At 25.7% G+C, this 57,671-nt stretch carries 42 protein-coding genes and 1 other RNA gene (2 of these 43 running past the window's edge); 24 read left to right on the forward strand and 19 right to left on the reverse strand.

The features are described from left to right. The 5 genes from BBP_RS00785 to BBP_RS02970 form a co-directional block, all read left to right on the forward strand. A protein-coding gene (locus BBP_RS00785) for a complex I subunit 4 family protein (protein WP_011091289.1) crosses the window boundary here: on the forward strand, nucleotides 1-1,335 show its 3' portion. Its footprint begins 192 nt before the window's first position; the window shows 1,335 of its 1,527 coding nt (coding positions 193-1,527); its start codon lies beyond the left edge, outside the window; the stop codon is at nucleotides 1,333-1,335. A 21-nt stretch (nucleotides 1,336-1,356) separates the two neighbouring features. Beyond that, the gene (locus BBP_RS00790; protein WP_011091290.1) at nucleotides 1,357-2,841 is read left to right on the forward strand and encodes an NADH-quinone oxidoreductase subunit N; all 1,485 of its coding nucleotides are present in this window, start codon (nucleotides 1,357-1,359) and stop codon (nucleotides 2,839-2,841) included. A 90-nt stretch (nucleotides 2,842-2,931) separates the two neighbouring features. Then, complete coding sequence (locus BBP_RS00795; RefSeq protein WP_011091291.1) at nucleotides 2,932-3,897, forward strand: TerC family protein; 966 nt, start codon at nucleotides 2,932-2,934, stop codon at nucleotides 3,895-3,897. 82 nt (nucleotides 3,898-3,979) lie between these two features. Then, entirely contained in the window at nucleotides 3,980-5,260 is a 1,281-nt protein-coding gene (folC, locus tag BBP_RS00800) for a bifunctional tetrahydrofolate synthase/dihydrofolate synthase (protein ID WP_011091292.1), read from the forward strand. Nucleotides 5,261-5,300: 40 nt separating this feature from the next. Next, entirely contained in the window at nucleotides 5,301-5,786 is a 486-nt protein-coding gene (locus BBP_RS02970; RefSeq protein WP_011091293.1) for a CvpA family protein, read from the forward strand. A 181-nt stretch (nucleotides 5,787-5,967) separates the two neighbouring features. Here BBP_RS02970 and BBP_RS00810 read toward each other — a convergent pair whose 3' ends face one another. Beyond that, nucleotides 5,968-6,915 (reverse strand): ribose-phosphate pyrophosphokinase, encoded by a 948-nt coding sequence (locus BBP_RS00810; protein WP_011091294.1) that lies wholly within the window; start codon nucleotides 6,913-6,915, stop codon nucleotides 5,968-5,970. Between the two features lie 1,772 nt (nucleotides 6,916-8,687). On the opposite strand from BBP_RS00810, the gene prfA reads away from it, so the two are divergent. From prfA to pta, 5 genes are all read left to right on the forward strand, one after another. After that, nucleotides 8,688-9,776: a peptide chain release factor 1 gene (prfA, locus tag BBP_RS00815; RefSeq protein WP_011091295.1), complete on the forward strand. Its 1,089-nt coding sequence runs from the start codon at nucleotides 8,688-8,690 to the stop codon at nucleotides 9,774-9,776. After that, on the forward strand, nucleotides 9,773-10,606 hold the full coding sequence (gene prmC, locus BBP_RS00820; RefSeq protein WP_011091296.1) for a peptide chain release factor N(5)-glutamine methyltransferase: 834 nt from the start codon (nucleotides 9,773-9,775) through the stop codon (nucleotides 10,604-10,606). Before prfA ends, prmC begins: the two co-directional genes overlap by 4 nt. Before the next feature lie 174 nt (nucleotides 10,607-10,780). Continuing rightward, complete coding sequence (sirB1, locus tag BBP_RS00825) at nucleotides 10,781-11,590, forward strand: invasion regulator SirB1 (RefSeq protein ID WP_011091297.1); 810 nt, start codon at nucleotides 10,781-10,783, stop codon at nucleotides 11,588-11,590. Nucleotides 11,591-12,106: 516 nt separating this feature from the next. Further along, complete coding sequence (locus BBP_RS00830; protein ID WP_011091298.1) at nucleotides 12,107-13,309, forward strand: acetate kinase; 1,203 nt, start codon at nucleotides 12,107-12,109, stop codon at nucleotides 13,307-13,309. 53 nt (nucleotides 13,310-13,362) lie between these two features. Then, nucleotides 13,363-15,510, forward strand: a complete 2,148-nt coding sequence (gene pta, locus BBP_RS00835; RefSeq protein ID WP_011091299.1) for a phosphate acetyltransferase — start codon at nucleotides 13,363-13,365, stop codon at nucleotides 15,508-15,510. 90 nt (nucleotides 15,511-15,600) lie between these two features. Here pta and yfaE read toward each other — a convergent pair whose 3' ends face one another. From yfaE to gyrA, 4 genes are all read right to left on the reverse strand, one after another. Beyond that, nucleotides 15,601-15,864, reverse strand: coding sequence for a class I ribonucleotide reductase maintenance protein YfaE (gene yfaE / locus BBP_RS00840; RefSeq protein WP_011091300.1), 264 nt, complete (start codon nucleotides 15,862-15,864; stop codon nucleotides 15,601-15,603). Continuing rightward, nucleotides 15,865-16,995: a class Ia ribonucleoside-diphosphate reductase subunit beta gene (gene nrdB / locus BBP_RS00845; RefSeq protein ID WP_011091301.1), complete on the reverse strand. Its 1,131-nt coding sequence runs from the start codon at nucleotides 16,993-16,995 to the stop codon at nucleotides 15,865-15,867. 64 nt (nucleotides 16,996-17,059) lie between these two features. After that, nucleotides 17,060-19,345: a class 1a ribonucleoside-diphosphate reductase subunit alpha gene (nrdA, locus tag BBP_RS00850; protein ID WP_011091302.1), complete on the reverse strand. Its 2,286-nt coding sequence runs from the start codon at nucleotides 19,343-19,345 to the stop codon at nucleotides 17,060-17,062. A 274-nt stretch (nucleotides 19,346-19,619) separates the two neighbouring features. After that, entirely contained in the window at nucleotides 19,620-22,163 is a 2,544-nt protein-coding gene (gyrA, locus tag BBP_RS00855; RefSeq protein ID WP_011091303.1) for a DNA topoisomerase (ATP-hydrolyzing) subunit A, read from the reverse strand. 540 nt (nucleotides 22,164-22,703) lie between these two features. On the opposite strand from gyrA, the gene BBP_RS00860 reads away from it, so the two are divergent. Then, the gene (locus BBP_RS00860) at nucleotides 22,704-23,543 is read left to right on the forward strand and encodes a DUF2076 domain-containing protein (RefSeq protein WP_011091304.1); all 840 of its coding nucleotides are present in this window, start codon (nucleotides 22,704-22,706) and stop codon (nucleotides 23,541-23,543) included. A gap of 158 nt (nucleotides 23,544-23,701) precedes the next feature. On the opposite strand, the gene BBP_RS00865 is transcribed toward BBP_RS00860, so the two are convergent. Continuing rightward, entirely contained in the window at nucleotides 23,702-24,301 is a 600-nt protein-coding gene (locus BBP_RS00865) for a peroxiredoxin (RefSeq protein ID WP_011091305.1), read from the reverse strand. Nucleotides 24,302-24,536: 235 nt separating this feature from the next. Between BBP_RS00865 and ung the strand changes: the two genes are divergently transcribed. Further along, complete coding sequence (gene ung, locus BBP_RS00870; protein WP_011091306.1) at nucleotides 24,537-25,211, forward strand: uracil-DNA glycosylase; 675 nt, start codon at nucleotides 24,537-24,539, stop codon at nucleotides 25,209-25,211. Nucleotides 25,212-25,291: 80 nt separating this feature from the next. Here the strand turns inward: ung and BBP_RS00875 are convergent, their stop codons facing one another. Further along, nucleotides 25,292-25,876, reverse strand: a complete 585-nt coding sequence (locus tag BBP_RS00875; RefSeq protein WP_011091307.1) for a nucleotide exchange factor GrpE — start codon at nucleotides 25,874-25,876, stop codon at nucleotides 25,292-25,294. A gap of 113 nt (nucleotides 25,877-25,989) precedes the next feature. Here BBP_RS00875 and nadK point away from each other — a divergent pair, with 113 nt between their 5' ends. After that, on the forward strand, nucleotides 25,990-26,868 hold the full coding sequence (gene nadK, locus BBP_RS00880; RefSeq protein WP_011091308.1) for an NAD(+) kinase: 879 nt from the start codon (nucleotides 25,990-25,992) through the stop codon (nucleotides 26,866-26,868). 57 nt (nucleotides 26,869-26,925) lie between these two features. On the opposite strand, the gene ssrA is transcribed toward nadK, so the two are convergent. Next, nucleotides 26,926-27,290, reverse strand: a transfer-messenger RNA (tmRNA) gene (ssrA, locus tag BBP_RS02830). A 130-nt stretch (nucleotides 27,291-27,420) separates the two neighbouring features. Between ssrA and grxD the strand changes: the two genes are divergently transcribed. Beyond that, nucleotides 27,421-27,747, forward strand: a complete 327-nt coding sequence (gene grxD / locus BBP_RS00885) for a Grx4 family monothiol glutaredoxin (protein ID WP_011091309.1) — start codon at nucleotides 27,421-27,423, stop codon at nucleotides 27,745-27,747. A gap of 64 nt (nucleotides 27,748-27,811) precedes the next feature. On the opposite strand, the gene rnt is transcribed toward grxD, so the two are convergent. After that, nucleotides 27,812-28,465, reverse strand: coding sequence for a ribonuclease T (rnt, locus tag BBP_RS00890; RefSeq protein WP_011091310.1), 654 nt, complete (start codon nucleotides 28,463-28,465; stop codon nucleotides 27,812-27,814). Nucleotides 28,466-28,664: 199 nt separating this feature from the next. Between rnt and BBP_RS00895 the strand changes: the two genes are divergently transcribed. From BBP_RS00895 to ychF, 3 genes are all read left to right on the forward strand, one after another. Continuing rightward, nucleotides 28,665-29,291: a Fe-Mn family superoxide dismutase gene (locus tag BBP_RS00895; RefSeq protein WP_011091311.1), complete on the forward strand. Its 627-nt coding sequence runs from the start codon at nucleotides 28,665-28,667 to the stop codon at nucleotides 29,289-29,291. A 95-nt stretch (nucleotides 29,292-29,386) separates the two neighbouring features. Next, complete coding sequence (gene pth, locus BBP_RS00900; RefSeq protein ID WP_011091312.1) at nucleotides 29,387-30,010, forward strand: aminoacyl-tRNA hydrolase; 624 nt, start codon at nucleotides 29,387-29,389, stop codon at nucleotides 30,008-30,010. A 44-nt stretch (nucleotides 30,011-30,054) separates the two neighbouring features. After that, entirely contained in the window at nucleotides 30,055-31,146 is a 1,092-nt protein-coding gene (gene ychF / locus BBP_RS00905) for a redox-regulated ATPase YchF (RefSeq protein ID WP_011091313.1), read from the forward strand. 83 nt (nucleotides 31,147-31,229) lie between these two features. On the opposite strand, the gene thrC is transcribed toward ychF, so the two are convergent. From thrC to dksA, 4 genes are all read right to left on the reverse strand, one after another. Then, nucleotides 31,230-32,522, reverse strand: coding sequence for a threonine synthase (gene thrC / locus BBP_RS00910; RefSeq protein WP_011091314.1), 1,293 nt, complete (start codon nucleotides 32,520-32,522; stop codon nucleotides 31,230-31,232). After that, nucleotides 32,523-33,455 (reverse strand): homoserine kinase, encoded by a 933-nt coding sequence (gene thrB / locus BBP_RS00915; RefSeq protein WP_011091315.1) that lies wholly within the window; start codon nucleotides 33,453-33,455, stop codon nucleotides 32,523-32,525. 19 nt (nucleotides 33,456-33,474) lie between these two features. After that, nucleotides 33,475-35,925 (reverse strand): bifunctional aspartate kinase/homoserine dehydrogenase I, encoded by a 2,451-nt coding sequence (gene thrA, locus BBP_RS00920; protein ID WP_011091316.1) that lies wholly within the window; start codon nucleotides 35,923-35,925, stop codon nucleotides 33,475-33,477. 717 nt (nucleotides 35,926-36,642) lie between these two features. Beyond that, entirely contained in the window at nucleotides 36,643-37,098 is a 456-nt protein-coding gene (gene dksA / locus BBP_RS00925; RefSeq protein WP_011091317.1) for an RNA polymerase-binding protein DksA, read from the reverse strand. A gap of 368 nt (nucleotides 37,099-37,466) precedes the next feature. Here dksA and truA point away from each other — a divergent pair, with 368 nt between their 5' ends. From truA to lpdA, 7 genes are all read left to right on the forward strand, one after another. Beyond that, nucleotides 37,467-38,261, forward strand: coding sequence for a tRNA pseudouridine(38-40) synthase TruA (gene truA / locus BBP_RS00930; RefSeq protein ID WP_011091318.1), 795 nt, complete (start codon nucleotides 37,467-37,469; stop codon nucleotides 38,259-38,261). Between the two features lie 248 nt (nucleotides 38,262-38,509). Beyond that, the gene (gene mrcB / locus BBP_RS00935) at nucleotides 38,510-40,735 is read left to right on the forward strand and encodes a penicillin-binding protein 1B (RefSeq protein WP_011091319.1); all 2,226 of its coding nucleotides are present in this window, start codon (nucleotides 38,510-38,512) and stop codon (nucleotides 40,733-40,735) included. 476 nt (nucleotides 40,736-41,211) lie between these two features. Beyond that, on the forward strand, nucleotides 41,212-43,764 hold the full coding sequence (gene secA / locus BBP_RS00940; protein ID WP_011091320.1) for a preprotein translocase subunit SecA: 2,553 nt from the start codon (nucleotides 41,212-41,214) through the stop codon (nucleotides 43,762-43,764). Between the two features lie 918 nt (nucleotides 43,765-44,682). Then, the gene (locus BBP_RS00945; protein WP_011091321.1) at nucleotides 44,683-45,738 is read left to right on the forward strand and encodes a GMP reductase; all 1,056 of its coding nucleotides are present in this window, start codon (nucleotides 44,683-44,685) and stop codon (nucleotides 45,736-45,738) included. Between the two features lie 409 nt (nucleotides 45,739-46,147). Further along, entirely contained in the window at nucleotides 46,148-48,811 is a 2,664-nt protein-coding gene (aceE, locus tag BBP_RS00950; protein WP_011091322.1) for a pyruvate dehydrogenase (acetyl-transferring), homodimeric type, read from the forward strand. Nucleotides 48,812-48,821: 10 nt separating this feature from the next. Continuing rightward, nucleotides 48,822-50,072, forward strand: coding sequence for a 2-oxo acid dehydrogenase subunit E2 (locus tag BBP_RS00955; RefSeq protein ID WP_011091323.1), 1,251 nt, complete (start codon nucleotides 48,822-48,824; stop codon nucleotides 50,070-50,072). Between the two features lie 147 nt (nucleotides 50,073-50,219). Continuing rightward, nucleotides 50,220-51,647, forward strand: coding sequence for a dihydrolipoyl dehydrogenase (lpdA, locus tag BBP_RS00960; RefSeq protein WP_011091324.1), 1,428 nt, complete (start codon nucleotides 50,220-50,222; stop codon nucleotides 51,645-51,647). A gap of 71 nt (nucleotides 51,648-51,718) precedes the next feature. On the opposite strand, the gene BBP_RS00965 is transcribed toward lpdA, so the two are convergent. From BBP_RS00965 to murC, 6 genes are all read right to left on the reverse strand, one after another. Then, nucleotides 51,719-52,477 carry a 5'-methylthioadenosine/adenosylhomocysteine nucleosidase gene (locus tag BBP_RS00965; RefSeq protein ID WP_011091325.1) on the reverse strand — a complete coding sequence of 253 codons (759 nt, stop codon included), beginning with the start codon at nucleotides 52,475-52,477 and terminating at the stop codon, nucleotides 51,719-51,721. Nucleotides 52,478-52,515: 38 nt separating this feature from the next. Beyond that, a complete protein-coding gene (erpA, locus tag BBP_RS00970; protein ID WP_011091326.1) occupies nucleotides 52,516-52,863 on the reverse strand; it encodes an iron-sulfur cluster insertion protein ErpA in 348 nt (115 codons plus the stop codon). A 105-nt stretch (nucleotides 52,864-52,968) separates the two neighbouring features. Then, nucleotides 52,969-54,126: a cell division protein FtsZ gene (gene ftsZ / locus BBP_RS00975; protein WP_011091327.1), complete on the reverse strand. Its 1,158-nt coding sequence runs from the start codon at nucleotides 54,124-54,126 to the stop codon at nucleotides 52,969-52,971. Nucleotides 54,127-54,158: 32 nt separating this feature from the next. Then, entirely contained in the window at nucleotides 54,159-55,424 is a 1,266-nt protein-coding gene (gene ftsA, locus BBP_RS00980; protein ID WP_011091328.1) for a cell division protein FtsA, read from the reverse strand. A gap of 401 nt (nucleotides 55,425-55,825) precedes the next feature. Continuing rightward, the gene (locus BBP_RS00985) at nucleotides 55,826-56,746 is read right to left on the reverse strand and encodes a D-alanine--D-alanine ligase (RefSeq protein WP_044010612.1); all 921 of its coding nucleotides are present in this window, start codon (nucleotides 56,744-56,746) and stop codon (nucleotides 55,826-55,828) included. Between the two features lie 10 nt (nucleotides 56,747-56,756). Further along, nucleotides 56,757-57,671, reverse strand: partial view of a UDP-N-acetylmuramate--L-alanine ligase gene (murC, locus tag BBP_RS00990; protein WP_011091330.1) — the 3' portion only. Its footprint extends 546 nt past the window's final position; 915 of the gene's 1,461 nt are visible here — the last part of the coding sequence; its start codon lies off the right edge, out of view — the gene reads right to left on this strand; the stop codon is at nucleotides 56,757-56,759.

Genomic DNA, 57,671 nt, shown 5'->3' on the forward strand with positions numbered 1-57,671 from the left:
TTTGAATATATTGTTCCTTGGATTGAAAAGTTTGGTATTTCTTTTCATTTAGCTGTTGATAGATTGTCTATTTTAATGCTGAATTTGACTAGTATTTTGGGATTAGTATCTGTGTTTTGTTCTTGGAAAAAAGTTCAAAAAAATATTGGATTGTTTTATTTTGGTTTGTTGTGGACTCTAGGCTCAATTATAGGTATATTTATTTCAGTTGATTTATTTTTATTTTTTTGTTTTTGGGAGTTAAGCGTTTTACCTACATATTTTTTAATGATCATGTGGGGATATAAAGATAATGATAGGAAGTTTTATTATAATAATATTTTTTCTGCTAATAAATTTTTTATTTATTCGCAGATTTCTGGTTTAGTGTTACTACTTTCAACACTAGTATTAGTATATACACATTATATTTATGATCATATTTTAACATTTGATTATGATGTTTTAAAACATACTTCAATGAATATTGTATTAGAAAGTTGTATTATGCTTGGATTTTTTTTAGCTTTTGCAATAAAAATACCTATAGTTCCATTTCATAGTTGGTTGCCTGATTTTCATTGTTATTCTCCGGTTATAGGAGTTGTTGATATATCTGGAATTTTATTAAAAACTAGCATATATGCTTTAATGCGTTTTAATATTCCTTTATTTCCGCATTCTACTGAAATTTTTTCATCTATAATTATGTTTTTTGGAATTATAACCATATTTTATGGTGCTATTGTATCTTTATTTCAAAATAATATTAAACGTTTTATTGCATATGTTTCTATATCTCATATGGGTTTTATACTTATTGCGATTTATAGTATTAATCAAGTAGCGTATCAGGGTGCAATAATACAACTTATATCATACAGTTTATCTACCGCTGCATTATTTTTGTTATCAGGACATGTATTTAAAAGTATTAGTACCTTTGATATAGATAAAATGGGAGGTTTGTGGTCAAAGTTAAGATGGATACCAGGTTTCTTATTAATTTTTTCAATAATTAATTTAGGTGTTCCAGGAACAGGAAATTTTGTTGGAGAATTTATGATTTTTATGGGTTGTTTTAACTCTCATTTAATGATAGTTATTTTATCTATTTTCTCTTTAATATTATTAGCTTTGTGTTCTCTTATGTTTGTTCAAAAGATATGTTTTGGTCCTATTAATAATAGGTATGATTTTTTATGTGATTTAAATGTAATGACGATCTGTGATTTTTTAATATTTGTTTTTTTATTGGTTTTAATATTAATAATTGGATTATATCCAAACATTATTATAGACGTATCATATTCTCCATTATGTAGTATTCGTAATATTTTTTCAAATTTTATTTAACTTACAAGGTTATAATTAATAATGATTATTACTGGACAACAATTAGTTGCACTATCTCCATTGTTAATTTTGATGTCAATTGCAATAGTTGTAATGTTATTTATTGCATATAATAGAAATCGTTATATTGTATTTTTACTGACTAGTTTTGGTTTTTTAAGTGTTTTTATCTCTCTTTTTATAGTTAAAAAAATAGTTCCAATACATGCGACTACATTATTTCATATAGATAAATATTCATTGCTATATATTGGAATAGTTATTATTTCTAGTTTTTTAGCATGTATTTTTTCACATTATTGTTCATTAACGAATTATTTATATAATTTTGAAGAGTTTTATTTGTTACTTTTGTTTTGCACTATAGGTTGTGTGTCGATAATTATTTCTAATAACTTATGTACGTTTTTTATAGGTTCTGAATTAATTTCGTTGTCATCTATTGGTCTTATTTCATATACTTTTTTTGAGAAAAAAGCACTAGAGGCATCTATAAAATATATGGTGTTATCTGGAATTATGTCAACGCTTTTATTATTTGGAATTGCATTGATATATTCTGTTTCAGGAAGCTTGGAATTTTCTAGTATAATTTATGAATTGACTATGATTACAAAATCATTTCATAATGCTATTATTTTGTTTTTTGGTGTTAGTTTATTTATTATTGCATGTTCTTTTAAACTGTCTTTGTTTCCATTTCATATATGGACGCCTGATGTATATCAAGGTATGTCATCTGAAGCATTAATGATTTTTTCTACTTCAGTTAAAATAGCTATATTTAGTGTTTTGTTTAAGATATTTATTGTGTTGTCATATTTTCATATAGAAGAGGTATTTTATTATTTAGTAAGTATTATTTCATGTTTATCAATGATTTTTGGTAATATTATGGCAATAAATCAAACTAGTATTAAAAGGTTAATGGGATATTCATCTATTTCTCAATTGGGATATTTATTTATTGTATTAGTAATATCCAGAAATATGCAATTTTCTTTAGAAGTAACAGGTATATATTTAATTAATTATGCATTATCTAATATTGGAATGTTTGGAATAATGTCTGTATTGTCTAGTTTATATAAAAATTTTAACGTTGATTCTATATTTTCTTATCGAAGTTTATTTTGGAGTAGTCCTATTCTTTCTGGTGTTATGACTGTTGTGATGTTGTCATTATCAGGTATACCAATGACAGTTGGATTTTTAGGGAAATTTTATTTAATGTCTTTAGTTGTGAAAGAGCATATGTGGTTATTCATTTGTTTATTTATAATTAGTACTATAATAGGTTTTTGCGCTTATTTAAAAATAATATCGTGTTTATTTGTAGCTCCTTCTGATAGTTATTGTCATAAAAATATAATTATTTCTTCTCAAAATATTAATAATAAGTTTTTAATAGGATTATTAACGACGATATCGATATTTGTGTTATTTCTTGGAATTTTTCCTCAAATTACCATACATTTAGTTAAGTATTTTTGGATTCAATGGTAATTAATACGTAATTAGTAATTATTAATAATGTTTTTAGTATGTATATTTTGAGATATTAGTAGTTTTAATTATATAGGATTAAGATGCATAATGGAGAATACTATAGGTACACCCACATTATGGTGTAGTTTTGGTGTATTTTTAATAATTATCATAATTATTGAAATGAGTATACAAAAGATTTTTGTATATAAAGAAAGTGCTTTCAAGATAGCACTTTACTCATCGTGTATATCGATGTTGACAGCAATCTTATTTGATGTATTAATTTGGATATATATAAAATTTACTGTGAATAGTTATTTAGCAAATATTAATTTTTTGACGTTTATATCAGGATATCTTTTAGAACAAAGTTTATCTATGGACAATGTAGCTATGTGGTTTTTTTTATTTCAGTTGTTTTCTATTTCTATGGTTCATCAAAGAGTTATTTTGTTTTATGGAACATTTTTAGCTTTAGTGTTTCGTAGTAGTATAATTTTTTTTGGTGTATGGTTATTGTCAAAATGGTCCTTTTTGTTTTATGTATTAAGTATAATTTTATTATTTACTGGAATAATAACAATATTATCGAATGGTGTTAATAAGAAAACAGATGTTCAAAATACGTTTATTATGAGTTGGATATATAAGAAATTTAGAATAACTAAGAATTTTTCCAAAAATAATTTTTTTACTAAAGAGAATGGAGTCATAGTTGCTACACCATTGTTTTTAGTACTAATATTAATTGAGTTAAATGATATAATATTTTCAATAGATAGTATTCCAGCTATTTTTTTAATTACTAAGGATCCATTTATTATTATAACATCTAGTTTTTTTTCTATAATTGGTTTACGTTCTATTTATGTAATATTAGCTAATAGTATTCAAAAATTTTATATTATAAAATATGGAATTACGTTGATACTAATTTTTATTAGTATAAAAATATTATTAAAAGAATTTGTAGATATACCCATTATGTTATCTAGTTTCTTTATTGTATGTATTTTAGTTGCATGCTTTATAATAGAAAAATTTTTTTTTCAAGTTAAGAGTAAAAATTGATTATATATTAGTATATTAATTTCCATATATAATGTATTTTATCTTAAAATATAATATATATTTATAAAGAATTTATATAGTAATGATTAATAAAAAATTAGCGAGATCATTTTCATTATATGAATGGTTGTATTATTTAGATCATTTTATGTTAGATAATATTGATCCAACTTTAAATCGAGTGTTTTATGTTGCAAAGAAATTGGGAGTGTTAAAATCTAAAGCTTTTGTTTTTATAGTAGGAGGTACAAATGGAAAGGGAAGTACGTGTCATGTTTTAGAAAATTTGTTATTGAATTCAGGTTATCGTGTTGGGCTTTATACTTCTCCCCATTTAATGCGATATACTGAGCGCGTTCGTATTAATGGATTTGAATTAGAACATTTATATCATATATCTGCATTTAATGATGTTAAGTATTTTCAAAATGATGTTTTATTAACGCGATTTGAGTTTATTACTTTATCTGCGTTAATTTTATTTAAAAGTTATAATTTAGATATAATAATTCTTGAAGTTGGTTTGGGTGGTAGATTAGATGCTACTAATATTTTAAGTGCTGACGTTTCTGTTATTACTAATATAGATATAGATCATTCTAAAATTTTAGGAGTTAATCGTTCATCTATTAGTGTTGAGAAATCGGGAATATTTAGAAAAAATAAGATTGCTATTGTTGCAGATAATAATTTTCCTAAGGTTGCTCAATATCTTGCTAAAAAAAAAAAAGTGCGATTACGTATTGTTAATATTGACTGGATTTATAAAAAAATTGAATTCGAATGGTCTTTTTGCAGTAGTAAAATAACTTGGTTGCATTTACCCTTACCTAGAAATGTGTCATTAGATAGCGTTGCTACAGCATTGTCTGCTGTTTCCGAATCTGGTATTAAGATCAATCAAAAAGTTTTTAGAAGTTGTATTTCTGAAATAACTTTATGTGGTCGTTTTGAAACTATATCTTATAACCCAATTATTATTTTAGATGTAGCTCACAATCCTCATTCTGCTAGATATTTATTTAAAAAAATGTCTAGTTTTAAAAAAAATGGAAATATTTTTGCTGTAGTTGGAATTTTAAAAGAAAAAAATATTAAAGATATTGTTAGTCCATTAATTCCAATTGTAGATTATTGGTATTGTATTACATTATTAACACATCGTAGTGCCACTTCGTCAGAAATAATAAAATATTTACCTAATCATAATTCTCAAATTTCTAAAAATATGACAGTAGCTTTAGAAAAAATTTTTGATAAAGTTACAAATAATGATATAGTTTTGATATTTGGATCGTTTATCACAGTATGTGAGGCTAATAAGTTTTTAGCAAACAAAGTTAAAAATTTTAAATTACTATGAAACATTTATTATAAATACATATTACTTATTAGAATTGTTTATGAATGTCATTGATTGTATTTCAATAATAGTTATTATTATTTCAGCTGTAATAAGTTTTTTTCGAGGATTTTTGCAAGAATTATCGTCTATATTTATATGGATCGTAGGTGTATGTGTCTTTTTTAGATATTATAGTTTTTTTTCTATATTTTCTACATATGTTCGTAACATTTTTTTAAAAAATATTATTTCTTATATAGTGTTTTTTGTATTTTTTTTGTTTTTTAAGAGTATATTTGATTATTGTATTATTATTTTTATTGAAAAATGTGGAATATCTTTAATTAATAAAATATTTGGAATGTTTTTTGGTATTATCCGAGGTGTATTATTTTTGTGCATAGTTTTATTTTTCTTAGAATTATTAACAAATTTTGCTTATAATAAATATTTTAAAAATTCATTTTTTGTACCTTATTTTAATTGTTTTATTAAAGTTGTTATTAAATATCTATTTAAAAAATATATATTATTTAAAAGTTAAATTGTATGGTTGTGAGTTTATATTTTTTTAAATGTGATTATTACTCTTATATAAGATGCGAATGTTTTTATATTATAGTGATTAAGAAATTTTTGAGTACAATAATTTTAATAAATGTGATTTATTTTATTGTACTCATGTTTAAAAAGATGTATGTGTATTGAATTAATATTTTTTTATATTAATGTTCAAACATAGCAGAAATTGATTCTTCATTACTGATTCTTCGAATAGCTTCTGCTAGCATACTAGACAATGTTAGTGTTCTTACGTTTGGTAGCTCTTGTATTATTTTAGATAATGGAATTGTATCGCATACTACTACTTCGTCAATATTTGAATTTTGCAAATTTTTTACAGCATTTCCTGAAAAAATCGGGTGTGTAGCGTAAGCAAAAACGCGTCTTGCACCCCTTTTTTTTAGTGCTTCAGCTGCTTGACATAAAGTTCCTCCAGTGTCAATCATATCATCTACTAATATACAATCTCGGTTAAAAACTTCTCCAATAACATGCATTACTTGAGAAAAATTAATGTGTGGTCTGCGTTTGTCTATGATCGCCATATCTGTATCATGAAGCAGTTTTGCGATTGCACGTGCTCGAATTACGCCTCCAATATCTGGAGATACTACTATTGGATTTTTTAGGTCTATTTTTAGCATATCTTCAAATAAGATTAAGCTTCCAAAAACATTGTCGACAGGTACGTCAAAAAAACCTTGTATTTGTTCCGCATGTAAATCTACTGTTAGTACTCGATCAATCCCAACACTTGAAAAAAAATCAGCAACTACCTTAGCTGTAATTGGTACTCGAGAAGAACGTACTCTGCGATCTTGTCGAGCATATCCAAAATAAGGTATAACAGCTGTTATTCTTCCTGCAGAAGCACGCCTTAAAGCGTCTACCATAACTACTAATTCCATTAAATTATCGTTTGTTGGAAAACATGTTGATTGAATAATAAAGACGTCACTTCCACGTACATTTTCATTTATTTGAACATTAATTTCCCCGTCGCTAAATTTTCCAACAGAAGCATTTCCTAAATTAACATATAGCTTATTAGCAATAGATTCAGCTAATTTTGGTACAGAGTTTCCAGAAAACAATTTCATATCAGACACGAGATAAACCTCAAAAATTCTTAAAATACATTAATTAATAGTGTAGTCAATATTATCAAGTTTATATTATATAGATAAAATATTATTATAATTTTTTGTGTAATATAAAAACATTGATGTCGTTTGTTATGAATTCGAAAATATTAAATGCTAATATAGACAATATTTTATGCGCATGTGATTTGTTTATTGTCAAATTCAGGAAATATGTAAGATTTTGCACCAGTAATGCGTGAAGGAGTATATTGAGATAACCAAGTAAGTAGGTTATTAATAAATTTAAATTTTTTAATTAAATTTTTACAATCATTATGAAATAGGCGTTTCAGTAATGATTGAATGCATCAAAATTGGAGAATTTTGTGTTAACAAAGGATCAGAAAAAATTTTTTAGTAGATATTCCAATTTTTGGATAGGAAATTAAGTACTATTTTGATTAGTATTATAAGGATAAAGAATGTTTTCGATTCCTTTTGCAATAGAAGTACGTCCCATAATAAAAATTAGAACAACTGCACCTAGTTTTTTACTAAAATAAGCTATTTTTTTAATCTAAATTTTGTTTTCCATAATTGGTTTAGAGTAATTTATGTTGTTTTAGAATTAGATAATTTTCTTCCTAAACTGCCTTTTATTGGTATTTTTAAATAAATATTTTTTTCTAATTGTAGTGAGTTATTTTTAAAAGAATGTATTTTGTGTTTTAATAATTTAGCTTTTTGAACAATTATGTTATTTGAATTAGATATGCAGTTTACATTTTTTGATAAATTTATTTTACTACTAGAATTCGTAGATATATAGATAAGATATTCGTAATTTAGTAACTAAAATAGAGTTTGTATATTATGATGTCTATGTCTATTAGGATGAATTCTTGAGATATATAGGAATAAGTTAATTTTAGCTGGAGATTTTCAAGTATTTATTATGATATGTTTTAATTATTAATATTTTATTTTTATTAAGTTTTGTTAATTTTTTTCAATAGTATAAGGATTGTTATTTTTTAGTACAAATGTTATAAAAATTATTTGTTATGAAATTTTAAAAAATTTAAAAACATATTGAAATTTTTAGTATGTATGTAAAAATATTTGTAAGTTAGGAAATATTATAATATTTAATTATAGTTAAAATTTTTAAATGTTAATAATGTAATTTAATAAGTAATTAGAATTTAGTTTTATGTAATAAAACCATTAGTTAAGACAAAATAGATGTAATATAAATCAAGTTTTTAGAATCATGAAATTACAACATGTTTAGACACATACGCTATGTTTTAAAAGTATAAGAAAGATAGATTGATTATATTGTTTTTTAATTATGCGAATAGAATCTTCTTCTTAGATATTTTTTTTATTTAATTATGTTTTTTTAAGTTTTATTTTCATGCATTTTTATAATTTCTGTTATATAAAGTTTAAAAGTTGTGGTGTTGTTTTAGTTGTTAGGATATGTTTTTTGTGTATATATTTTAAAAAGTATATATAATAATGTTTGTGTAGTGTACATATTATATATTATAGTTATTTGGTTGTGTTTTTTGTTTATATATAAAATTAAAAAGATTAGTTATATGTAATAGTTATTTTTGTTTAATCAGATTTAAATAAGTTAAGTAGTATTTATTAATCGCAATTAATAATATATTAAATTGTATCATAATATAAAATTTTTTGTTCATGTGATTAATATATTTATAATAGGTAGGATATGTAATTTTCGTGTTTTATTGAATTAGCGTTAAAAAGGTATATTAAAACTTATGAAAAGTTCTATGATGAAAAAATTAGAATCTTTGCATAGAAGATATGAAGAAATAGAAAGTATGTTATCAGATCGTACAGTTATTTCAAATCAAGAAAAATTTCGTGAATTGTCTCAAGAATATCTTAAATTATCTGATATTAATTATTGTTTTGTTCAGTGGAAAAATTGTAATCATGATGTAATTGAGACAAAATTACTATTGTTAGATAGTGAATTACATGATGTAGCAGAACAAGAATTACAGATGTTATCTAAAAAAATGAAAAAGATAGAAACAGAAATACAAGTTTTGTTATTACCGTGTGATCCTAATGATCAACAAAATTGTTTTCTGGAAATAAGATCTGCATCGGGTGGTGATGAAGCAGCTATATTTTCGGGGGATTTATTTCGTATGTATATTAAATATTCTGAGTTTCAAAATTGGAAAACTAATATAATTCATATGACTCATAGTTTAAAGGGAGGATATAAAGATATTATTGTTAAGATAACAGGTAAGGGTTCGTATGGAAAGTTAAAATTTGAATCTGGAGGACACCGTGTTCAAAGAGTCCCTAAAACAGAATCTCAAGGGCGTGTTCATACGTCTACTTGCATAGTAGCTGTAATACCTGTAGTTCCAAAAAAGGAAATAGAAAAAGTTAATATTAATGATTTAAAAATTGATACTTTTCGTTCTTCTGGTGCTGGAGGACAACATGTTAATACAACAGATTCTGCTGTTAGAATAACTCATATTCCTTCTGGACAGGTTGTAGAGTGTCAAGACGAAAGATCACAACATAAAAATAAGGCTAAAGCATTGTCAGTTTTGGTTTCTAGAATTAAGGCAGCTGAATTATATAATCAACGTAAAAAAAACGCTATTCAACGACGTGATCTATTAGGTACTGGTATGAGATCAGATAGGAATAGAACATATAATTTTGCTCAAAATAGAGTAACGGATCACAGAATTAATTTAGTGGTATACTGTTTAGATGAAGTATTAGATGGAAAATTAGATGTTTTAATAGAACCTATTATTCAAGAGCATAATGCAGATGTATTATCAAATTTATCTAATATTGAATTTTTATGAAAATTAAAAATTGGTTAAAATATGCATCTTTAAAATTAAAAAAAACTAGTTCAAGCCCTAATTTAGATGCAGAAATATTGTTAAGTTATGTATTAAAAAAGTGTAGAACTTGGATTATTAGCAATGATTTTATTAAATTAACTTACGATAATTTAATCGATTTAAATGTTTTATTGCAACGAAGAATGAATAGTGAACCTATTTCGTATTTAATTCATGTAAAGGAGTTTTGGTCTTTGCCGTTTTTAGTGTCGAATAGTACTCTAATACCTAGACCAGACACAGAAATTTTAGTTGAGAAAGCATTGATTTATTTAAAAAACTTGAGTAATGCTAAAGTATTAGACTTAGGTACTGGTTGTGGATCTATAGCTTTAGCATTAGCCAGTGAGAGATTAGATTGTAAAATTATTGGAATAGATTGTGTTAAAGAATCTATTAGTATAGCTAGTAAAAATGCTAAAATACTTAAATTAAAGAATGTTAGTTTTCTACATAGTATTTGGTTTTCTAAAGTAGATAATATGTTTGATATGATTGTCAGTAATCCTCCATATTTAAGTTTTAGTGAAATGAAAAATGTGGATAAAGAAGTATTATTTGAGCCTTTTATTGCATTGTTTTCATCTGAAAATGGGTTAGGTGCGATTCGTCATATCATAAAATATTCTAAGAAATATTTATATTCTAAAGCATGGTTATTAGTTGAGCATGGTTGGAAGCAAAAAGACAAAGTTCAAAGTTTTTTTTATAAATATAGTTTTATAAATATTAATACATATCGAGATTATTGTGATAGTGATCGTGTTACAGTAGGACAAAAACAATAACAGTAATAAGTAGTGTGTAAGTTTTAATATTTATTATTAAGTTATTTTTAGTAATATATATTTTTATATAACATTTTATATGTATAGCGTATATTAATAAGATATTATATATAATTATGTAATTTTAAGATTTACTATATTTTAGTAGGTTAATATTAAAATTTTGGAAATATTATGACGTACTTTTTAAATTCTGATTTTTCTAAATTACCATTGTGTGAATCTATTATTGAAGTATCACGAGCTATACGTCAAGATTTTCCTTCAAAAAGAGTCATAGAAGATTTAAAGCATAAAGTGGAAGTAGCTAGAAATTATGTTGTATCTGAAAATCTTCCATTTTTAAAATTAAGAAAGTTAATAAAATTATTTTATAAAAATTGGAAGTTTGAATGTGCTAGCGGAATTTATAAGTTATCTGACGTTTTATGGCTGGATCATGTTTTAAAGACTCACAAGGGTACTGCTGTTTCGTTGGGTATTATAATTTTGCATATCGCTCAGCAGTTAAATCTTCCTCTTATGCCAGTAATTTTTCCAACGCAATTAATTTTGCGTGCTGACAATGGCAATGGGAATATGTGGTTAATTAATCCTTTTAATGGTGATACATTAAATAAACATGTACTCAAGGTTTGGTTAAAAGGTAATATTAGTCCTACAGCTGAATTATATAATAATTATCTAAATAAAGTGCAGTATTTTGAAGTTGTTAGAAAAATGTTAGACATCTTAAAATCTGCTTTAATGGAAGAAAGGAATTTGGAATTAGCGTTAAATGTAAGTAATGTTTTATTAAAAATTGATCCAAAAAATCCTTATGAAATTCGTGATCGCGGATTAATTTATTCACAATTAGAATGTGATCATGTTGCATTAACTGATTTAATCTATTTTGTAGAGCATTGTCCTGATGACCCAATTAGCGAAATATTAAAAATTCAAATTCATTCTATGGAAAAAAAAGTAATTACTTTGCATTAATCATGTGTATTTTTTAGACGTTAGTTATATTTAGTAATATTTTAAAATTAAATTTTTTAAAATATTTAAGCATAATATTTTTAATTATATTTATTTAAAAAGAGTAAATGTAAATTGTATTATAGTTAATTTGAGAAAATTAATTAATGTTGTCGATAAATAATATAGTTATATATTAATTAATAGTTTTATACTAAATTTTAGTAATATTATATTATTTTATTTTGTGGTTTTAATTATTGTATTTTTATTTTAATAATTGGTAATTTTATATAATGTTTTGTTTTTATTGTGTTTAATAAAAATTAAATATATTTCTATAAATTTATGTATTTTATTATTACATTTTTTTATAAATTTTTTAAAGTTATATTTTTTGACGTGTCTGATTTTAAAAAAAAATATGTTAGTGTTTTATTACAGTGATTTAATGTTTTAAAAAATATAATATAGGTGTAAAATGAGATTATTTTTATCGTACATATTTTAAATTATATTTAACTTTCATAGGAAATTATGTTTAATAAATTGGTTTTAATATTGAACTGTGGCAGTTCCTCACTTAAGTTTTCAGTAGTTAGTTCAGATAACTATACAACGAAATTGAGTGGTATCGTTGAGTTTTTAAATTTATCTCAAATAAGATTTTTTTGGAAAATTAAAAAAAAAGAATATGTTCGCGTTATAAATAAAAGTAAATCATATGATTATGCTTTGAATTATATTTTAACAAAAATTCTAAAAGAAGAATCAAAAATTTTTAATAATATTGCATGTGTAGGTCATCGTGTTGTACATGGTGGGGTAAATCTTAATAAATCTGTTCTTATTACACAAGAGATAATTAAATTAATTACCGATGCATGTAGTTTTGCACCATTACATAATCCTATAAATTTGTTAGGAATTAAAGCATCTCATGCTGTACTTCCGCATTTAAAAGAAAAAAATGTAGCAGTTTTTGACACTTCTTTTCACAGTTCTATTCCAAAATTTGCTTATTTATATGCTATTCCGTATAAGTTTTATAAAAAGTTTGGTATTAGAAAATATGGAGCACACGGTATTAGTTGTCAGTATTCTGTTTGTAGATCTTCTGAACTTTTACAAATTGAATTAACTTCTTTAAACATAATTATTTGTCATTTAGGTGGTGGTGCATCAGTGTCTGTTGTTAAAAACGGTGTATGCGTTGATACTTCAATGGGCTTGACACCATTAGAAGGGTTAATTATGGGCACTAGAAGTGGAGATATTGATCCTTCAGTTATTTTTTTTATGAATAAACAATTAAATTTAAGTATCTCAACAATAAATAATATTTTGATTAATAAATCTGGTTTATTAGGACTAAGTGGAGTTAGTAGTGATTTTCGTAATTTAGAAAGTGAATATAATTCGAATATTAGAATAAAATTAGCTATAGATATGTTTTGTTATCGTTTGTCAAAATATATTAGTGGATATATGTCTGTTGTAAAAGGAAAATTGCATGGAATTGTTTTTACTGGAGGTATTGGTGAAAATTCTTCTTTAGTTCGTTCTATTGTTATTTCTAAGTTAGCTTTTTTGAATTTTAAATTAAACTCTGATATTAATATGTTGATGAAATCTGGTAAAGAAGGATTTATTAATATTAAAAATACTTTTCCTATATTAGTTATTCCTGCTAATGAAGAATTAATTATAGCAAAAGAATCTTTTTCTGAAATTAATTGATATTACAAAAACTAATTTAAAGTTTATTGTATTTTTTTGAGGTGTAATAAATAATGACACGAACAATAATGCTAGTTCCAATAGGGAAAAATATTGGACTAACTACTATTAGCTTAAGTGTAATTTCAGCTATGAAGCGTTGTAAGTTTAATGTCAAATTTTTAAAATCTGCTATTGAGTATTCTAATACTAATTATAATATTGATGATACTTCTTTAATTTTAAAAGATACGCAGTCTTTGTCTTACATTAATCCTTTAATTGTTGATTTCATTAATCAATTTTCTTTAAAACAAATTAAGCAACGAATTGTAGATTATATTTTATCGAAAGTATATGCAAAAAAAGAAAAATATGACATTTTTTTAATAGAAGGTTTTGATACTAAATCTCATACTTATGTATTATCTAATGACATTAATTATTATATTTCTAAGAGTATAAATGTAGAAATAGTTTTTGTTTGTGCTGTAGATAGATCTAGTCAATTAGATATTAACAATATTGTTTATATTATAAATAATGTTTTTAAAAAAAATAAAAATATAAATATACGAGGTGTGATTATAAATGAATTATGTCAAAAAGTACGCAATGATTATGGAAATGTTAATTTGTTCGATATGTTTAAAAGTTCAGTTAAAAAAATAAATTTTGGTGATGTCAAATATGATTTTTTATTTCAAAAAAATGGAATTGAAGTTTTAGGTTGTGTTCCATGGATTCATAAATTAATGGAACCATCAGTAAAAATTTTGTGTGATAAATATTTGGGAGCTAATATAATTTATGATCGATGCATGAATTCTCAGTATATCAAAACTTTTATTATTTATGATACGAACGAAGATATAAAAAATGCAAAAAAATTTCATCGTTCTTTGTTAATTATTCCTGCTATATCTAATGATAAAATAAAAGAAATATGTGTTCAAATAAACAAAAATAAAATTTTGATTAGTGCTATTTTATTAACAAATTTTTTAAATGTTCATGATAAGTGTACAGATTTTATTGATCAACTTAAAATAGCTAATTGTACTATTTGTTCTACACCCAACGATGTTTTTACGGTAGTGTCGTTATTACATAAATTTAATTTTAAATTAGATAACAAAAATTATCAGCTAAACATAATTGAAAATGATATGTCCAGACATATTAATTTGGATTGGATTAGATCATTGAAACATTCATATCAATATAATAGTATATGTTTGCCTTCATTGTTTATATATAATTTAAAGCATTTAGCGAAAAAATTTATGAAAAATATCCTTCTTCCAGAAGGATGTGAACTTAGAATAATAAAAGCGGCTTCTATTTGTTCGAAGAATGATATAGCGTATTGTACATTATTAGGCAATCCTAAAAAAATTAAAAACATAGCTGAGTCTAATAATATTGTTTTAAATTCTAATATAGAGATTATAGATCCAAAATTAATTAGAAAAAATTATGTTGAGCGTTTATGTCATCTTCGCAGACATCATGGAATAACTTTAGCTCATGCTAATGAATTAGTTAAAGATAATTCTATTTTGTCTACGTTAATATTAGAATCTAAAAAAGTAGATGGCTTAGTTTCTGGATCTATTGGTACGACTTCTAGTATTATTCTTCCTGCATTACAATTAATTAAAACGTCTCCGGGTTCTTCTTTAATATCTTCTGTATTTTTTATGTTATTGTCAGATTATGTAACACTATATGCTGATTGTGCTGTAAACATTAATCCTGATGCTACACAATTAGCAGAAATTGCAATTCAATCTTCAAATACTGCACGATTGTTTGGAATATTTCCTAAAGTTGCGATGTTATCTTATGCAACTGGTTGTTCTGGTTTTGGAGATACTGTAGATAAAGTTAAAGAGGCTACAAGAATTGTTCAAGAACGTTCTCCAAATTTAATTGTTGATGGACCAATTCAATATGATGCAGCAATCAATCGAAGCGTAGCAAAATTAAAATGTCCACATTCTTTGGTAGCAGGAAATGCAACTGTGTTTATTTTTCCTGACTTAAATTCTGGAAATATAACTTATAAAGCTGTTCAACGTTCAGCTAATATTTTGTCAATAGGACCTATTCTTCAGGGAATTAATCAACCTGTTAATGATTTATCGAGAGGATCTTCAGTTCAAGACATAGTATATACTATTGCAGTCACAGTATTACAGTCTAGTTTATCTCACTAAAAATATAACAATTTAAAAAATGGTAGTATTTGTTTAAATAAATATAGCATAAACTTGTTAATAACATATCAATTTTAATATTTTTATGTTTTAAATTTTAATTAGAATGCTCCCACTAATTGTACAGCAGCATGGAAAAATGTCTTTTGGCTTACAAGATGCTAATGGAAATATGTTTTTGTAATAAACATGACCTTTTAATAGTTTAATTCTACATGACCCGCAATAACCTTGTTTACATTGAGAGTCTAAGATAATATCATTTTTTTCTAATATAGATATTAAAGTAATGTTTTGTGGTTTATAGTAAATAACTTTATTATTATTTAATATAATGATTTTTGAATTTATCATTTATAATTTAAATTTTTCAAAATCGGAATCATTAATTTCTGAGTTAATTTGTCCAATTAAATATGAACTTACAGATATTTCTTGAGGAGCGACTTGGACGTTGTCTGATATCAACCATGAATTGATCCATGGAATAGGGTTAGATAAAATTTTAAAAGGTGATGGTAAACCTATTGCTTTCATGCGAATATTGGTAATATATTCGATATATTGTGACAAAATTTCTTGATTCAAACCTAACATTGATCCATTTTGAAATAAATATTTTGCCCATATTTTTTCTTGATCGGATACTCGAATAAATAAGTGATAACATTCTTCATAACATTCTTTTGAGATGTCTGACATTCCTTCATTATTTTTATCGTTGTGTAAGATATTTAAAATATGTTGAGTGCTTGTTAAATGTAATGCTTCATCTCGTGCAATTAAACGAATTATTTTTGCATTTCCTTCCATTTTTTCTCTTTCTGCAAATGCAAAAGAACAAGCAAAACTCACGTAAAATCTAATTGCTTCTAATGCATTAACGCTAATTAAACAGAGATATAATTTCTTTTTGAGCTCGTGAAGGTCGATTTTTATTTTTTTACCGTTAATGGTATGTTTTCCTTCTCCAAACAAATGCCAATAACTAGTTAATTCTATTAGATCATCGTAATATTTTGCAATGTCTTTGGCTCGATTTGCTATATTTTTATTGTCAATAATGTCATCAAAGATCAAAGATGGAGTATTTATAATGTTTCGAATAATATGGGTATATGATCTAGAATGAATGGTTTCTGAAAATGACCATGTTTCTATCCATGTTTCTAATTCTGGTAAAGAAACAATTGGTAATAGTGCAATGTTTGGACTCCTTCCTTGAATAGAATCTAACAATGTTTGATATTTTAAATTACTAACAAAAATATGTTTTTCATGTTGCGGAAGGTTTTGAAAATCTATATAGTCTCGTGATAAATCTACTTCTTCTGGTCTCCAAAAAAAAGATAGTTGTTTTTCAATTAACTTTTCAAAAATTTCATATTTTTGTTGGTCATATCTTGAAATATTAACAGATTGTCCAAAAAACATTGGTTCATATAATTGATTGTTTTTATTTTTTGAAAAAGTGGTATAAGTCATTATATATTTCCTTAGTTTTTATGATGTAAAAGTTATGTATTTTAGTAATGTTTCAAAAAAGAATTTATATTTTGCATGCTCCATGATTACAATTTTCGTTTTTAGAAAATTGTATGTCTTCTGTTTGATGATCTGAAGCACCATCACGAGTATTTTGATAGTATAATGTTTTTAAGCCTAACTTATAAGCTGTTAGTAAATCTAATATTAGTTGTTGCATTGGGATTTTATTATTAGGAAATAGTTTTGGATCGTAGTTTGTATTGGCAGAAATAGATTGATCAACAAACTTTTGCATAATGCTAGCTAATTGTAGATATCCTGTATTATTTGGAATATTCCATAATAATTCATAGTTATTTTTTAATCTTTTGTATTCTGGTACTACTTGTCGTAACATACCATCTTTTGATGCTTTTATGCTTATTAGTCCTCTTGGAGGTTCTATACCATTAGTAGCGTTAGAAATTTGTGATGATGTTTCTGATGGCATTAATGCTGATAATGTTGAATTTCTTAATCCATATTTTTTGATTTTTTTTCTGAGTAATTCCCAATCTAAATGTAAAGGTTCATTGCATATTTCGTCGACATTTTTTTTATAAGTATCAATTGGTAAGATCCCTTTATAATAATTTGTATGACTAAACCAATGACAAGCTCCCTTTTCTTGAGCTAATACACATGATGCATTAAGTAAATGATATTGAATTGCTTCGAATGTTCTATGTGTTAAGTTGTTTGCACTTCCATCTGAATATCGAACTCCATTTTTAGCTAAATAATAAGCAAAATTTATAACGCCAATACCTAATGTTCGTCGTGATAACGCAGATTTTTTGGCACTTAAAATTGGATATTCTTGATAATCTAATACTGAATCTAATGCTCTAACAATTAGGTTTGACAATTTAGATAAATCATTAAGGTTATTTAGTGATCCTAAATTTATTGCAGATAAAGTACAAAGCGATATTTCTCCATTTTTATCGTGAACATCTTGTAGTGCTTTTGTAGGTAATGTAATTTCTAAACATAGGTTAGATTGACGTATAGGTGCAATTTTAGGATTAAATGCGCTATGAGAATTACAGTGATCAACATTTTGTATATATATTCTTCCGGTAGAAGTTCTTTCTTGCATCATTAAAGAAAATAGGTATGATGCTTTTACTTTTTTTTTTCGAATAGTTTTATCATTTTCGTATTTAATATATAAACGTTCAAATTTTTCTTGATTGTTGAAGAAAGAATCATATAAGTTAGGTACATCTGATGGACTAAATAAAGTGATATGTTCTCCCAGTATTAAACGTTGATACATTAATTTGTTAAGTTGTACGCTATAATCCATGTGTCGCACACGATTTTCTTCTATTCCTCTATTATTTTTAAGTACTAATAAACTTTCTATTTCAAAATGCCAAATAGGGTAAAATATTGTTGCAGCACCACCTCTTACGCCACCTTGAGAGCATGATTTTACAGCACTTTGAAAATGTTTATAGAATGGTATACATCCTGTATGTAGTGTATCTCCATTCCTAATTGGACTTCCTAATGCTCTAATTCTTCCTGCATTAATACCTATTCCTGCACGTTGAGATACGTATTTTACAATTGCACTTGTAGTAGCATTAATAGAATTTAAATTATCTTCTGATTCAATTAATACACATGAACTGAATTGACGTGTTGGAGTTCTTAAACCAGCCATAATTGGGGTAGGTAAGGAAATTTTAAATGTAGAAATAGCATCATAGAAATTTTTTATGTATTTCATTCTAGTTTCATTAGGGTATTTAGAAAATAAACATGCAGATATAAGAATGTATAAAAATTGTGCGCTTTCATAAATTTTTTTAGTAACTCTATTTTGTATTAAATATTTTCCTTCTAATTGTTTTACTGCAGCATATGAAAAATTCATGTCACGTCGATGCTTAATGAATGAATTCATTATTAAAAAATCTTGTTTAGGATAATCATTTAGCAAGTGTTGGTCATATTTTTCTAATTTTATCATGTTTTTAACATGGTCGTATAGATTTGGTGGATTAAATTGTCCAAATGCTTTTTTTCTAAGATGAAATATAGTTAATCTAGCTGCCATGTATTGATAATCTGGTGAATTTTCTGAAATTAAATCTGCTGCAGCTTTAATAATTGTTTCATGTATAATAGTAGTTTTAATATTATTGTAGAATTGTATTCTAGATTTTAATGCTACTTGAGATATAGAAATATTTTCTAGTCCTTTTGCTGCCCAATTTAACACTCGATGAATTTTATCTAAGTTTATTAGTTCTATTTTTCCATTGCGTTTTGTAACAAATAGCATTTGATTCATATCATTTTTTTACCTAATTTAAGATGAAGATAATAAATATATTTATTATTTATATTTATGGTAGAAATATTAAATTTTTTTAAAAGATTTTATTGTTGCATAAGTATTTGAATATTTAAGATGAATAATATACTAAATATAGTTTAAATTATAAAATAAAGAATATATATTTTGTAATATTAACGAAAGATTTAGTAGAGAAATTTTTTTTGCTTGTTATATTTTTTTAATAATTATATTAACTCATAAGTGTTTTAAAATTAGTGGATAACATTTATACGCTGTTTAGATGTAATGCGTTTGCTTTTTGTAATGCGACAACTTTTTCTTTTTTTGAAGTTCGGATAATGATAACACCTTGCGTATTTCGTCCTAATATTCCTATTTCTAAAACTCTTGTTCTGACTAATGTCCCTGCATTAGTAATTATAATAATTTGATCTTGATTTACAACTTGCATTGTTCCAATCACAATGCCATTTTTTTTAGTAATTTTCATAGCAATAGTTCCTTGAGTAGCTCTGGATTTTATTGGAAACTCATGAATTTCAGTTCGTTTACCATATCCATGTTCTGTAATAAGTAATATATTTCCATGTTTTTTCGGGACTACTAAGGACACTACTTTATCTGATTTTTTTATTTTAATACCTTGGACGCCTATAGCAGTTCTTCCAGTTTTTCTAACTAGTATTTCAGAAAAATGAACAGCTTTTCCTTGCGCAGTAAATAACATAATAGTATTATTGCCATTAGTCAATGATACTCCAATTAATTCGTCATCTGCTTTTAAATTAATAGCAATTATACCTTTTGTTCTTGGTTTTTTAAATTCGTATAAACTTGTTTTTTTGACCATTCCTTTAGAAGTTGCCATAAATATATTTATACTGTCTTTATATTCTGAAATGGGTAATATTGCAGTTATTCTTTCGTTTGAACTTAAAGGTAATAAATTTACGATTGGGCGCCCGCGAGCGTGTCTACTAGCTTCAGGTAATTGGTATACTTTCATCCAATATAAGATTCCTTTGCTAGAGAAACAGAGAATTATATCATGTGTATTAGCTACTAATAAGTTTTCTATAAAGTCTTCTTCTTTTGTTTTTACTGCTAATTTTCCCTTTCCTCCTCTTTTTTGTGCTTCATAGCTAGACAATAGTTGATATTTTACATATCCTGAATATGACAATGTAATAACTACATTTTCTTTATTTATTAAATCAGATGTATTAATATCAGAGTAATTTACGTTTATTTTAGTGCGTCGTTTGTCACCAAAGTTATCACGAATCTTGATTAGTTCATCTTTCATAATTTTAGTTAAAATATTATTATTTTTTAATATATTTTCTAAATTATTTGATGTTTTAAAAAGTTGTTTGTATTCAGAAATTAATTTTTTATGTTCTAAATGAGTTAATTTTTGCAGACGTAACTCTAAAATTGCTTGAATTTGTTCTGGAGTTAAGAAAAATTTTTGTGTATCTATTGGACGTAATTTTTTATCATATGGTGTTAAAGAATGTGCATTTTTTTTTAGGATTTGTGTGTATTGTGCATGTTTTGAATACCAATGATATGTTTTTAATTTATTTTTAGCTTCTTCTAATGTGGAAGATTTTTTAATTAAATTTATGATAAGATCTATATTATCTAAAGATATAATTAATCCTTCCAAAATATGTATTTTTTTTCTTATTTTGTTAAGTTCAAACAAACTACGGCGCATTATTATTTTTCGCCTGTGATTTATAAAGGCATTTAAAATTTCTTTTAAAGTCATTACTTTTGGTTGACCGTGAATCAAAGCTACCATATTAATACCAAACGATATTTCTAATTGTGTTAAAGAATATAATTGATTAAGAATTATTTCTGCTTTTGTCTCTTTTTTAATTTCAATAACGATTCTCATTCCTTCTTTATCTGATTCATCTCGTAACGTAGTAATGCCTTCTATTTTTTTTTCTTTTACTAAATTAGCTATTCCTTTAATAACTCGTGCTTTATTCACTTGATATGGTAATTCATATATAATTATTGATTTTTTTTTTGTTTTTTTTTGGATTTCTATGATACTTTTAGCACGAATATAAATTTTACCTTTTCCTGTTTTATATGCTTTTTCTATTCCCCTTTTACCATTTATTAATCCAGCTGTAGGGAAATCTGGACCAGGAATATGTTCCATAAGTTTTTTTAAAGTAATGTTTTGATCGTCAATAAACGCTAAACATCCATTAATTACTTCTTTAATATTATGAGGAGGTATATTAGTTGCCATTCCTACTGCAATACCAGAAGATCCATTAATAAGTAAATTTGGGATTTTAGCTGGTAGTACTTCGGGAATTTTTTCTGTTCCATCATAATTTGAAAAAAAAGATACTGTGTTTTTATCTAGATCATTCAGCAATTCGTATGCAATTTTAGACATTCTTATTTCGGTATATCTCATTGCTGCTGCTGAATCTCCATCTATTGAACCAAAGTTTCCTTGCCCGTCAATTAATACATATCTTAGTGAAAATGGTTGTGCCATTCTAACTATTGCGTCATATACTGCTGTATCGCCATGTGGGTGATATTTTCCAATAACATCGCCTACTATCCTGGCTGATTTTTTATATGTTTTATTCCAATCATTATTTAGTACTTTCATCGCAAAAAGTATTCTCCTGTGAACTGGTTTTAAACCATCTCGTACATCAGGTAAAGCGCGACCAATAATAACCGACATAGCATAATCTAAATATGAATTTTTTAATTCATCTTCAATATCAATTTTAATAATTTCCTTGGCAACTTCTTTCATAACATTAATTTCTCTAGGATTCTTGAATTTAAAAATAGTACTATCATACTATAATAAAATGAAGTTTATTATAAAGAAAACATTATTTTTAAAATGTCGTTAATGATTTTAATATTTGAAGACAAATTATGGAATGGTAAACATTTTGTAAATAAAATTTAATTTTAATACTTCAATTGCATTATGTTGTCATGAAAAAATAATATTATAACAATTTTGAAAGTTACAATATTATTAATATACACCATGTTAGCGTGTTAGAATTTTTGCTTTTGTATTTTTCGTTTTAGATTCACAGTATAATAAAATAGTTAAACATGAATTTTATGGATTTACAAAAACGTTGTGTTAGATTTTTTTATAATGTATGATTATTCATTACATTAATTTTAAAAATAAAATTTAATAGCATCTTTAGTAAAATATATTCGTGTTCTTGATACATATTTTAGTTGACATAGTAAAAATTTTAATTAATTAGCGCGTGGCATAAATAATAAGCATTAATAAGTTTATTTTGTATAAAATGAGGTATTCATTATGAATAATGAAGAACAAAAGTTGATAGAAAACTTATTTTCACGACTGTATAAAGCTGAATCTGATTTTCCTAATCGAGATAAAAATGCTGAACAGTTAATAAATGATTTATTACGTAAGCAACCAAGTTCATCATATTATATGACACAAACGATTTTAGTACAAGAAATGATAATTGAGAAATTAAATGCAAAAATTCTTGAATTAGAAAAGAATTTATCTATGAATGAGAAACAAACTAAACATGGTTCTTTTGGTTTTTTATCGGGTTTATTTAAATCTAAGAAAAAAGAAATAGATGCATGTAATCAAGGTAATAAAGCAGGTAATCATAAGGATGATATTTCAAAACGTCCTATAATGGATTGTTTAAATAATAATGTAGGAAAAACAACATCGGTTTTAGGAAGGGAAACTATTTATAATACTTCTAATAATTCTATGTCAGGATTTCTTAGTGGGTCTTTGCAAACTGCTGCAGGTGTAGCTGGTGGTATGGTAATGGCTAATTTATTAATGAATTTATTTCAGCACAAAAGACCTGAAGAAGAAATGATTGATCAAATTAGTCACAATCCTACACCTGTTAGTGCTGATTCTGATGACCTTGTTAATAATAATATGAACAATGATAAACATGATGTTGCAAGTTCGGATTATATAAATGACGAACATGAATATGGAGAACATGTTAAAAACGATCACCAACTTCATGATTCTCCATTATGTTCAGATGTTTCAGATAGCACTAGTAATAATAATTATGATGAAAGTCTTAATTTTAGTAATGACAATAATAATAGTAGTTTTAATGATTTTGATGATGACAATTTTATATAAATAAAGTACAATTGCACAATTTTTAAATTATAAATCCTTAATATATTTTAAGTTATTATTCATATTTTTGACCATAAAACCAGCAATCAAAAATTTTACTTATGCTGGTTTGTCATGGTTTTACAACTTCTTTAAAATAAAGACTACGTAATTTAGGTTCATTTTTTAGAAATTTTTTCCAAATATTTGTGTATGCCTTCTTGGGTAGTTTTTATACCGGTATCTCCTTTTTTCCAATTAGCTGGGCATACTTCTCCGTATTTTTCGTAAAAGTGAAGAGCATCTATCATTCTCAGTGTTTCTGATATGTTTCTTCCAAATGGTAAATCGTTGATAGTTTGATGTCGAATGATTCTATTTTTATCAATTAAAAATGTTGCTCTTAATGCAACTCCTAATTGAGGATGTTCAATACCATAAGAACGTTGTATTTCTCTTTTTAAATCTGAAACCATAGTAAAATTTATTTTATCTATTTGTCCATTGTGAGATAAAGTGTTTCTCCATGCATGGTGTACATAAACTGAATCTATGGAAACACCTATTAGTTTAACATTTCGTTTTTTAAACTTAGATAATTCTTGATTGAATGCTATAATTTCTGATGGACATACGAAAGTAAAATCCATTGGCCAAAAAAATAATATACTAGTTTGGTTATTAGTGAATTCTTTAAAGTTAAAATTATTAATGATGTCACCATTACATGAAATAGCTGAAGCGGTAAAATCTGGAGCTGGATAAGTTACTAAAACCATATTTTATAATTCCTATTTAATAAAATGAATTTGTAGTAAAAATATAATAAGTAGGTTAGATTATATGTGATTTATAATTATATTAAAAGATCATTAAGATGGATAAGTTAAAATAATGTTTAAATATAATTATTTAAAGAATGTAAGTTTAAGATGCGTATTAATAACTAAATGTAAGAAGAGTATTATTAATTTTGTGCAACATTATTTAAATATATGAGGCGTAAAAACTTATATGGATAATCGTACATTATTAAATTGGTCTAGTATATTAAAAAATGAAAAAAAAAAATATTATTTTATTAATATAATAAATCATCTTTTTTTTGAACGTCAAAAAAAGATGATTTTCCCGCCTAAAGGAAAGGTATTTAATGCTTTTGTACATACACAATTGTATGATATAAAAGTGGTAATACTTGGACAAGATCCTTATTATAAAATAAATCAGGCGCATGGTTTGGCTTTTTCTGTTGAAAATATAGTAAAATTTATTCCTTCGTCTTTAAAAAATATTCAAAAAGAAATAATTAGTGATTTAGGTCAAAATCGCTCATTTTCGCATGGTTGTTTAACAAAATGGGCGTTACAAGGGGTTTTTTTATTAAATTCAGTTTTAACAGTGGAGGCTGGTAAACCTGGATCTCACTATAAGTTAGGTTGGGAACGTTTTACTAATAAGGTTATTAGTATTATTAATGAATATTGTAAAGGTGTAGTATTTTTGTTATGGGGTTCATATGCTCAAAAAAAAATATGTTTAATAGATAGAACTCGACATTATATTTTGTTAGCGCCGCATCCATCACCATTATCAGCTTATCGAGGATTTTTTGGATGCCGCCATTTTTCAAAAACAAACAAAATACTCAAACAACAGAACAAAAGTCCTATTAATTGGTTTTTTTAATTTTTAAATAATGTATAAAACATGCTTTGTTTTATAAATCTATTTTATATAATTTTAGTATGTTCGTAAATTAAGAACTATTATGTTTTTTTGTCTTTCGAAAGTTTTACTATAGCTTTTCGAATAATTTTTTCGTGGAACGTATAACCATCTTGAATTATTTCAGAAACATAGTATTCATTAATATTTTTACAGTTTTCATTTGGTATCGTTGTGTGTAATTTAGGATCAAATAGTTTTCCTTTTTTATTGTTTATTTTTAACCCAAATTTTTCAGTAACGGTTAATAATGATTTTAGTATTAATGGAATTCCTTGAATCATATTATTGTCTTTAATATTATTGTATTTATTAATATCTTTTCTTATATTTTTTAAACTGTCTATAATAGGAATTAAATTTCTGAAAAAATTTTCTAGTTGTGTGTCTATTATTATTTTGATCTTGTTTTTAGTATTTTTATTTATATTCTCTATTTCAGCTTGTTCTCGTAACTTCACTTCGGAAATATGTTTCTTAATTTCAAGTATTTTTTGTTTTAAAGAATTTATTTTATCTTGATTTTGACAATCATCGCTCACGTTGTTTTGAGTAATTGTTGTGTTATTTAGATCGTTTTTAGATTCAGTTTGAGTTTCTTTTTTATGTTTATCTATATCATTCATAAATATTCCTTTTAAAATTATGGTTGAGTTTATTAATTTATATATTGAATTGCGTAGTATTGAATATTTATCTTTATAAGATGAATAAATTTTATTATAAGGAAACTATTTTTGTGAAATACTATTTTAGCTCTATTGGGATAGTTGGTCATCCTCGTTACGATAGTGCATTAAATACACATAAATTATTGCACAGTTGGTTAGTTAATAAAGGATATAATGTAATTATTGAAAATAAAGTAGCACATAAATTAAGATTAAAAAATATAAATTTTGATTCTTTAGCTAATATAGGAAAAAAATGTGATTTAGCAATAGTGGTTGGTGGTGATGGAAATATGTTATGTGCTGCTCGTATTTTATCTTGTTATAATATAAAAATAATTGGAATTAATCGAGGAAATTTAGGATTTTTGACTGATTTAAATCCAGATACAGCGTTTCAACAATTATATAATGTATTATCTGGAGAATATTTTATAGAAAAACGTTTTTTATTAGAAGTAAAAATTGTTAAAGAAAATGGCACTGCTTTAATTAATACTGCTATTAATGAAGTTGTTTTACATGCTGGACATGTAGCTCATATGATTGATTTTGAAGTGTATATAAATAATGAATTTGCTTTTTCTCAACGTTCAGATGGATTAATTATTTCTACTCCTACGGGATCTACTGGATATTCGTTATCAGCAGGAGGTCCTATTCTTGTTTCTTCACTAGAAGCTATGGTATTAATTCCGATGTTTCCGCATACTTTATCATCTCGCCCATTAGTTATTAATAGTACTAGTATTGTTTATTTAAAATTTAAAAAACATATACATTCTGAATTAAAAATTAGTTGCGATAGTCAAGTGATATTACCATTAAACAGTAAGGATAATATTTTTGTAAAAAAGAGTAAGAAATTTTTATGTTTGTTACATCCTAAAAATTATAATTATTTTAATGTTTTAAGTTCGAAGTTAAATTGGTCTAAAAGATTCTAATTTATTTCGTGAATTTCCAATTTAATGTTTTTATGTTTTTGTAATTTTTTTAAACTTTTGGAGCTGGCGGGATTCGAACCCGCGTCCAAAATTTTTACGACTTCAGATACTACATGCTTAGTCTATTATCTTTTCTTATCTATCGATGTATAGACTCATTATAGATATATATTTTGAAGTTTTTATTTAGCAACAAAAAATCTTTCAAAATAGATTTGAGTTGCGATCTCTTTAGATTAACCTTCTATATAAATTAAACATTAAGAGAATATGTTTAAAAGAAGGGCTTTATTCAGATTATTAAGCTGCTAAAGCGTATTGATTTTGTTTTGCTACTATTTTTTATGGTTTTTTAACGAGGCAAACCATCCTCGGCATGCACATCAGTTTTCAATAATTTTGTCAAATCCAATATCAGCCCCTCACGTCACATTATACATTATATATAACAAAATAGTCTACAATATATTAAAAATTTTTATTAAAATTGTATTAATTGAATTATATGGCAAGTATAATGTTTAGTAAAATAAAAGGAGTAATAAAACTTATATGAATGATATTATAAAAAAAATTCAAAACCAAATACAAAATAATCCAATTATAATTTATATGAAAGGATCTCCTGATGCTCCTAGTTGTGGATTTTCTGCTCAGGCAGTGCACGCTATTTCTTCGTGTGGCAAAAAATTTGCATATATAGATGTTCTCAAAAATCCAGATATTAGATTAGAGTTACCAAAATATGCTAATTGGCCAACATTTCCTCAGTTATGGGTAAATGGAGAATTAATTGGTGGATGTAACATCATTTTAGAATTATTTCAGAAGGGAGAGTTAAAAAAAACAATTTCTATATGCGATAAATTAAATAGTTAAAAAAACTTTAAAAACATATAGAAATAGATGTAAAATTTTATTGATGTTATAATATTAAAATTATTTATAATTTTATTGTTCGTGTATCATTGGGTGGCCATCCGCCCAATGTTTTCCAGCGATTAACAATTTTACAAAATAAGTTTGCTGTTTGTTGTGTGTCATATAGAGCTGAATGTGCCTGATTGTTATCAAAAGTTAACCCAATAGCTTTGCATGCTCTTGCTAAAACAGTTTGTCCTACTGCTAATCCACTCAAAGTTGCTGTATCAAAAATAACGAACGAATGAAATGGATTGTTTTTAATTTTAGTTCTAGTGATGGCAGCTGTTAAAAAATTATAATCAAAAATAGCATTATGTGCTACTATTATACTTTTAGTACAATTATTAGATTTTATTCCCTTGTGAATTAAATTGAATATAGAATATAATGCTTCATATTCACTAATTGCTCTACGTAATGGACTGAATGGATCAATACCATGAAATTCAATTGCTTTTTTATCAATTCTTGATCCTTTAAAGGGTTGAATATGAAAATGCAATAAATGCTCTTTTTCGAGTAATCCAAATTCATTCATTTTTAATGTGATGATAGCTATTTCTAGTATAGCATCAGTTTCTGGATTGAATCCGGCAGTTTCAATGTCTATTACTACAGGATAAAATGTTCGAAATCGTTTTCGTAAAGAATTATTTATTTTACTATAACACATTTAAATTCTCGTTTAATATACAAATATTATTGATATGTATTTCACATGTTCAGAAATACAATTTAATTTTACTATAAATCAAATAGAATTTAAATGCTTATATTTATAGTATTAATTAATAGTTTTATTTAATATGTGAAAAGAGATATTTTTATTTGATAGAATAATAATGTTTAATTTATAATAGAGGTTATATATTATGACTTATGTATTACCATCTTTACCATATTCATATAATAGTTTAGAGCCATTTTTTGATGAGAAAACAATGATAATTCATCATACTAGGCATCATCAAGCATATATAAATAATACTAATAGTATTTTAAATGGAACTCATTATGAAAATTTATTGATTGAAGAGTTGATTTCTAAATTAAACATATTGTCTATAGAAAATAAATTAGCACTTCAAAATAATGCAGGTGGTCATATTAATCATAGTTTATTTTGGAAATGGTTAAAATTAAATACAATTTTAAAAGATGATTTTAAAATTATTCTTGAAAAAAATTTTAAATCAGTAGATTTTTTTAAGAAGCAATTTGAAAAGATAGCATTAAGTCATTTTGGTTCTGGTTGGATTTGGTTAATTAAAAAATATGATAATACTTTACGCATTGTTACTACAGTTAATCAAAATACTCCTTTAATGGGAAAAGAAATATCGGGTATTTCAGGTATTCCTATTTTGGGTTTAGATTTATGGGAACATGCATATTATTTAAAATATAAAAATAATCGTTCGGATTATGTTAATGCTTTTTGGAATGTAGTTAATTGGGATGAAGTTAGTTATCGTTTTTTTAATATATCAAATATGTAATATGTAATCTTTTTAATATTAATTTTATATATCAGAAAATCTTAAATAGTACTCATATAAATTAGTCTTTGATAAAAAAATAATTAGGACAATGTTTGAAAGAAATTAAATTAATAGTAGGTTTAGCAAATCCGATTAAAAAATATAATGATACTCGTCATAATGTTGGTTCTTGGCTAGTTAACAGTTTAGTTACACAACAAAATAAAAAATTAAAAAAAAATAACAAATTTTTAGGTTATTCTACAGAAATTAATATTTTGTCTAAAAATATTCATGTATTAGTTCCGGATACATTTATGAATTTAAGTGGAATATCAGTTTTAGCTATATCAAATTTTTATAACATTAAGTTACACGAAATATTGGTAGTACATGATGAATTAGATTTAAAACCAGGAAATGTCAAGTTTAGATTGAGATCTAGTCACAATGGACACAATGGAATTAGAAACGTTCTTGCTGTGTTAGGAACTAACATAAAATTTTTGAGAATTCAAATTGGAATAGGACGTCCAATTAATAGCGGATACAAAATATCTAAGTTTGTATTATCTAAACCTAATGTTTCTGAGAAATTATTAATTAATAGAGCTATTTTATGTGCAATTCGTGTCATTTATGATTCGATAAATCAACGCAATGTTATTATGACTGAAAGTTCGTTGAATTCTATGTTAGATCATTACATGAATAGTTGTGTAATTCATCATAATTAATGAGTATAGAAACAATAAGTTTTTATGAGGTATAATATATTATTATGGGTTTTAAATGTGGTTTTGTTGGTTTACCTAATGTAGGAAAGTCTACTCTTTTTAATTATTTAACTAAATTAAATATTCCTGCAGATAATTATCCGTTTTGTACTATTAAGTCTAATGTTGGCATAGTTCCTGTTTTGGATAATCGCCTTAATAAAATAGCTCAAGTAGTTTGTTCTAATAAAATTATTCCAGCAACTATAGAGTTAGTAGATATTGCTGGATTAGTAAAAGGCGCTTATAAAGGTGAAGGATTAGGTAATCAATTTTTAGATCATATTAGAGACACAAATGTAATTATGCATATAGTGCGTTGTTTCGAGAATAGATATGTTACCCATATCTATGGTTCAGTAGATCCAGTGCGGGATGTACAAATTATAAATCTTGAGTTAATACTATCAGATATAGAAGTATGTAAAAATAGAATGTGCAAGCTTGAAATAAACAAGTTATCTCATAATAAACAAGTTAACAAGGAGTTATTAATATTAAAAAAATGCGTGTACCATTTAGAAAAAAGTAAAAGTTTGCGATCATTAAATTTAACTGAAGAAGAAATTTTTGTAATTAATTATTTAAGATTAATTACATTAAAACCTGTAGTGTATATTTTTAATATAAGTATAGATCAATCTAGAAATTTATATAAACGGGAAATTTTTGATATAATTAAAAATGAACATAATGCTAAAACAGTAAATGTTTGTTTAGATTTAATGCAAAGTAGCAAAAATGACGTTAGTGCATACGATCATCTTTCTTTAAAATATAAACAATTATTTAATAAAATGTTAAAAAATGTAATTTGGGCAGGTTTTAATGCTTTAAATTTAATTACTTTTTTTACTGCTGGCAAAAAAGAAGTTCATGCATGGACTACAACTAATAATTTGTTCATTTTTCAGTCTGTAAAATGTATTCATACAGATCTTAGTAAGGGATTCATTCGAGCTCAAGTGATTTCTTATGATGATTTTATTAAATATAAAGGAGAAAAGCGATCTAAAGAGTTAGGGAAAATTAGAATAGAAGGAAAAAGATATGTTATTTGTGATGGAGATATAATTCATGTTTTGTATAATGTATAGAAATTGTTTTTAATTTAAAATAATTTCTATTTTTTATAAAAATAATTTATATAGAGAGAGCGTTTTCTCTCTATAGGTTTAGATTATTTTTCTAGTAAAAATTTTTTGAGTTTTGAAAAATCTGGCCTTATATTATGAGAAAGTAGTGGTAGTTTTATTTGATTGCGTAGTTTTGATGGTAAAAATAATGTTATTTGTAATATTTTTTCGATAGTTTTTTTGAATTTTGCAGGATGTGCAGTACCTAAAAATAAACCAAATTCATTTTGTTTAAGTTTGTTTTTTAATGTGTAGTATGCTACAGCTGCATGAGGTTCTGAAACGTATCCTAAAAACGCTAGTTTTTTTAAACTTTTTTTTGTTAAGATATCGGATACACTTCCGTATTTTAGTGTTTTTAATGACCAAAATTTTCTTTTAAATAATTCTTCTACTCGTGGCCAATTATTCGGTTGACTAATGTCCATAGCATTAGAAATAGTAGATACAGTATTGTTAGGTTTCCAGAATCCAGTTTTAAGAAATCTCGGAACTGTATCGTTTGAATTTGTAGATGCAATGAATGATTTGATAGGTAAACCTAACGCTTTTGCTAAGAGTCCTGCAGTTAAATTTCCAAAATTACCACATGGTACAGATATTACTAAATTTTTTTGTTGTTTTTTTGTAAGTAAAGCAAACGCTTCAAAATAATAACAAATTTGCGCTAATAATCGGCTGATATTTATAGAATTTGCTGAGTTTAGTCCTGTTTCTATTCTGAGTTGATCATCGTTAAAAGCTTGCTTAACTAATTTTTGACATTCATCAAAACTTCCATTAACAGCAATAGTGATTATGTTTTCACCTAATGTACAAAACAATTTTTCTTGTAATTCGCTAATTTTTCCTTTGGGATATAAGATTATCACTCTAACATTTTTCATCTTAAAAAATGCATGAGCTACTGCAGCTCCTGTATCTCCTGACGTAGCTGTTAAGATAGTAATAGTATCATTTTTGTCATGATTTAAGAATGATAATATTTGAGCCATGAATCTTGCACCAAAGTCTTTAAAAGCTAAGGTAGGTCCATGAAATAGTTCAAAGCAGGCAATGTTTTTGGATATAGATACTATTTTGGGAGTAGTAAATGAGAACGCGTTTTTAATCCGTTTAGTTAATTCAGAGTAATGAATTTCATCTCCTATAAACATGGATAAAATTTTGCTGCTTCGAGTTAAAAAATCCATTTTTAATAATTTATATAATTGTTCTTTTGTAAGAATAGGTAGTTCTTTAGGAAAAAAAAGACCTTGGTTTTTTCCTAAACCGAGTTTTACAGCTTTTGAAAAATTTACTTGATCTTGTTTTTTTTTTAAATTATATAATTTCATTTATAGTCCTATTTTTCGCGCACCAATTGTATCTATTTTACAAATGTGTACGAATCCTCGGTCATTTGTGAGATAATAATTAGTTAGCCATGTGGCTATTTTTTTAGCAGTAAGAAGATTGTCAGAAACAGCAAAAATAGCAGGTCCAGATCCAGAAATTCCGCATGCAATAGCTCCCATATCTATAATAATTTGCTTTGTTTTTAGAAAATAAGGAAGTAATTTAATTCTATATGGTTCAGCAATAATGTCGTGCATAAACATTGAAGCTAATTTTGATTGATGGGTATATGTAGCGTGAATAAATCCAGCTAAATTTTGGCTATGTTGTATACAAACTTTTTTACTATATTGTAATGGTAATAAAGTTCTTGCTTGTTCGGTTGATATAGAAATTCCTGGCCATGCGATAACCCACAACCAATTTTTAAAAATTGATATTTTTTGACATACAATATCATTTTTGTTGATGATAAGTTGCATACCTCCTAGATATGAAGGCGCAACGTTATCATAATGTACACTGCCTGAAATTTTTCCTTCTAATTTTCCCATTAATTTTAATAGTTCGAAATTATTTATAGGTTTATTAAAAAATGTATTTATAGCTACAACTGTAGCTACAATAGAGCAAGCACTAGAACCTAAGCCTGACCCGATAGGCATGTTTTTTTCAAGAGTTATTGATACAGGTAGATTTTTTTTTAATATTTTACAAAAATATGTCCAACATTTTTTGACTATGTTTTTGTTAATATCTTTAGGAAGTTGGTTCGAAAATGTGCCTGTGCTAGTTAAACTAAATTGTTTGGAAGAAGTAATAGTTATGACATCACCTAATAAAGAATTGTCTATTGGTGAGATTGCGGCCCCTAAAACATCAAATCCTACTCCAACATTTCCAATTGATGCAGGAGCATAAATTTTTATCATTATTTTTATTTCCTATGTGTCATAACAAGATGCGTAATACATCTGAAAATATTCCAGAAGCAGTTACATTATTTCCAGCTCCGTAACCTCTCAGTACTAATGGAATTGGTTGATAGTATTTACTATAGAATGCTAGTGCATTTTCTCCATTTTTGATATTGTATAGTGGATCGTTATGATCTACTTCGTCTATTTTAACTTGGCAATTTCCTTTTTGATTGATTATTCCAACAAATCTGAGACGTTTTCCTAATTTTCGCGCTTTTTTAACTCGATTACAAAATATTTGGTCGAGTTCTTTCAGTTTAGTTATAAAATCAGTTGTATTAGAAATGTTGTTAAATTCTTTAGGTAATAGAGGTTCTATTTTAATATCTTTTAATTCTAACTTATATCCTACTTCTCTAGCCAATATTAACAATTTTCGAGCTACGTCTATTCCAGATAAATCGTCTTTTGGATTTGGTTCAGTGAATCCTAGACTTTGTGCTTGTTTTGTTGCTTCAGATAAAGATATATTATCTTCTAATTTTCCAAAAATAAATGACAAAGATCCTGATAGAATTCCTTTAAAGTGTATTAATGTGTCTCCTGTACGTAGTAAGTTTTTTAAATTTTCTATTACAGGTAGTCCTGCCCCAACATTAGTTTCGTAGAAAAATTTCTTTTTTTCTTTTTGCGCAGCTAATCGTATGTCTTCATAATATTTCCAATTTGTAGTATTTGCTTTTTTATTAGGGGTAACAATGTGAAAACCACAATTAATAAAGGATATATACTGGTTAGCTATATTTTTGTCGGATGTACAATCGACAATTATTGGATTTATTAGATAGTAGTTTTGAATTGAGTTTAGAAGATGTTTAAAATTAAATGATTTTTTAGATAAATTTAAATCTCGTTTCCAATTTTTTGGGTTAATTCCGTCTAAATTTAAAATAAAATTTTTAGAATTAGCAATGCCACAAATTTTTAGATCTATATTTTTAGATTTTAGCCAGTTTTTTTGTTCTATTATTTGTTTTAAAAATGTTTGTCCTACTCGTCCTATTCCAATTAAGAATATTTCAGCAGTGCAATTTTTGTTAAATATTCCTTTATGTAGTGCTCTAACTCCTAATATACCGTCATCATGTTTAACGACAATAGAAATAGAGTTTTTTGATGCTCCCTTAGAAATAGCAAGTGTATTGATATTAACATGTTTCAGAATTGAGAAAACTTTTTCAGTAATTTTAGTATTGTTTAATATGTCTGAACTGATAACAGAAATTAGAGTTAGTTTTTTTTCTACTTTAATTGGTTTTAATAACTTATGTTTTAATTCTAGGTATAGTGCTTTATGTAATACATGTAAAGCTGTATTGGTCATTGTTTTTAATATACAAAAGCTAATTGTATTTTGCGAAGATGTTTGAATAGTTAAAATTATCCAAATTTTAGATAATGACATACAAGAAAATATTTTAGGGATAATTGTTTCTATATTTTTAGAGTATAAACATGAAATTGAAAACATGTGAACATTCTCAAGGTATGTAACACCTGTTATCAAGTTTTTATTTTTGACATGATTACAACTGATTTTAGTACCAATGGAAGATGGATTGTGAGTATTTTTTATTGTACATGGAATTTTAAACTTTTGTATAGGATAAATAGTGTTAGGATGTAGAATTTTTGCTCCAAGATAAGATAATTCTATTGCTTCTCGATAAGACAATGATGTTAATAGTTTAGCATCAGACACTAATTTAGGATCACATGTATATACTCCATTGACATCTGTCCAGATTTCGCACATAGTACTATTTAGACAAACAGATAGAATAGTTGCCGAATAATCTGAACCATTTCGTCCTAATGTTACTAATTCTCCTTGTTTATTTCCAGCTGTAAAGCCTGGCATAAGAATAATGTGATGTTTTGGTATTTTCATAGAAAGAATGCGGAATTTAGATATTTTTATATTAACAGTAGCATTGAGATAGGTATCTTCTTTAGTTAACAGTTTTTTTACGGGATCGATTATTGTAGTATTATAACCTCTCGATATTAAAATTGAGTTCATGATAGAAATAGACAAATATTCTCCTGAACTAATTATTTTTGCTCGAATTTTGTCAGGGCATTGTCGTAATAAATTTATTCCTTGAAGCAGGTTTTTTAATTCTAGTAGTTTGTTTTCAATATTATTTTTAATTTTTTCGTATAATAGTTTTTGTTCTACTTGATAAATATCATTAATTAATTTTAAAAAATTTTTTTCTATTTTTTGAACAATTGGTATTATATTTTTATTATTTATGGTTTGATTAATAGCTATTTCCAATAAATTAGTGGTGTTACCAGGCGCTGATAATACAATAGCAATTTGTTCGTTATTTAAATTATTTTCAATAATAGTTGCTACATGAAAAAATAGTTCTGAATTTGAAAGCGAAGTACCGCCAAATTTTAGTATTTTCATATCTATTATAATTCCTGAATTTATATCAAAAAAGCTCACACTAATTAAAGTGCGAGCTTTTGACACCTTGTTTAATTTAGCTCGGACTATTCTTGATAGTATTTTAATATATGATTATGAGCTTATAGATACTAAGTTTTTTTATGTTTCAAACATTAGTTATTTTTGTATAAGTTAATATTTTTAATTGTTTACATCGTTAATATTATGCTGATAATTAGTTATTAATTTGAATATAATTGTGTTGTTTAAAATATATTATCATATCTTTATAAAAAATATTTTTATTTAATTAAAAATTCAAGAATATTATTGAGTATTAAAACTACTATTATACATTAGTAATATTATACATGTTTTTATAATTGAAATTTATGTATATGTAGCAATTTTTTTAAATAAAAAACAATAAAAAAATGATATTAAAGTAATTTAATTATAAAAATTTTGTTAGGAATGATTCAAATAATTTAAATTGGTAATAATTGAAGTAAAAATAAATATATTAAATGATGTTTAATGCATTTTTGTTTGAAGTGTTGTAAGAGTTTTTTATTTATGTTTTTTAAAACTATTTTGTATAAGTTTTTTTATAGCTTATGTAAGTTAGAGTTATTATAAATAATTATGGTATAAACAAAATTTAGTTTTTTAACTAACAAAAAAGTGAAACGGGGAATAGTTTCCCGTTCACTAAATTAAACAATATTGTTACCTCTATCCTAATATTTGTTTTTCGCGAATTTCAGATAATGTTTTACAGTCTATGCAAAGATTAGCAGTTGGTCTTGCTTCTAATCGTTTAATACCAATTTCGATTCCACAAGATTCGCAATATCCAAAATCTTTGTTTTCAACTTTTTTTAGAGTTTTTTCAATTTTTTCTATTAACTTTCGTTCTCGGTCACGATGACGTAACTCAAAACTAAATTCTTCTTCTTGTACCGCTCGATCAATAGGATCGGGATAATTTGTCGCTTTATCTTGTATATTTAATCTTGTTTGAGAAATATCGTTTCTCAATTGATTTTTCCAAGCAATTAGTATTTTTTTAAAATGATCAATTTGTTTTGTATTCATGTATTTCTCATTTTTCTTGTTTTTATAAGGTTGAACGCCTGCCATAAATAGTATACTTAATGATGATTGTTTTTTATTTTTTTCTTTTTGCATGATGTTTATATCTCTTTTTGATTTAATTATATTAAATTTTTGGTTCTTTTCTTATTTATAAGTATGTTGTAATAATTTATATATTTTATAATATTAAAATAAAGGGTTATTTTTTTTTTAAATTATTAATTGTTAGATTTAAGTTACAAATGATTTTTATGTACTTTCTATTTTTTTAAATTTTTGGTAACATCACTTATGTATGTGTATTGATAATTTAAAGATAATAAAAATTTTAAAAATGTGTACTAATTAATAAGTAGTTGGTGTTTGTTTAATTTTAATATTAGTTTTTAATAAAAATTTTTGTTTATTTTATCATAAATATTAAAATTAATTAGAGTTCTTACTTGAGTTTAAAATAAAATATGTATAAAGAATGTTTTAAAATTGCCTTAGGAATCGAATATAATGGAAGTAATTATCATGGATGGCAATATCAGAAATTTGCTTCTAGTGTTCAGGAGAAAGTTGAGTTAGCGTTATCTATTATTGCTAATCATCCTGTCAGAGTTACGTGTGCAGGAAGAACAGATGCTGGAGTTCATAGCACTGGACAAGTAGTACATTTTTGTACTAGTTCGATAAGAAATGATCAGGCTTGGATTTTGGGTACAAACCGTTATTTACCTAAAGATATTTCTGTGATATGGAAACGTGATGTTCCTATGCATTTTCACGCTCGTTATAGTGCTTTGTCGCGTCGATATCGTTATATCTTATATAATAATAGTTGTCGATCATCAATTTTTTATCAGGGTTTAAAGTTTTATCATAGAATATTAAATGTTGAGAAAATGAATCAAGCTGCTCAGTATTTGTTAGGAGAACATGATTTTACTACATTTAGATCCAGTCATTGTCAGTCCAAGACACCTTTTCGAAAAATTTTATATGTTAATGTATTTTGTATAAATTGTTTAATAATAATAGATATTGTTGCTAATTCGTTTTTATATCATATGGTTCGAAATATTGTTGGTTGTCTTATTGAAATAGGTATTTCTAAAAAAAAAGTTACTTGGATAAGAGATATTTTAAAATTCAAGAATAGAACATCATCTACTAAAATAGTAGAATCTAATGGATTGTATTTAGTTCAAGTGCAGTATTCTTCTTTATTTAAATTACCAATATGTCCTGTGGGTCCATTTTTCGTATGAAATGTTTCTGTGGTTAAGTTTATTTTAAATTAATTTTGTTTTTAACTTTATTCACTTAATTTGTGATATATAATATTATTGATATAAATATTTTGATAGAGCTTTAAATTATACGGAATTATAGATAGAATATTATAAAAACATTTTTAAATAATTATATTATATTCATACTTCAAATATTTTTCTATTTTATATTATGTGCATTTAAAAATAATAAATTAACATATTTTAAGATATAAGGTATAAATGTGTATCCAGTGAATTTAAAATTGAGTATAAAATTTTTGTTTTATTTCTTTTTATACTTTTTGTTAATAATTATTATATATGGAGTATATTTATATTTTAAAATTAATCAAGTGATTCATGGAAAAATATGGAAGTTTCCAATATCAATTTACAGTAGAATTGTTACTTTAGAGCCAGGTAATAATTATAGCAAAAAAGACATTATTGCTATATTAAAAAGTAATCGATATAAACAAGTTAATTTTTTAACTATGCCTGGAGAATTTTTAGTAAAAAGAAATTCTTTGATCTTAATTAGGCGTTCTTTTAATTTTCCAGAAGGTTTTGAAGATAAAATAAGCATAAAATTATTGTTTGATAAAAACAAATTAGTTAGAATTGTACATTTATCTAATAATCGCAATTTTAGCATATTACGTTTAGATCCTCAATTGATAGCTATGATTTATTCGCCAAAAGGCGAAAAACGTTTGTTTGTATCTCAAAAAAATTATCCAAAGGCATTGATTCAAACATTATTAACTATTGAAGATAAATGTTTTTATAATCATTATGGAATAAATTTTTATTCTATGTTTAGAGCCTTTTTCGTTAATTTGATATCTGGTCACAGTATTCAAGGAGGTAGTACATTAACTCAACAATTGGTTAAAAATTTATTTTTAACTAATATACGTTCTTTATGGAGAAAAATTAATGAAATATATATGGCATTGATTTTAGATTTTCAGTATAGTAAAGAAAAAATATTAGAATTATATTTAAATGAGGTTTATTTAGGTCAAGATAAAAATGAACAGATTAGAGGATTTGCTTTAGCAAGTTTATATTATTTTGGACGACCAATTAATGAATTACGATTAGATGAATGTGCTTTATTAGTAGGTATGGTAAAAGGTGCTTCATTATATAATCCATGGAATAATCCAGTTTTAACGTTAAATAGAAGAAATTTAGTACTATATGTATTATTTAAACATAAAGTTATTAATAGAACATTATATGAAAAACTTAAATCAAAACCATTAAATATTCAATCTAGGGGTAATATTATTTGGTTTAGATCAGCATTTGTACAAATTGTAGAAAAAGAATTTCAAAAAAAAGTTGGTTATTATTTTCAAAATTTTTCTGGTATTAAGATTTTTACTACATTAGATTTGATATCTCAAATAGCAGCAGAAAATGCAATTCGACATGGTATTCAACAGTTAAAAAAAAAATATAAATTGCAAGATTTAGAAGCTTCTATGGTTATTATTGATAGATTTAGCGGAGAAATTAGAGGGGTATTAGGAAGTTCAAATCCTAACTTATTAGGATATAATCGCGCTATACAAGCTAAAAGATCAATTGGATCATTATCTAAACCTATTACATATTTAGCTGCACTATCTCAACCGGAGTATTTTCGTTTAAATACTTGGATCCCAGATACGCCTATAAAAATAAAAATGCAAAACGGAAAATTGTGGAAACCTCAAAATAATAATTTTGAGTTTGTTGGTAAGGTCATGCTAATAGATGCGTTAAAAAATTCTATGAACGTTCCTATTGTACATCTTAGTATGAAATTGGGACTAAAAAAAATAGTTCAAACTTGGATTCAGTTAGGATTATCTAGTAATCACATTTTTAAATATCCTTCTATTGCTTTAGGTTCAATTAATTTAACTTCTATGGAAGTAGCTAAGATTTTTCAAGTAATCTCTAGTGGCGGAAATAAAGCTAATATTATTTCAATTAGATCAGTATTGTCAGAAAATAATAAATTAATTTATCATAGTTTTCCTCAATCTAAACAGGTAATATCAGCGCAAGCTTCATATTTAACGTTGTATGCTATGCAGTCGGTAGTGAGCAGTGGTACGGCTAAACATTTAGGTAAATTCTTTAAGAATATGCATTTAGCTGGAAAAACTGGGACAACAAATAATTTAGTAGATAGTTGGTTTGTAGGAATTGATGGCAGGCAGGTAGTAATAGTTTGGATTGGACGTGATAATAATAAAACTACGAAATGTTATGGTTCTACTGGTGCTATGAAAATTTATCATAACTATTTAAAATTGAACAATCCTAAGCCCTTATTGTTAATTCCACCTCGAGATGTTTATTTTTTAAATATAAATAAAAGTGGGGATTTTATGTGTTTCCGTTCTTATTCTAAATATTTTCGTGCGATACCAGTCTGGATTAGAAATCATAATATTTTTTGTACTTAATTTTATGTGATTAGTATTGATTAGAATTTTAGTAAATAAAACAAAATAATATTTTTAAATTTCTAATTAAAAGAAATAAACATTTGAAAATGTGCTTGTAATTGTATTTATAAAATTTATTAGCTTTCTATTTAAAAGTGTTTATTTATTGAATAATATCTAGTTTTTATTTTTAATTATACTTTATAGATTGTATTTAAAATATTATTTTAATGGTATTAGTATTGTGAAATAGCTATTATTTAACGTTTTTTTTTAAAACGTATTTAACGATATTTAATTTTGTTAGTTTAAAAATTTTTTAATTTATTATTTAATTAATAATATAAAATTTAATTAAGAGTTAAAAACTTAAAATTATATATGAATGCTTATGTAGCATAATTTTATTATGTAAAAGTGTTTTTATAGATAAACTATATTTAATTGTGTAAGAATACAATTTAAAATATATTTTTAGATATGAGTGTTTTAATATGATACAGAAATTTTTAAAAAAATTATTTAGCGATCGCAATGATAGAATATTACAAAATATTCAAACGGTTATATCTAAAATTAATAGTATGGAAAAATTTTTCGAAAAACTATCAGATTTAGAATTAAAGAGAAATACCACTCGATTTTGTTACCGTTTAAATAATGGAGAAACATTAGATCAATTGCTACCCGAATCTTTTGCTACTGTGAGAGAAGCAAGTAAACGTGTTTTTGGAATGCGCCATTTTGATGTCCAATTAATTGGAGGAATAATTTTGCATCAAAGATGTATTGCAGAAATGCGTACTGGTGAAGGGAAAACGTTAACAGCAACTTTACCTGCATATTTAAATGCTTTGCAACGTAAGGGTGTTCATATTGTAACTATGAATGATTATTTGGCTAAACGAGATGCCGAAAAAAACAGATTATTATTTAATTTTTTAGGTCTAACTGTAGGAATTAATATTTCTGGATTATCTTCTAAATTAAAGAAGCAAGCATATAATGCAGATATAACTTATGGAACTAATAATGAGTATGGTTTTGATTATCTTCGAGATAACATGGTTTTTTGTCGAGAAGATAAAGTACAAAGGGAATTAAATTATGCGTTGTTAGATGAAGTAGATTCTATTTTGATTGATGAGTCTCGAACACCTTTGGTGATTTCAGGGTCCATTGAAGATGTTTCTGATGTATATATAAAAATTAATGAAATTATTCAGGTTTTGTTCTCTCAAAAACAAGAAGATTCAGATGTCTTTGTTGGTAATGGTCATTTTTATATTGATGAAAAACAACGTCAAGTATTTTTGACAGAACGAGGGTTAGTTAGAACAGAAGAATGGTTAGTCAGTCAAAATTTAATAGATAAAAAAGAATCATTATATTCGTCAAAAAATATAGTTTTAATGCATAATGTTGTTGCTGCTTTACGTGCACATTATTTATTTTTTAAAAATGTTGATTATATAGTTAAAAATAAAAAAGTAATTATTGTTGATGAACATACAGGTAGAACTATGGAAGGACGAAGATGGTCTGATGGTTTGCATCAGGCCATAGAAGCAAAAGAAGGTTTAAAAATACGAAGTGAAAACCAAACATTGGCGTCAATTACTTTTCAGAATTATTTTCGTTTATATAAAAAATTGTCAGGTATGACTGGTACAGCTATAACTGAAGCATTTGAATTTCGTGCTATTTATAATTTAGATACAGTTGTAATTCCTACAAACACTCCTATGATACGAGATGATAAGCCTGATTTAGTATATATGACTGAATTGGAAAAATTTGATGCCATTATAGAAGACATAAAGCAATGTGTTAGCCGTAATCAACCTGTATTAGTAGGTACTATATCTATTCAAAAGTCTGAATTAATTTCTCAAAAATTGTTAAAACTAAATATTAAACATAATGTTCTTAATGCTAAGTTTCACGCTCAAGAGGCTAAGATAATCGCACAAGCAGGGAAGTTAAGAGCAGTAACAATTGCAACTAATATGGCAGGTAGGGGTACTGATATAGTATTAGGAGGAAATTTAGAATTTTTATTAGCACATAATAATGAAAAACATACTGATGAAAAAATGGAAGATGTAATTAAAAAATGGAATATAGAGCATAATTTAGTATTGAAATCTGGTGGTTTGCATATAATAGGTACTGAGAGACATGAATCTCGAAGAATTGATAACCAATTGAGGGGTCGTTCGGGTCGTCAAGGGGATTGTGGTTCTTCTCGTTTTTATTTATCTATGGAAGATTCGTTATTAAGAATTTTTTCGTCTGAACGTATGATTAGCATTATGAGAGTAATAGGAGTTAAAAAGAATGAAGCAATTTCTCATCCTTTTGTTACTAAAGCGATTCTCAATGCTCAGCAAAAAGTGGAATATCGTAATTTTGAATTTCGAAAACAATTATTGGAATATGATAATGTTTCTAATGAACAGAGAAGAGTATTTTATTATCAGCGAAATCAAATAATAAATTCAAAAGATAGCAATATAGGTGACATTATCAAGAATATTTTTTGTGATGTATTTTTAAAAATTGTAAATAAATTTATAAAACAAAAGTTATTAAAACAATCTCAAAAAATTTTAGAATTAGAATCTTGTTTAAGAGATAATTTTAATATAGTATGTTCGATTAGCAAAAAAATTAGAGATAACATTGTTGTGTATAAATCAGATTTATCTAAAATTGTTTTAAAAAAAGTATATCAAAGTTATCAGTGTAAAATTAATAAATATATTTTAAAGGATGTTAGAAAATATGAAAGATTAGTGATTTTGGATACTTTAGATTATTTTTGGAGAGAACATTTAGCTTCTATGGAATATTTACGTCAAGGTATTCATTTAAGAGGTTATGGACAAAAAGATCCTAAGCAAGAATTTAAAAGAGAATCTTTTTTTATGTTTTTAAATATGTTATCCTCGTCAAGGTATGAAATAGTTTCTATTTTGTTAAAAAAAAGTATTTCAAATAATGATTTTTTAAAGATATATAATCATGCTAAGTTAGTTTTTTAAATTATATATATTAGTTGTTAATTGTTATTTTTTATAAATTAATATTATTACATAATAAATATAAAAAATTTATCAATATGTTTTTTAAAATATTTTGATTTTTATATTTTAATTTAGTGTTTAGCAATAATATGATTTAGTTGTATCTAAAATAAGTATCGATATAGTTTAGTACTAAATATATAGTATTTTATTATTTAGATTTAAAATAAAATGTTTTTTTATTTTACTATATTTTTTATTTTCAATATTTTTAGATTTAGTGCATAACTTATAATTTAGATGATTATATTGTTTTATTATTAGTATTTTGTATTTTTTAAATCTTTCTATTTATTCTTAGGTTAAAAAAAATTAATATCAATAAGTAATATTCTATATTATTTCTACAGTAAATTTCAATTCACAAAGGTAAGTTTAATAAACATTTAAGACAAAGTTTACTTTTTTTGGTTCTTTGTTAATTTGTTTATTTGATTTCTAAATGTGATAAATTTTATGACAACGTTATTTTTTTATTAATAAGTAAACAGATATATGTTGTTTAATTTGTATCACTTTAACAATCAATTACATAAAATTTAATATTTTTAGATATATAAATAAAATGATTAGTTAATAGTTTTTAAAGTATATGTATATTATATGTTATATAAGATGTATTTTAGTATTGTAGTATTAATTTTTGGTAATGTCGCGTTAAATTTTTCAAATAAATTAAAAAATGTAGTAATTTTTTTATTAATTATTCTTATAAAGAACAAGTAACATCAGTAGTAAGAATTTTGGGATTTAAATTTTTATCAACAACTATGTGGACACTATTCTAGCATACAGTAATTTAGATTATAAAATAATTTTATATATTTTGGTTGTTAAAGTTATAAAAAGATAATTTTAATAAGAGACAAATAGTATATGCGTATTGAAGAAGATATTAAATTAGGATTCAAAGATGTTTTAATTCGTCCAAAACGTTCGATATTAAAAAGTAGATCTCAGGTTGATTTGACACGTCTTTTTATATTCAAGCATGCACAAAATAAATGGTCTGGAATTCCTCTTATTGCAGCTAATATGGATACTGTTGGAACTTTTAAAATGGCTATAGCATTATCATCATTTGGTATATTGACTGCTATTCATAAGTATTATTCATACTTAGATTGGAAAAAGTTTATTCATACTATCCCAGGCACAGTGGTTAAACATATCATGGTATCAACTGGAATGTTAGATGAAGATTTTGTAAAACTTAAACAAATTTTATCATTATCGTCAAAATTAAAATATATTTGTATAGACGTTGCAAATGGATATTCCGAAAAATTTGTTACTTTTTTAAAAAAAGTTAGGGAATGTTATTGTGATAAAATTATATGTGCTGGAAATGTAGTTACTGGAGAGATGGTAGAAGAATTAATTTTGTCTGGAGCTGATATAGTTAAGGTAGGTATTGGTCCTGGGTCTGTATGTACTACTCGTGCTAAGACTGCTATAGGATATCCTCAACTGTCTGCGGTAATTGAATGTTCAGATGCTGCTCATGGATTAGGTGGTCAAATTATTAGTGATGGAGGATGCGTTGTTTCAGGAGATATTGCCAAAGCCTTTGGAGGTGGAGCAGATTTTGTAATGTTAGGAGGAATGTTAGCTGGTCATAAAGAATGTGAAGGTTTAATTTTTAAAGAAAATAAAAAAAGATATATGATATTTTATGGTATGAGTTCTAAGTTTGCTATGGATCGTCATATTGGTGGTGTTGCTAGATATAAAACTCCTGAAGGAAAAACGGTTAAGGTATTATTTCGTGGTGCTGTATCAGAAACTATAAATAATATTTTAGGAGGATTGCGTTCAACATGTACTTATGTCGGAGCATTTACTTTAAAAGAATTAACTAAAAGGACGACTTTTATAAAGGTTTCGGAACAAGAAAATATTATATTCAATAATCAAGAAGTGTCAAATTGATGTTAAATACAACAAATTTAAATAAATATTTATAGCATCGTGAGATTTCTAAATTAGACATATTTACTAACAAGTTTTTAATTTTTTTTTATTATGATTGTTTTTTAAAACTTGTATTTGTATTTTAATGTTAGCATAAATATTTTACAACGTATAAATTGATATTTTATCATTTTTAATGAATGTAAATTTTAGCTGAAATACTATAGATTAATGTTATTAACATTTTGAATGAAAGTTATTAATGTTAAAATTATTTAATTAAATTTATTAAATTTTGTTTTTTTACAATTATTAATAATTTTTTCAAAAATTTTTATAAAAGTTAACATTTAATATTAATAATTAGAACATTAGAGTATATAAAAATGGGTAAATGTATTTAAGATGATGTAATAAGGAATTTTATATGGCAGAATTTTCATCAAATGATATAGATCCAATTGAAACTGAAGATTGGATACAAGCTATTAAATCAGTTATTCGTGAAGATGGTTTAGAACGTGCTAATTTTATTATTAATACTGTTAAAAAATATGTACCTTATAAAAATAAGGTAGTTTTTAAAAAATGTGCTATAAGTAATTATGTTAATACAATTCCAGTTGAAGAAGAACCGAATTATCCTGGGGATTTGTTTATAGAACAAAAAATACGATCTGTCATTCGATGGAATGCTATAATGATGGTGTTAAGAGCTTCAAAAAAAAATTTAGATTTAGGAGGTCATTTATCTTCTTTTCAGTCAGCAGCGACTATTTACGAGGTGTGTTTTAATCATTTTTTTCATGCTACTAATGAAAATAATGGAGGAGATTTAGTATATTTTCAAGGACATATATCTCCAGGTATTTATTCGCGAGCATTTATTGAAGATAGATTAACTCAAAAACAACTAGATAATTTTAGACAGGAAATTGATGGGATAGGATTATCATCTTATCCTCATCCTAAATTAATGCCAAATTTTTGGCAATTTCCAACAGTATCTATGGGATTAGGACCAATATGTGCTATTTATCAAGCTAAATTTTTAAAATATTTAGAACATCGAAATTTAAAATGTACTAATAATCAAAAAGTATATGCGTTCTTAGGCGACGGTGAAATGGATGAACCAGAATCTAAAGGAGCTATTTCTATTGCTGCTCGGGAAAAATTAGATAATTTGATATTCATTGTAAATTGTAATTTACAAAGGTTAGATGGTCCAGTAATTGGAAATGGCAAAGTAATTGATGAATTAGAAAGTGTTTTCAAAGGATGTGGTTGGAAAGTAATAAAAGTAATATGGGGTAGTAAATGGGATAGTTTACTTAAAAAAGATGTTAGTGGAAAGTTAATAAAATTAATGAATGAAACATTAGATGGAGACTATCAAACATTTAAGTCAAAAAATGGAGCATATATAAGAAAATATTTTTTTGGAAAATATTTAGAAACACAAGAATTAGTGAAAGATATGTCAGATGATCAAATTTGGAATTTAGATAGAGGAGGGCATGATCCTAAAAAAATTTATGCAGCTCTTTCAAAAGCTAATTCTATTGTTGGAAAACCGGTAATAATATTAATGCATACAGTAAAGGGCTATGGAATGGGAGATATTGCAGAAGGAAAAAATATAGCTCATCAAATTAAAAAAATTGACATAAAGGGTATTACATATATTAAAAATAGGTTTAAAGTTCCTGTTGAAGAGAATGAGTTAAAATATTTACCATATGTATCTTTTGATGCTAATAGTATTGAGTATAAATATCTTCATGCTAGAAGAAAAAAATTAGGGGGATATCTTCCTATTCGTTTATCTAATTTTACTAATTTTTTTACATTACCAAAATTAGATGAATTTAGTACTTTACTAACGGAACAAAAAAAAGAAATTTCAACAACTATAGTTTTTATTCGTATATTAAATATTTTGTTACGAAATAGTTTTATTAAAGATAGAATCGTACCAATAATTGCTGATGAAGCGCGTACATTCGGTATGGAAGGTTTATTTCGAAAAATAGGAATTTATAATTTTATTGGTCAAAAATATACACCTCAAGATAAGGAATTATTAGCTTATTATAAAGAAGATAAAAAAGGACAAATTTTACAGGAAGGTATTAATGAATTAGGTGCTGCTGCGTCATGGTTAGCTGCTGCGACATCGTATAGTACGAATAATTTTCCTATGATTCCATTTTATATTTTTTACTCTATGTTTGGATTTCAAAGAATTGGTGATTTATTTTGGGCTGCTGGTGATCAGCAAGCTAGAGGATTTTTAATAGGAGGAACATCGGGAAAAACTACTTTAAATGGTGAAGGATTACAACATGGTGATGGACATAGTCATATTCAAGCATTAACTATACCTAATTGTATATCATATAATCCTGCGTATGCTTACGAACTTGCTGTTATTGTTCATGATGGATTACAAAGAATGTACGGTCCTAGCCAAGAGAATATTTATTATTATATTACAACAATGAATGAAAATTATGTTATGCCTGGAATTTCTAAAAACATGTATGAAGGAATTTGTAAAGGAATTTATAAGTTAAAACATGTAGGAAAAAAAAATGTTAAGGTTCAGATTATGGGATCTGGATCTATACTTCAATGTGTATGTAGAGCTGCTGAAATTTTATTAGAAGAATATGACATAGGATCGGATGTTTATAGTGTAACATCTTTTACTGAGTTAGCAAGGAATGGTCAAGATTGCGATAGATGGAATTTGTTGCATCCAACTCAAGAAAAAAAAGTACCGTTTGTTACTAAAATAATGAACAAACTACCTGCTATTGCTGTAACTGATTACATGAAGTTATTTTCAGAACAAGTAAGAGCATATATTCCAGCAGTTACTTACCGTGTATTAGGAACTGATGGATTTGGTCGTTCTGATAGTCGCAAAAACTTGCGTAGGTATTTTGAAATTGATGAATATCATATAGTAATCGCTGTTCTTGGAGAATTAGAAAAAATTGGCGATGTTGATAAAAATACTATTGTTAATGCGATAAGTAAGTTTAAAATTGATATCAATAAGGTCAATCCGAGATTAGCGTAGGAGAATAAACATGGATAAGCAAGTAGTAATGCCTGATATTGGAACTGATTTAGTCGAAGTAATTGAAATTTTAGTAAAAATTGGTGATCAAGTAAAAAAAGATGATTCTTTAATTACAGTAGAAGGACAAAAAGCATCAATAGAAATACCAGCATCACATACAGGAACAATAAAAAATATAATAGTACATATTGGTGAAAAAATAACTACTGGTTCTTTAATTGCTATATTAAATGGCATTGACGATAATGTTAAATCAAAAAATGATTCAAGTTCTTATTCATTTAAAAATTCTAAAAATACATCTACTAATTCAAATTTAGGTAATGTCAATAATAATATTAACAATAGAACTATTTTAGTACATGCGACTCCTACTGTGCGTCGTTTAGCTAGAAAATTCGATATTAAATTAGAAAATATTACTGGTACTGGAAGAAAAGGTCGAATATTAAAAGAGGATGTTATTTCATATAAAAACATTTCACTTTTTAATGATATTAAAAAAAGTTTAAAAAAAACAAATGTTAATTATTACAAAGACAATGTCACTTGTGATGATTTTAAAAGTATTGAATTGACTAGAACGCAGATACGATCTAGTAAAAATTTGTTGAAGAGTTGGTTAACTATCCCGCATGTAACGCAATTTGATGAATCAGATATTACTGAATTAGAAAATTTTAGACAAAAATATAATTCTGATTTAAAAGATAAAAGTAAAAAGTTGACTATTTTAATTTTTGTTATAAAAGCAGTTTCTAAAGCATTAGAAATGTTTCCAAAATTCAATGGACGCTTAATTAATAAAGATAATAGGATTGCTATTGTTTTAAACGAACATATTAATATAGGAATTGTAGTAGATACTGACGATGGTCTTTTGGTGCCTGTAATTAATCGTGTGAATAAAAAAAATATTTCTAGTATATCAAATGACTTACGTATTATCTCTGAAAGAGCGCGTTCAAGAAAATTAAATTTTTCGGATATAAAAGAATATGGTAGTTTTACTATATCTAATTTAGGTGGAATAGGAGGAACAAACTTTACACCAATTATTAAGTATCCTGAGCTTGCAATTCTAGGTATTTCTAGAGCATTAATTAAACCTTATTGGAATAGTCATGCATTCATCCCCAAGTTAATGTTACCATTGTCATTATCTTATGATCATCGTGCTATTGATGGAGTAGCAGCAGTGCGTTTCATTACTTTTGTAAAAAAAATGTTAACGGACATTCGTTTTTTAATGATTTAGATATAAATACTTTTTTAAATATTATTAATTATATTTTTGTGATATTAATAACTCTCTTGAGTTTTCTTTTATTTAAAAACATTTATGTATTAAAAATACAATCATATTTGTTGTTTTGAATTTAATAATCTTTATATAGGTAAAAAAATGATAAGTAAAAAAGTTGATACTCAAGTAGTAATTATTGGCTCTGGGCCTTCTGGATATTCTGCTGCATTTCGTTGTTCAGATTTGGGTTTAAACGTTGTGTTGATAGAACAATATTATTCTTTGGGAGGAGTATGCTTGAACGTTGGGTGTATTCCATCTAAATATTTATTACACATTGCTAAAGTTATTAAAGATGTTAAGAAATTATCTAGAATAGGAATAAGTTTTGAAAAATTAGATATTAATTTAAAAGAAATTCAATGTAATCAAAAAAAAATAATTGAAAGTTTTAGTTCTGGAATTAGTAATTTAGCACGAAAACGGAATGTAAGAATTATTTTTGGATATGCAAAATTTTTAGATGCTAATAGTATTTTTGTTCAAGGCGAACATGACAGTTATGTTGTTTCTTTTAATAAAATAGTGATAGCTACAGGTTCTTTATCTAAAAAATTATCTTATATTCCTTATGATGACATCAGAATTTGGAATTCTAGTTTTGCTGTTTCTATTCCGAGTATTCCTAAAAAATTATTGATTATTGGTGGAGGTATTATTGGTTTAGAGATGGCAACTATATATAGTGCATTAGGGTCTAACGTAGATATAATAGATAATTCGCACGATATATTACCACATCTAGATAGAGATGTGATTGACATTTTTAAGCGTTCAGTTAATCATGATTATAACATTTTTTTTAATTCTAATGTAATTAAAATTGTTCAAGAAAAGAATGGTTTATTAGTACACATTGCTGAAAATGATAACAAAAATAAACGTTTCGAATTATATGATATAATTTTAGTGGCTATAGGACGTGTTCCTAATACGGATATGTTAGACATTTCAAAGGTAGGATTAAAAACAGATAATAATGGATTTATTAAAGTTAATGAACAATTTTGCACTAATATTCCAAATATTTATGCTATTGGAGATGTAATTGGACAACCGATGTTGGCTCATAAAGGAACACATGAAGGACATATAGTAGCTGAAGTTATATCCGGAAAAAAACATTATTTTAATCCGTTTGTTATTCCATGTGTGTCATATACTGAGCCTGAAATTGCTTGGGTAGGTATAACTGAAAATGAAGCTAGAAAAAATAATATAAATTATGAAGTGTCTTCAGTTCTTTGGAATACATTAGGACGGGCAGTATCTTCGCAATGTTCAGAAGGTGTAACTAAACTAATTTTTGATAAAAAAACTAATAAAATTATTGGTGGATGTATAGTTGGTTCGAATGCAGGTGAGTTATTAGGAGAAATTTCTTTAGCTATTGAAATGGGATGCGATGCTGAAGATTTAGCACTAACAATACATGCTCATCCTACTTTATATGAATCTATTAATTTATCTGCGCAAATTTTTCAAGGCACAATTACCGATTTAATTAATAAAAAAATTAAAAAATAGTATTAATTGTGTTATATAATATATGGTGCTCAAGAATTTTTTTACGAATTTAAATCATTTTTTATAAGAATTTAGCAGCGATTATTGTTATCGAATAGAATATTTTTGGTATTTTTAAATAATGTTTGTAATACATTTATAGTTACTAATGAAGAGTTTTTAGATGCTAAATTTATAAAATATTTAAAATTGTCAGCAGCGTTGATATCCGAAGAATCGGATATTGATTTAATTATCAAAATAGGTATGTTAAATTGATAACACACATGAGCTATTGCTGCGGCTTCCATATCTACAGCGATAGCTTTTGGGAATCGTTTTTTTAATAAAGATTTTTTTTCGCATGTATCTATAAATATATCTCCGCTAATCATTAGCTTTTTTTGGTATTTTATTTTGTTTTCAAATAAATATTTTTCAGTTAATTTAAGCATAAGTGTATTACTCAAAAATGTTTTTGGACAATTTTTAATTTGTCCAATGCTATACCCAAATGCAGTAAGATTAACATCGTGATAACAAACATTTGTAGGAATAATGATAGATCCTGGTTTTAAGTTTTTATTTAAACTTCCAGCAGAACCTATATTAATGATAAACTTTACTTTATATTTTTGTAATAATAGTGCGCATGTTATCCCAGAAAAAACTTTTCCGACACCTGATTTAGCTAAAACTACGTGTATATTATGTATATTTCCAATATAGAAAGTAATATTAGATATTTTATTTATTTTATAATTTTTTAGTTTGTTAAACAAAATTTGTACTTCTTGCTGTAACGCTGCGATTATTCCAATTCTGTAGTTTTTTTTAATTTCTTTTTTCATATTTTATATTAAGAACGATTAATGAAATTGAATTTTATTTAGATGCTAAATGAAGATCCGCACCCGCAAGTATGTTTTGCTTTTGGATTTAGTATAATAAATTTTGATCCTTCTAAATTTTCTATATAATCTATTTGACCTCCCCGAAGATATTGTAAACTTATAGGGTCAATGATTATTATATTATTGAATATATTAACTATAGTATCATTTTTATTTTTATTTTTATCAAATTTAAATTTATATTGAAAACCACTACACCCGCCTCCTGCGATATAAACTCTAAACTTTAAATTAGGAATGTTTTTTTCACTAATAATAGTTTTTATTTTTTTTATTGCTGATTTCGAAAATGATAAGGGAAATTTAGATATATTATTTTTCATAGTATTTTATTTCAGTGATATAAATATTGTATTATTTAAACGTTTTAAAATTTTAAATATAATATATAATATATAATATATAATTATTTTTTTAAAGACCGAGCGTTATTTGTGTTTTTTTCTTAGAAACGCAGGTATATCTAAATAATTCATTTCTTTGTTAGTGATTCCTTGCTGATTAAATGTGTCATATATGTGTTGTTTAGGATTATTGTATTTAGGAGATTCTTTTGTTTGCAAGTTTTCTAAGTTTTTTGGAACATGTTTAGATGTATGATTTTCTGTATTGTTATTGTGTTTAATGTCATTATATGTCCCAATTCCTGTAGCTACTATTGTAACACGAAGTGAATCGTTCATATTTGTATCTAGCGATGTTCCGATAACTACTGTTGCATTATCTGAAGAAAATGAACGAATAGTATTTCCGATTGTTTCAAATTCGTCTAATTTCATATTTAATCCTGAAGTAATATTTACTAAAACACCTTTAGCACCAGATAAATTAATATCTTCTAGTAAAGGACTAGATATTGCTATTTTAGATGCTTCTTTAGCTCGTTCATCTCCTGAAGCTATACCTGTACCCATCATAGCATAACCCATTTCTGACATAACTGTCCGTACATCAGCGAAATCTACATTCATTAAGCCCGGTTTAGTAATTAATTCTGCTATTCCTTGAACCGCTCCCTTTAGGACGTTATTAGCTGTATTAAAAGCATCTAACAGGGAAATTCCTTTAGAAAGTACTTTTATCAATTTATCATTTGGAATTATGATCAGTGAATCAACATATTTTGATAATTCAGAAACACCTTGTTCAGCAGATATCATTCTTTTTTTTCCTTCAAAATTAAATGGTTTTGTAACTACTGCAACTGTTAAAATTCCTAATTTTTTTGAAATTTTAGCAATAATAGGTGCTGCGCCTGTTCCTGTACCTCCCCCCATACCTGATGCAATAAATACCATATCAGCATCTTTTAAAATAGATTTTAAATTATCTGAATCCTCTTCAGCTGCACGCCGTCCTATTTCGGGATTAGCTCCTGCTCCTAATCCTTTAGTTATATCACTTCCGATTTGTATAGTTTGTTCCACTTCAATTTTTCGTAATGCTTGGGCGTCTGTATTAATAGCAAAAAATTCTACTCCTTCAATATGTTCTTGTACCATGTATTCTACTGCATTACCTCCTCCTCCTCCTATCCCAATGACTTTTATTATCGCATTATTATTTAATTCTACAGGTTCAAACATAGTTTTTATCCATATTTAGTTTAATGTGTATCTTAAAATTCTTTTTTTATCCAATTGTTGATGTATTGCAACCATTTTTTAAAAAAATTATAAGAATTTTTGTTGCGGTGTGAGTAAAAATATTTTTTTCCAAAATATAATAATCCAATTACAGTAGATAAACTTCCTGTTTGAGTATTATTAGTTAGTTTAGCAGTATTTATGTTATTTTTTTTAGGACATCCAATTCTAACAGGTATATTAAAAACTTTTTCTGCACAATTTTTAAAAAGTTTTATATTAGATGCTCCTCCTGTTAATACTATACCAGCTCCTAGTTTATGAATGCGTCCTGATTTTTTTAACTTTTTTTGTGTATTTTTTATTTCTTCATTAATTAATGTTAATAGCTCTATATATCTAGACTCGATAACTTCAGTTAATTTATCTTTGTGAAATGTTTGAATAATCGTATTATCTTCATTTACTATTTTAATTTCTTCTTCTGTAATATCAGAAGATTGCATAGCATATCCATATTTAATTTTTATTTTTTCAGCGTACATGAATGGTATGTTAAACACATATGAAATATCATTCGTAACGGTATTTCCAGCATACGGAATTACGCAACTATGTTTAAGTGTTCCATTAGTATAAATTGCAATATCTGTAGTTCCACCACCTATGTCTACTATGCAAACTCCGAGATTTCGTTCATCTGTTGTTAACACTGATTCGCTAGATGCTAATCCAGAAAAAACTGAGTAATCAACTCTTATCCCGCAGGATTCTACAGCTTTAATAATATTTTTTTTTATTGAAGAATGACATGTAATTAAATGAACTATAGCTTGCATACGTATACCGGATAATCCAATGGGATTTTTAATTCCTGTACGCTCATCAATTGAGTATTCTTGAGGAATAATATGCAATATTTTATGTTCATTACGTATACGTACAGATTTTGCAGTATGTATTACGTTTTCTATATCATTTTTTGTTATTTCTTCTTGTAGTATTGGAATTATTCCTATTTCGTTTTGACAATTTATATATTTATTTGATAAGGCTAAGTAAATAGAAGTAATATTACAATTAGCCATAGTTTCAGCTTGATTAATGACTTTTTTTATGCATTCTACAATAGATTTTAGATCATTAATTATACCTCGGTCTATTCCTATTGATTTACTGAGTCCTATACCTATAATATTAATAGTATCATCTTCTAAAATTTCTCCTACTGAAATAGTGGTTTTAGTAGTTCCAATTTCTAACCCAACAATCAATTTTTTTTTTAGTACTTTAATCATAATTCTTTGCCTATAGATTAAAATTATTTGTTATTACTATATTTGACAGTACATTTTTTTTAATTAATATATGTATGCAAAAATTTATGTATTAACATATGTACGAAAAATTATAAAAGTGTAACAATATTTAAAAGATTTTTTTAGGTATATAATTATTAATATTAAATTTTTTTAATTTTTTAAAAAAATAATTAAATATTTGGTTATTTTACAATATTTTTTTTTCTTGTTTTTTTTAGGAGCATTAGTTTTATTTTTTGATAGATAATCATGTTAAACTATAAAAGAACAATTGATAAGTGTTTTAAGTTTTTTTATTTTTGTGTATTTTAGTTAATTTATTATTGATAATTTTTGTATATTTTAACAATTAACAATAATGTTTTGAAAATAAATTATTAATTAGCTAGTTCTAAAATTTTTTGTACTAGTATTTGATAAGATATACCTGCTTTTTTTGCCGACATTGGAAATAAGCTATGATCAGTCATCCCAGGACATGTATTTGCTTCTAATAACCAGAATTTATTTTTGTAATCCATTATTACATCAACTCTTCCCCATCCAGTTCCATCTATAATATTCCATGCTGTTAGAGTAATTTTTTTTAGTTCTAATTCTTTTAGTTTATTTAAGCCGCTTGGACAAAAATATGTTGTTCGGTTGGATAAATATTTAGAATTGTAATTGTAAAAGGTATTTTCAGGACATATTCGTATAATTGGAAGTATTTTTTTTCCCAAGATGCTAATTGTATATTCTTCTCCATATATAAATTTTTCAATTAATATTGAATTATCAAATATAAAAGCTGTTTTACATGCTTTATATAAGGTTTCATATGAATATACAATTGTAATACCTATACTCGATCCTTCTTGGTTGGGTTTTACAATTATAGGTAATCCTAAAAGTGAAATATTTTTTTTAAATTTTTGTAAAAATTTTTTATTGAATTCATGTTTATTAATGTGTAAATAAGGAACAACAGGTAAATTAAAACTTTGCCATAATAATTTTGTTTTAAATTTATTAATTGAAATAGCTGAAGGTAACGTTTTACTTCCTGTAAAAGGAATATTTAAATATTTTAGTACGCTTTGTATTGTACCATCTTCTCCATCTCGTCCATGTAAAGCTATAAATGCTTTTGTAAATTTTTGATGAGGTAATTGTGTAATAGGAAAATCTTTGGTGTCTATAGCCACAGCATGAATTCCAGATTTTAAAAGACTATTTAATATATTGTAACCAGATATTAATGATATATTTCTTTCTTGAGATGTTCCACCTAAAAGAACAGCTATTTTTTCAGTTATGATTGTCATTTTAATTCTTATATTGTTTTAGCTTTTTGATAAAAAACGTTTTTACGATATTATCTACGTTTCCAGCACCTTGAACTAGTATTAGATTACTGTCAGATAATTTTGACATTATATTTAAAAACAATTTGTTTAGATCTAAAATTAATGTTACAAAATTTTTTTTGTTTTTTTTGATCGTTTTATATAGAGACGTACTATCAGCTCCTGGAATTATAGCTTCATTAGCAGCATATACTTCTAGTATAAATAATTCATCTACATTGGAAAGTGTTTTGCTAAATGAGAACAAAAAATTTTTTGTTCGAGTATATCGATGGGGTTGAAAAATCATTAATAATTTTTTTTTAGGCCATCCAAATCTAGCAGTATGTATACTTTCCAAAATTTCGGTTGGGTGATGTCCATAATCATTAATTAACATAATTTCTTTTTTTCTATGTGATTTAGAATTTATTGTAAATGTTTTGGATAATTCAAATCTTCGTTGAACTCCCTGAAAATTTTTTAATGACTGTATAATGTTTTTGTCATCTATATTTTCTTGTGTAGCTACACAAATTGCTGCAGTTGCATTTAATGCGTTATGGCGACCTGGAAGATTTAGTGTAACATTGAGTGTAGGTTTGTTAACTCTGATTACAATAAAACGACTAGTAAATTTTTTTTGAACATATCGATCAATTCTTACATCAGCATTTGAGCTAAATCCATAAGTAATAATATTTCGTTTAATGTATGGGAGTATTGTTTGTACAGCATGATTATCTATGCACATAATTGCAGTTCCATAAAATGGAAGATTGTGAATAAATTTTATAAATGCTAGTTTAAGGTTATGAAAACTCCCATTATACGTTTCAATATGATCTTTTTCGATGTTAGTTAGTATGATAGTAATTGGCTTTAAATGTAAAAA

Origin of the sequence: Buchnera aphidicola str. Bp (Baizongia pistaciae), assembly GCF_000007725.1 — a bacterium.
In the GTDB taxonomy this organism is placed as follows: Bacteria; Pseudomonadota; Gammaproteobacteria; order Enterobacterales; family Enterobacteriaceae; genus Buchnera_B; species Buchnera_B aphidicola_H.

What these genes read in the sequence shown, in the direction of transcription:
- BBP_RS00790 (WP_011091290.1), top strand. Translation starts at nt 1,357, where the DNA reads ATGATTATTACTGGACAACAATTAGTTGCACTATCTCCATTGTTAATT.
- BBP_RS00795 (WP_011091291.1), top strand. Translation starts at nt 2,932, where the DNA reads ATGGAGAATACTATAGGTACACCCACATTATGGTGTAGTTTTGGTGTA.
- folC (WP_011091292.1), top strand. Translation starts at nt 3,980, where the DNA reads ATGATTAATAAAAAATTAGCGAGATCATTTTCATTATATGAATGGTTG.
- BBP_RS02970 (WP_011091293.1), top strand. Translation starts at nt 5,301, where the DNA reads ATGAATGTCATTGATTGTATTTCAATAATAGTTATTATTATTTCAGCT.
- prfA (WP_011091295.1), top strand. Translation starts at nt 8,688, where the DNA reads ATGAAAAGTTCTATGATGAAAAAATTAGAATCTTTGCATAGAAGATAT.
- prmC (WP_011091296.1), top strand. Translation starts at nt 9,773, where the DNA reads ATGAAAATTAAAAATTGGTTAAAATATGCATCTTTAAAATTAAAAAAA.
- sirB1 (WP_011091297.1), top strand. Translation starts at nt 10,781, where the DNA reads ATGACGTACTTTTTAAATTCTGATTTTTCTAAATTACCATTGTGTGAA.
- BBP_RS00830 (WP_011091298.1), top strand. Translation starts at nt 12,107, where the DNA reads ATGTTTAATAAATTGGTTTTAATATTGAACTGTGGCAGTTCCTCACTT.
- pta (WP_011091299.1), top strand. Translation starts at nt 13,363, where the DNA reads ATGACACGAACAATAATGCTAGTTCCAATAGGGAAAAATATTGGACTA.
- yfaE (WP_011091300.1), bottom strand. Translation starts at nt 15,864, where the DNA reads ATGATAAATTCAAAAATCATTATATTAAATAATAATAAAGTTATTTAC.
- nrdB (WP_011091301.1), bottom strand. Translation starts at nt 16,995, where the DNA reads ATGACTTATACCACTTTTTCAAAAAATAAAAACAATCAATTATATGAA.
- nrdA (WP_011091302.1), bottom strand. Translation starts at nt 19,345, where the DNA reads ATGAATCAAATGCTATTTGTTACAAAACGCAATGGAAAAATAGAACTA.
- gyrA (WP_011091303.1), bottom strand. Translation starts at nt 22,163, where the DNA reads ATGAAAGAAGTTGCCAAGGAAATTATTAAAATTGATATTGAAGATGAA.
- BBP_RS00860 (WP_011091304.1), top strand. Translation starts at nt 22,704, where the DNA reads ATGAATAATGAAGAACAAAAGTTGATAGAAAACTTATTTTCACGACTG.
- BBP_RS00865 (WP_011091305.1), bottom strand. Translation starts at nt 24,301, where the DNA reads ATGGTTTTAGTAACTTATCCAGCTCCAGATTTTACCGCTTCAGCTATT.
- ung (WP_011091306.1), top strand. Translation starts at nt 24,537, where the DNA reads ATGGATAATCGTACATTATTAAATTGGTCTAGTATATTAAAAAATGAA.
- BBP_RS00875 (WP_011091307.1), bottom strand. Translation starts at nt 25,876, where the DNA reads ATGAATGATATAGATAAACATAAAAAAGAAACTCAAACTGAATCTAAA.
- grxD (WP_011091309.1), top strand. Translation starts at nt 27,421, where the DNA reads ATGAATGATATTATAAAAAAAATTCAAAACCAAATACAAAATAATCCA.
- rnt (WP_011091310.1), bottom strand. Translation starts at nt 28,465, where the DNA reads ATGTGTTATAGTAAAATAAATAATTCTTTACGAAAACGATTTCGAACA.
- BBP_RS00895 (WP_011091311.1), top strand. Translation starts at nt 28,665, where the DNA reads ATGACTTATGTATTACCATCTTTACCATATTCATATAATAGTTTAGAG.
- ychF (WP_011091313.1), top strand. Translation starts at nt 30,055, where the DNA reads ATGGGTTTTAAATGTGGTTTTGTTGGTTTACCTAATGTAGGAAAGTCT.
- thrC (WP_011091314.1), bottom strand. Translation starts at nt 32,522, where the DNA reads ATGAAATTATATAATTTAAAAAAAAAACAAGATCAAGTAAATTTTTCA.
- thrB (WP_011091315.1), bottom strand. Translation starts at nt 33,455, where the DNA reads ATGATAAAAATTTATGCTCCTGCATCAATTGGAAATGTTGGAGTAGGA.
- thrA (WP_011091316.1), bottom strand. Translation starts at nt 35,925, where the DNA reads ATGAAAATACTAAAATTTGGCGGTACTTCGCTTTCAAATTCAGAACTA.
- dksA (WP_011091317.1), bottom strand. Translation starts at nt 37,098, where the DNA reads ATGCAAAAAGAAAAAAATAAAAAACAATCATCATTAAGTATACTATTT.
- truA (WP_011091318.1), top strand. Translation starts at nt 37,467, where the DNA reads ATGTATAAAGAATGTTTTAAAATTGCCTTAGGAATCGAATATAATGGA.
- secA (WP_011091320.1), top strand. Translation starts at nt 41,212, where the DNA reads ATGATACAGAAATTTTTAAAAAAATTATTTAGCGATCGCAATGATAGA.
- BBP_RS00945 (WP_011091321.1), top strand. Translation starts at nt 44,683, where the DNA reads ATGCGTATTGAAGAAGATATTAAATTAGGATTCAAAGATGTTTTAATT.
- aceE (WP_011091322.1), top strand. Translation starts at nt 46,148, where the DNA reads ATGGCAGAATTTTCATCAAATGATATAGATCCAATTGAAACTGAAGAT.
- BBP_RS00955 (WP_011091323.1), top strand. Translation starts at nt 48,822, where the DNA reads ATGGATAAGCAAGTAGTAATGCCTGATATTGGAACTGATTTAGTCGAA.
- lpdA (WP_011091324.1), top strand. Translation starts at nt 50,220, where the DNA reads ATGATAAGTAAAAAAGTTGATACTCAAGTAGTAATTATTGGCTCTGGG.
- BBP_RS00965 (WP_011091325.1), bottom strand. Translation starts at nt 52,477, where the DNA reads ATGAAAAAAGAAATTAAAAAAAACTACAGAATTGGAATAATCGCAGCG.
- erpA (WP_011091326.1), bottom strand. Translation starts at nt 52,863, where the DNA reads ATGAAAAATAATATATCTAAATTTCCCTTATCATTTTCGAAATCAGCA.
- ftsZ (WP_011091327.1), bottom strand. Translation starts at nt 54,126, where the DNA reads ATGTTTGAACCTGTAGAATTAAATAATAATGCGATAATAAAAGTCATT.
- ftsA (WP_011091328.1), bottom strand. Translation starts at nt 55,424, where the DNA reads ATGATTAAAGTACTAAAAAAAAAATTGATTGTTGGGTTAGAAATTGGA.